The 57,671-nt window shown below is 42.0% G+C and carries 47 protein-coding genes (2 of these 47 cut by a window edge); 28 read left to right on the forward strand and 19 right to left on the reverse strand.

The features are described from left to right. The 9 genes from G4420_RS02750 to G4420_RS02790 form a co-directional block, all read right to left on the reverse strand. A protein-coding gene (locus tag G4420_RS02750; protein ID WP_163322060.1) for a hypothetical protein crosses the window boundary here: on the reverse strand, positions 1 to 156 show its 5' portion. 246 nt of this gene lie to the left of the window's left edge; the window shows 156 of its 402 coding nt (coding positions 1-156); the start codon lies at positions 154 to 156; its stop codon lies off the left edge, out of view. After that, positions 119 to 736 (reverse strand): hypothetical protein, encoded by a 618-nt coding sequence (locus G4420_RS02755; RefSeq protein ID WP_163322061.1) that lies wholly within the window; start codon positions 734 to 736, stop codon positions 119 to 121. The genes G4420_RS02750 and G4420_RS02755 overlap by 38 nt, the downstream gene beginning before the upstream one ends. A 179-nt stretch (positions 737 to 915) precedes the next feature. Next, a complete protein-coding gene (locus tag G4420_RS02760) occupies positions 916 to 1,647 on the reverse strand; it encodes a toll/interleukin-1 receptor domain-containing protein (RefSeq protein WP_204273572.1) in 732 nt (243 codons plus the stop codon). A 1,349-nt stretch (positions 1,648 to 2,996) separates the two neighbouring features. Then, complete coding sequence (locus G4420_RS02765) at positions 2,997 to 3,614, reverse strand: class I SAM-dependent methyltransferase (RefSeq protein WP_163322062.1); 618 nt, start codon at positions 3,612 to 3,614, stop codon at positions 2,997 to 2,999. A gap of 120 nt (positions 3,615 to 3,734) precedes the next feature. Continuing rightward, the gene (locus G4420_RS02770) at positions 3,735 to 4,259 is read right to left on the reverse strand and encodes a DUF3124 domain-containing protein (protein WP_204273573.1); all 525 of its coding nucleotides are present in this window, start codon (positions 4,257 to 4,259) and stop codon (positions 3,735 to 3,737) included. A 362-nt stretch (positions 4,260 to 4,621) separates the two neighbouring features. Next, on the reverse strand, positions 4,622 to 6,817 hold the full coding sequence (locus G4420_RS02775; RefSeq protein WP_163322063.1) for an alpha-galactosidase: 2,196 nt from the start codon (positions 6,815 to 6,817) through the stop codon (positions 4,622 to 4,624). Between the two features lie 253 nt (positions 6,818 to 7,070). After that, complete coding sequence (locus G4420_RS02780) at positions 7,071 to 9,428, reverse strand: ammonia-forming cytochrome c nitrite reductase subunit c552 (RefSeq protein ID WP_163322064.1); 2,358 nt, start codon at positions 9,426 to 9,428, stop codon at positions 7,071 to 7,073. 119 nt (positions 9,429 to 9,547) lie between these two features. Beyond that, positions 9,548 to 10,777: an alpha/beta hydrolase gene (locus G4420_RS02785; protein WP_204273574.1), complete on the reverse strand. Its 1,230-nt coding sequence runs from the start codon at positions 10,775 to 10,777 to the stop codon at positions 9,548 to 9,550. Between the two features lie 142 nt (positions 10,778 to 10,919). Further along, the gene (locus tag G4420_RS02790) at positions 10,920 to 12,524 is read right to left on the reverse strand and encodes a sulfatase family protein (protein ID WP_163322065.1); all 1,605 of its coding nucleotides are present in this window, start codon (positions 12,522 to 12,524) and stop codon (positions 10,920 to 10,922) included. Positions 12,525 to 12,675: 151 nt separating this feature from the next. Between G4420_RS02790 and G4420_RS02795 the strand changes: the two genes are divergently transcribed. Both G4420_RS02795 and G4420_RS02800 read left to right on the forward strand, forming a co-directional pair. Then, the gene (locus G4420_RS02795) at positions 12,676 to 13,884 is read left to right on the forward strand and encodes an NAD(P)-dependent oxidoreductase (RefSeq protein WP_163322066.1); all 1,209 of its coding nucleotides are present in this window, start codon (positions 12,676 to 12,678) and stop codon (positions 13,882 to 13,884) included. Positions 13,885 to 14,101: 217 nt separating this feature from the next. After that, a complete protein-coding gene (locus G4420_RS02800) occupies positions 14,102 to 14,902 on the forward strand; it encodes an SDR family NAD(P)-dependent oxidoreductase (protein ID WP_163322067.1) in 801 nt (266 codons plus the stop codon). Positions 14,903 to 15,158: 256 nt separating this feature from the next. Here the strand turns inward: G4420_RS02800 and htpG are convergent, their stop codons facing one another. Then, positions 15,159 to 17,213: a molecular chaperone HtpG gene (gene htpG / locus G4420_RS02805; protein ID WP_163322068.1), complete on the reverse strand. Its 2,055-nt coding sequence runs from the start codon at positions 17,211 to 17,213 to the stop codon at positions 15,159 to 15,161. 190 nt (positions 17,214 to 17,403) lie between these two features. Here htpG and G4420_RS02810 point away from each other — a divergent pair, with 190 nt between their 5' ends. Further along, on the forward strand, positions 17,404 to 18,879 hold the full coding sequence (locus G4420_RS02810) for an aminotransferase class V-fold PLP-dependent enzyme (protein ID WP_163322069.1): 1,476 nt from the start codon (positions 17,404 to 17,406) through the stop codon (positions 18,877 to 18,879). A 10-nt stretch (positions 18,880 to 18,889) separates the two neighbouring features. Here the strand turns inward: G4420_RS02810 and G4420_RS02815 are convergent, their stop codons facing one another. Beyond that, positions 18,890 to 19,846 carry a bile acid:sodium symporter family protein gene (locus G4420_RS02815; RefSeq protein ID WP_163322070.1) on the reverse strand — a complete coding sequence of 319 codons (957 nt, stop codon included), beginning with the start codon at positions 19,844 to 19,846 and terminating at the stop codon, positions 18,890 to 18,892. 155 nt (positions 19,847 to 20,001) lie between these two features. Here G4420_RS02815 and G4420_RS02820 point away from each other — a divergent pair, with 155 nt between their 5' ends. Beyond that, positions 20,002 to 20,751 carry a patatin-like phospholipase family protein gene (locus G4420_RS02820; RefSeq protein WP_163322071.1) on the forward strand — a complete coding sequence of 250 codons (750 nt, stop codon included), beginning with the start codon at positions 20,002 to 20,004 and terminating at the stop codon, positions 20,749 to 20,751. 273 nt (positions 20,752 to 21,024) lie between these two features. Here G4420_RS02820 and G4420_RS02825 read toward each other — a convergent pair whose 3' ends face one another. After that, positions 21,025 to 21,408 (reverse strand): co-chaperone GroES, encoded by a 384-nt coding sequence (locus tag G4420_RS02825; RefSeq protein WP_045026322.1) that lies wholly within the window; start codon positions 21,406 to 21,408, stop codon positions 21,025 to 21,027. Between the two features lie 455 nt (positions 21,409 to 21,863). Between G4420_RS02825 and G4420_RS02830 the strand changes: the two genes are divergently transcribed. Then, the gene (locus tag G4420_RS02830; protein WP_163322072.1) at positions 21,864 to 22,400 is read left to right on the forward strand and encodes a hypothetical protein; all 537 of its coding nucleotides are present in this window, start codon (positions 21,864 to 21,866) and stop codon (positions 22,398 to 22,400) included. An 82-nt stretch (positions 22,401 to 22,482) separates the two neighbouring features. Here G4420_RS02830 and map read toward each other — a convergent pair whose 3' ends face one another. Beyond that, entirely contained in the window at positions 22,483 to 23,262 is a 780-nt protein-coding gene (map, locus tag G4420_RS02835; RefSeq protein WP_163322073.1) for a type I methionyl aminopeptidase, read from the reverse strand. Between the two features lie 156 nt (positions 23,263 to 23,418). On the opposite strand from map, the gene G4420_RS02840 reads away from it, so the two are divergent. Together G4420_RS02840 and G4420_RS02845 are read left to right on the forward strand one after the other, a co-directional pair. Beyond that, entirely contained in the window at positions 23,419 to 24,156 is a 738-nt protein-coding gene (locus G4420_RS02840; RefSeq protein WP_163322074.1) for an acyl-[acyl-carrier-protein] thioesterase, read from the forward strand. A gap of 184 nt (positions 24,157 to 24,340) precedes the next feature. Continuing rightward, positions 24,341 to 26,476, forward strand: coding sequence for a glycoside hydrolase family 97 protein (locus G4420_RS02845; RefSeq protein WP_163322075.1), 2,136 nt, complete (start codon positions 24,341 to 24,343; stop codon positions 26,474 to 26,476). A gap of 49 nt (positions 26,477 to 26,525) precedes the next feature. On the opposite strand, the gene G4420_RS02850 is transcribed toward G4420_RS02845, so the two are convergent. After that, the gene (locus G4420_RS02850; RefSeq protein ID WP_163322076.1) at positions 26,526 to 26,711 is read right to left on the reverse strand and encodes a hypothetical protein; all 186 of its coding nucleotides are present in this window, start codon (positions 26,709 to 26,711) and stop codon (positions 26,526 to 26,528) included. A gap of 43 nt (positions 26,712 to 26,754) precedes the next feature. Further along, complete coding sequence (gene miaA / locus G4420_RS02855) at positions 26,755 to 27,678, reverse strand: tRNA (adenosine(37)-N6)-dimethylallyltransferase MiaA (RefSeq protein ID WP_246241515.1); 924 nt, start codon at positions 27,676 to 27,678, stop codon at positions 26,755 to 26,757. Between the two features lie 150 nt (positions 27,679 to 27,828). Between miaA and G4420_RS02860 the strand changes: the two genes are divergently transcribed. The 3 genes from G4420_RS02860 (at position 27,829) to G4420_RS02870 (ending at position 31,872) form a co-directional block, all read left to right on the forward strand. Beyond that, positions 27,829 to 28,455: a copper homeostasis protein CutC gene (locus tag G4420_RS02860; RefSeq protein ID WP_163322077.1), complete on the forward strand. Its 627-nt coding sequence runs from the start codon at positions 27,829 to 27,831 to the stop codon at positions 28,453 to 28,455. Positions 28,456 to 28,489: 34 nt separating this feature from the next. Further along, entirely contained in the window at positions 28,490 to 29,968 is a 1,479-nt protein-coding gene (locus G4420_RS02865) for an alpha-L-fucosidase (protein WP_163322078.1), read from the forward strand. A 296-nt stretch (positions 29,969 to 30,264) separates the two neighbouring features. Next, positions 30,265 to 31,872, forward strand: a complete 1,608-nt coding sequence (locus G4420_RS02870) for a SulP family inorganic anion transporter (protein WP_163322079.1) — start codon at positions 30,265 to 30,267, stop codon at positions 31,870 to 31,872. A gap of 122 nt (positions 31,873 to 31,994) precedes the next feature. On the opposite strand, the gene hydE is transcribed toward G4420_RS02870, so the two are convergent. Continuing rightward, positions 31,995 to 33,053 carry a [FeFe] hydrogenase H-cluster radical SAM maturase HydE gene (hydE, locus tag G4420_RS02875; protein WP_163322080.1) on the reverse strand — a complete coding sequence of 353 codons (1,059 nt, stop codon included), beginning with the start codon at positions 33,051 to 33,053 and terminating at the stop codon, positions 31,995 to 31,997. Positions 33,054 to 33,421: 368 nt separating this feature from the next. Here hydE and G4420_RS02880 point away from each other — a divergent pair, with 368 nt between their 5' ends. From G4420_RS02880 to G4420_RS02900, 5 genes are all read left to right on the forward strand, one after another. After that, the gene (locus G4420_RS02880) at positions 33,422 to 33,667 is read left to right on the forward strand and encodes a TM1266 family iron-only hydrogenase system putative regulator (RefSeq protein WP_045026309.1); all 246 of its coding nucleotides are present in this window, start codon (positions 33,422 to 33,424) and stop codon (positions 33,665 to 33,667) included. 35 nt (positions 33,668 to 33,702) lie between these two features. Further along, positions 33,703 to 35,094 (forward strand): [FeFe] hydrogenase H-cluster radical SAM maturase HydG, encoded by a 1,392-nt coding sequence (gene hydG / locus G4420_RS02885; protein WP_163322081.1) that lies wholly within the window; start codon positions 33,703 to 33,705, stop codon positions 35,092 to 35,094. A gap of 97 nt (positions 35,095 to 35,191) precedes the next feature. Next, positions 35,192 to 35,566: a GxxExxY protein gene (locus G4420_RS02890; protein WP_163322082.1), complete on the forward strand. Its 375-nt coding sequence runs from the start codon at positions 35,192 to 35,194 to the stop codon at positions 35,564 to 35,566. Between the two features lie 19 nt (positions 35,567 to 35,585). Next, a complete protein-coding gene (locus G4420_RS02895) occupies positions 35,586 to 36,980 on the forward strand; it encodes an aspartate ammonia-lyase (protein ID WP_163322083.1) in 1,395 nt (464 codons plus the stop codon). A 188-nt stretch (positions 36,981 to 37,168) separates the two neighbouring features. Continuing rightward, positions 37,169 to 37,471, forward strand: coding sequence for a hypothetical protein (locus G4420_RS02900; protein ID WP_163322084.1), 303 nt, complete (start codon positions 37,169 to 37,171; stop codon positions 37,469 to 37,471). A 58-nt stretch (positions 37,472 to 37,529) separates the two neighbouring features. Here G4420_RS02900 and G4420_RS02905 read toward each other — a convergent pair whose 3' ends face one another. Both G4420_RS02905 and G4420_RS02910 read right to left on the reverse strand, forming a co-directional pair. After that, entirely contained in the window at positions 37,530 to 38,222 is a 693-nt protein-coding gene (locus G4420_RS02905; RefSeq protein WP_163322085.1) for a response regulator transcription factor, read from the reverse strand. A 2-nt stretch (positions 38,223 to 38,224) separates the two neighbouring features. Then, complete coding sequence (locus tag G4420_RS02910) at positions 38,225 to 39,589, reverse strand: sensor histidine kinase (protein ID WP_163322086.1); 1,365 nt, start codon at positions 39,587 to 39,589, stop codon at positions 38,225 to 38,227. A gap of 108 nt (positions 39,590 to 39,697) precedes the next feature. On the opposite strand from G4420_RS02910, the gene G4420_RS02915 reads away from it, so the two are divergent. From G4420_RS02915 to kynU, 4 genes are all read left to right on the forward strand, one after another. Further along, on the forward strand, positions 39,698 to 40,012 hold the full coding sequence (locus tag G4420_RS02915; protein WP_163322087.1) for a hypothetical protein: 315 nt from the start codon (positions 39,698 to 39,700) through the stop codon (positions 40,010 to 40,012). A gap of 433 nt (positions 40,013 to 40,445) precedes the next feature. Continuing rightward, positions 40,446 to 41,675, forward strand: a complete 1,230-nt coding sequence (hydF, locus tag G4420_RS02920; protein WP_163322088.1) for a [FeFe] hydrogenase H-cluster maturation GTPase HydF — start codon at positions 40,446 to 40,448, stop codon at positions 41,673 to 41,675. 70 nt (positions 41,676 to 41,745) lie between these two features. Then, complete coding sequence (locus G4420_RS02925) at positions 41,746 to 42,480, forward strand: SGNH/GDSL hydrolase family protein (RefSeq protein ID WP_204273575.1); 735 nt, start codon at positions 41,746 to 41,748, stop codon at positions 42,478 to 42,480. Continuing rightward, on the forward strand, positions 42,481 to 43,761 hold the full coding sequence (gene kynU, locus G4420_RS02930; RefSeq protein ID WP_163322089.1) for a kynureninase: 1,281 nt from the start codon (positions 42,481 to 42,483) through the stop codon (positions 43,759 to 43,761). Here kynU and G4420_RS02935 read toward each other — a convergent pair. Beyond that, complete coding sequence (locus G4420_RS02935; RefSeq protein WP_163322090.1) at positions 43,758 to 44,186, reverse strand: hypothetical protein; 429 nt, start codon at positions 44,184 to 44,186, stop codon at positions 43,758 to 43,760. The genes kynU and G4420_RS02935 overlap by 4 nt on opposite strands. Positions 44,187 to 44,363: 177 nt before the next feature. On the opposite strand from G4420_RS02935, the gene G4420_RS02940 reads away from it, so the two are divergent. From G4420_RS02940 to G4420_RS02980, 9 genes are all read left to right on the forward strand, one after another. Continuing rightward, the gene (locus G4420_RS02940) at positions 44,364 to 46,406 is read left to right on the forward strand and encodes a helix-turn-helix domain-containing protein (RefSeq protein WP_163322091.1); all 2,043 of its coding nucleotides are present in this window, start codon (positions 44,364 to 44,366) and stop codon (positions 46,404 to 46,406) included. Positions 46,407 to 46,511: 105 nt separating this feature from the next. After that, entirely contained in the window at positions 46,512 to 47,081 is a 570-nt protein-coding gene (locus tag G4420_RS02945) for a hypothetical protein (RefSeq protein ID WP_163322092.1), read from the forward strand. 194 nt (positions 47,082 to 47,275) lie between these two features. Then, positions 47,276 to 49,324: a helix-turn-helix domain-containing protein gene (locus G4420_RS02950; RefSeq protein WP_163322093.1), complete on the forward strand. Its 2,049-nt coding sequence runs from the start codon at positions 47,276 to 47,278 to the stop codon at positions 49,322 to 49,324. A gap of 791 nt (positions 49,325 to 50,115) precedes the next feature. Further along, positions 50,116 to 50,385 carry a 30S ribosomal protein S15 gene (gene rpsO, locus G4420_RS02955; RefSeq protein ID WP_045026295.1) on the forward strand — a complete coding sequence of 90 codons (270 nt, stop codon included), beginning with the start codon at positions 50,116 to 50,118 and terminating at the stop codon, positions 50,383 to 50,385. 121 nt (positions 50,386 to 50,506) lie between these two features. Beyond that, positions 50,507 to 52,798, forward strand: coding sequence for a polyribonucleotide nucleotidyltransferase (gene pnp, locus G4420_RS02960; protein WP_163322094.1), 2,292 nt, complete (start codon positions 50,507 to 50,509; stop codon positions 52,796 to 52,798). A gap of 512 nt (positions 52,799 to 53,310) precedes the next feature. Further along, positions 53,311 to 53,793: a SoxR reducing system RseC family protein gene (locus G4420_RS02965; RefSeq protein WP_163322095.1), complete on the forward strand. Its 483-nt coding sequence runs from the start codon at positions 53,311 to 53,313 to the stop codon at positions 53,791 to 53,793. Positions 53,794 to 53,901: 108 nt separating this feature from the next. Continuing rightward, positions 53,902 to 56,031, forward strand: coding sequence for a prolyl oligopeptidase family serine peptidase (locus G4420_RS02970; protein WP_163322096.1), 2,130 nt, complete (start codon positions 53,902 to 53,904; stop codon positions 56,029 to 56,031). A 92-nt stretch (positions 56,032 to 56,123) separates the two neighbouring features. After that, a complete protein-coding gene (locus G4420_RS02975) occupies positions 56,124 to 56,753 on the forward strand; it encodes a deoxynucleoside kinase (RefSeq protein ID WP_163322097.1) in 630 nt (209 codons plus the stop codon). Between the two features lie 94 nt (positions 56,754 to 56,847). After that, positions 56,848 to 57,671 carry the start of a tetratricopeptide repeat protein gene (locus tag G4420_RS02980; RefSeq protein ID WP_163322098.1) on the forward strand. 928 nt of this gene lie beyond the right edge of the window, so 824 of the gene's 1,752 nt are visible here — the first part of the coding sequence; the start codon lies at positions 56,848 to 56,850; its stop codon lies beyond the right edge, outside the window.

The raw sequence follows: 57,671 nt of genomic DNA on the forward strand, positions 1-57,671 counted from the left end.
TTTAAGTTTAAATCTCTTAATATTTTGGCGAGCAAATTTTCTTGCATTTGTATATCTAACACGTTTTTCTACGTGCCAAATTTGATTATCCGCATTTTTTAAATGATCATCTAATAGTTCATTTAAAGCTTCTAAATTTTGCTTTTCTATATTCATTATTTTGAAGATAAATTTGGATTGAGTCTTTTACTATTATATTTTCTTTGTCAGTGAGATACAATACAACATTTATAAATTCCTTATCATAGTTTTTGGGAATTCTTAGGTAATCGACTTCTGAAGATTTTCTAAGATTGATAATTGAACTATCGCATTGCCATTTCCACTCAGTTACTCTACTAGAAGGGTCATTAATCTTTGCGAAGATTCTCACATTCTCACCTTTGTGAACATTTATAGGTTCATATGAGATTGATTCTATTTGTGGAGGAATCAAATTGTCTGATACTAAATTCAAAAAAAAATAAGCGACAAAAAAGATAAGAGATAGTAAGCTTGCGAAATTACCAAGTCCCACAGATTTGTGGTCAGTCTTAGTTGTAAATGCATTGATATAATATCCTATAAAACTTAAAACAATTCCAATTAAAGCAAGAATACTGAATGTTATAAGAATCCAAGGAAATACGAAAGGCGGTGTTAGCACCTCATTGAATGTCGGATACAAAACAATTGTTCCAGTTATAAGAACAAGAATTTTGAATGAAATTTGAGCATTTTTTTCTTTAATATCCATAGTTAATTCCTATTAAATTCATAAGTTTTGATTACAATTATAGCTAACGGTTATTGCAAGATACGTAGCGAATTTCAGTGAGCATTCATGTCCGGCAGGCCTGAACAGCAAAACGAGAATCCGCAGTTGGCGTACCACCGAATCCTGCCCTGCAATATTTACTGTGTTAGCCACTGGTTTTATATTAATTTATTTTCTATCGCATAAAATTTACCCTTTTCAGTAAGTTTAATCTGGCCATCAGGTTCGCCTTTCAATAGACCAAGCTGGATTGCTTCTCTAATTAACATTTCACTATATATTTTTGAGATTTTTAAAATGTAACTGAGATCAGATGAGTCAAACTGGTCATAGTCTTCTTCGTAAAGATTTATAGCCCCTTGCATAAGATTTTTAACGGCTGCATTAGGATTCTTTTTGTCGTCATTTATTTCCTTAAAAGGATTATTCCCAATTTCAGGTTTCTCAAAAAGTGGACTTTGATGTATTGTTCTAATAAGCTCATCATAATTAAATTCAAATTCAGAGCTTATTGAGAAATTTAGGTAGAGTTTTGTTTTCAAGAACGTAGGTACTTTATATGTTCCTTTCTGTCTGATAATTGGTATTATTTTGTTTTCGTTGATGTTTTGAAGAAGATTTGATGTAATAATCATTTTTTCATACCCCACTCCTCCTTTTCCTGAATTTGCTTTTTCGACATATTTTTCTGTACAAATCATTAAAATATAGTCCGAAGATTGCAGATTATTTTCCATAAAGGATGGAATGTCATCACCTGCTTTTAACTCCCATTGGTCGATTATAGCATCAATCCCATTGGTTCGCAATTTGGTAGCTAAATCTAAAATCCATTTTTTGTGTTCCATGCTATCATGCGAATATGAAAGGAATACTCTTGGAATTTTCATGACAATTTCTTTAGGATAATTATTTTATTTAAAATGTTAACTCATAATATTGCGAACTTCTTTAAAGATAACACACAACAGTTTTGGCCCCCAACTGGTTAAGTTATATCTACATTGTCGGCTTGCGTTATACCCTCAATTTTGGTGAGTAAGCCAACTATATCTTATTTCAGGGTACGTATTCAAAGGCTTGATTCTTTTTTGTTTAAAGTTACAATTCTGTTTAACAAAAACAATATGGGGTCAACAAAAAGTAGGGGTATACAAAAGTAAGGGCTAAAGCCCATTTGCTGGCGTTAGTTGACTAACCCCGGCATTAATGCCGGGGTTAAGCATAGCCAGTAAGCCTTACCGTGGGCGGGTTTCCACGAAGTCCCCAGCCACCAAAAAACACCTAACTATCTGATTACAAGAGCTCCCGGGAGCGCTATTTGTAACTTTCGTAGCCCTACGAAAGCTTCCCTGAGTACTATTTGGTGCTTTCGCAGGCGTACGCTTCCACCAAATAGTTCTATTTACTGCTTTCGTACGGCTACGAAAGCTCCGCCGTGTTCTCAAAACTACTTTCGTAGGGCTACAACGGTACTTTTGAACCTTATTTGGTGCTTTCGTACGGCTACGAAAGCTTCCCCGAGTACTATTTGGTGCTTTCTCAGGCGTACGCTTCCACCAAATAGTTCTATTTACTGCTTTCGTACGGCTACGAAAGCTCCGCCGTGTTCTCAAAACTACTTTCGTAGGGCTACAACGGTACTTTTGAACCTTATTTGGTGCTTTCGTACGGCTACGAAAGCTTCCCCGAGTACTATTTGGTGCTTTCTCAGGCGTACGCTTCCACCAAATAGTTCTATTTACTGCTTTCGTACGGCTACGAAAGCTCCGCCGTGTTCTCAAAACTGCTTTCGCAGGGCTACAACGGTACTTTTGTTGGTAATTTGGTGCTTTTGTAGCTATGCAAAACGACTTTAAGCATCTCCGTGGGCCTTTCGCAGGTTTACAACAGAAGCACGGCTCAACTGGTGGTTCCAAAATCATGTTGCAGGGGTATTAACTTGGTGAGCATACAAACAAATGTGTTTGTGATAGGGATCCGATCCAGTTTGAATGTGCATTTTTGCACCGTCCTTTAGGGCGGTGATTTCGGATTGAGAATTGAAAACAGGCTTTAGCCTTTAATTTAGATTTAAAGGCTAAAGCCCTTTGATAGCATCGCAATTTTGACACCGGGCTGAAGCCGCGGTGCAAAAAATAAAAACAATCCCCCACGCTGGTGTATTCTGAAACTTCGGGGGTGCAGTAGCAGTGGCTAATGAATAGTGGCCAATGACTAATGACAAGTGACCAACGTCTTATACCGCCAACCGCCTGAAACTGCAAAAAATAAAGTTTTGAAGCGTATTAAATGGTGTTTTATGGTCGACTGTAATACACCTGATTTTATTAAAGAAATCCGTTAGCAGACTGGTCATCGTATTTTCCGAGTACTGTTTTATTTCTATGCCGCTGCATTTTGCAGGGCCTTGTTCCGAAAAGGTTCCCAACACCAGGTAACCACCCGGCTTTACATACGAACGGATCGTATCGACATAATTGCTGATCTCCTGCTTATCGGTCAGGAAATGAAAGGCTGCCCTGTCGTGCCAGAAATCGTAGGTTTCGGTAGGCTGAAATCCTGCCGCATCAGCAACGATCCACTTTACCGTTTTGGCTTTTTCGCCCAAACGTTGCTGTGCTTTTTTAATTGCTGTTTCCGAGATATCAAGAACGGTAATGTTGCGGTACCCCATTTCCAATAAACGATCTACCATGTAGCTATCTCCCCCACCTACATCAATAATTCGGGCCGACAGCGGTAATTTAAACTCCTTAACAAATTGTAGCGATGTTGTTGGTGAAGCCTGAAACCAGCTCACCTCAGCGGTATTCTTACTTTTGTAGATCTCTTCCCAATGCTTTTTTCGGTCCATAATCGTTCACTTTTACTATTCTTTTGCCCGGGAAGAATTGCCTGCAAAATAATAATTATCGTGGGGATTCTCAACCAACAGCTACTGATAAATAGCATACCCGCGGATACGAGGGAATGATCAATCCAACGGAATGCCTTGCGTAACAAACGAAAGCCCGATCTGTCCGTAAGTCGAGATCATTACCGCTTCGAAAACCGGATCGGCGGCTTTGGCGGCTTTTTCCCAATCAAAAATGATGTTTGCTCCTGTGCCTCCTTCGTTATCGTTGTGCTGAATGATAATTTCAACGGTTTCCATGGGTAAAATAAAAACAGGGTACGACAGGTAAGAGCGGATACGATCACCTTTCGTATTGTAGTAGTCGATAGTATTGATGAACAGCGCTTCTTCGGTATTCGGGTTACGTATACTAATGGTGGCCGTTAAATCGACCAAACGCTCCTGCGAACCGGAATAGATTTGCGAATAAACCGACAGGTAGGTACTTCCGGTTTCGAGCGAATCGGGGAGTTTTGCAGCGGCGTTTCGTGCCTCCCAGTCTACTGTTGTTACCGGTTGTTGCCGGGCCTCGTTGTTACAGGCGACTGCAACAAATACCATTACCGCAAATACCAGGATATGTTTCATTCTAATTGCTTCCATTCCCAAATGTATGAAAAACCCCGATGCAAAAAAAGGCTACTATTATTTCGTTCCGATGGGACGTTTTGAATATTGGTTATTGGTTATTAAAAACCCGGCGCTCACGCACCGGGCTATATGATATCGCCCCGTTGGGGCTTTTTGCCTATTGTTCTTTGCCTGTTACCAACTCCTTCTGAAATCAAAAATCGTTAATCATCATTCGTCATTCATTCTCCCGACATATTAAAACCCGGCGCTTACGCACCGGGCTATATGATATCACCCCCTTGGGGCTCCTTGCCTATTGCTATTTGCCTATCGCCTACTCCTTCTAAAATCGGAATTCGTTAATCATCATTCGTCATTCAATCTCCCGCATTTTACTCCACCTCATTCACATCCAAAACCACGCTGGTGCTGCGCACGGTTATGTGCGGATTAATACCAACTTTCATCAGGAAATCGCCGGAGTATACTTTTTCAGCATCAATCCACGAGCGTCGTCCCGGGTAAACGTTCAGTTCTTTTACGGTGTATTTTTTGGCAGGATCGAGGCCGGCAAACTTAACCGGAAGCACCGAAGCCGTTTGCATGTACCTGAAGTTCGACAGGTAGTTAAACACCACTGCCCTGCTCTTATCGTTGTTTACATACATCAGCGAAGCAAAGTCGTTTTCGTACGGATTTACCAAACGATACTGGTCGCCATGCCACACCACATCTTTAAACGAGTGGAAATTCTGCACGGCCTGTTTGGCAAATTTCAGATCGTTCTCGCTGAGCTCGTGCGCCACAATGTCGAAACCCAGTTTACCCATGCTGGCCACATCAACGCGGTATTTTAGCGGAAGATCGCTCCAGTCGGTTACGTGGCAATCGGTAACAATCGACGGGAAGAAATACGAATAATTCCATTGCATAAACACGCGCTCCAGCGGATCGGTATCGTCGCTGGGCCAAAATTCTGTGAAGTATTTAAACAGCTCGTAATCGCCGCGGCCGCCACCACCCGAGCACATCATAATCGGTACCTTCGGGAATTTCTCGCGCACACGCTCCATCACATTGTACAGGCCTTTGGTGTATTCGATGTAAATATGTGTTTGCGGAATACCTTCTTTTTCGAGATAAGCCGAATGCGCATTGTAGATTACCGAGTTGCAATCCCATTTAATAAATGCGAGATCAGGATTTTTAGTCAGCAGATTGTCTACAATTCCAAAAACAAAGTCCTGCACCTCTGGATTCGACAGATCCAACACCAGCTGGTTACGGAAATATTTCTCGGGGCGCTCGGGCTGACGAATCACCCAATCGATATGATTCTCGTACAATTCACTTTTCGGATTTACCATTTCCGGCTCAATCCAGATACCGAATTTTATGCCCTCTTTTGTAGCTTCCTCTACCAGGTAACCAATTCCATGCGGCAGTTTCTTTTTGTTTTCCTGCCAGTCGCCCAACCCTGCATTGTCGCCGTTGCGCGGGTATTTGTTGGCAAACCAGCCGTCGTCGAGCAAAAACATATCGACACCCAGTTCTTTGGCATCTTTAAACAGGGCAGTCAGTTTATCTTCATCAAAATCGAAGTAAGTAGCTTCCCAGTTGTTCAGCAGTGTCAGGCGTTCGCCGTTGCCGTCCAGAACGCGGTAATCGCGTGCCCAGCTGTGCAGGTTTCGGCTGGCCTCGCCGGTTCCTTTGTGCGACACCACATATACCAACCCCGGTGTTTTGAACAGCTCGCCCGGCTGCAATTCATATTCCGACGCAAACGGATTGATACCTGCAATAAACCGAACGTTGCCCTGAGGATCTACCTCAAAATCATAACGAAAGTTCGAGCTCCACGCCAGCTGTCCCAACACCACTGTTCCGTTGTTTTCGGCAGCTTTGCCATCAAACGAAAGAATAAAATTGGGCGACTGCAGCAAATGGGCGCGTGTCCCCAGTTTCGAATCGATCGACTTTATACCGCGGGTCAGTTTCTCCTCGTTACGCTGCATTTCTTTTGCCCATTCGTTACCATAAGTGGTGAGGTAAAACTCGTTGCCGGTAAAAAACAGGTTTGCCGACGCAAACTTTTTCAGGGTTACCGCATCTTTTTGGTTGTGTTTTATCTCAGTCCATTGTTCAATCACATTCTCGGTGGTCCACGCCTTGTAAAAAAGCTTCACCTGAAACTGGTATTGCGCATCCTCCAACACAATGGTCGTCAGCAGTGCATTATCCGAAGTCGTTTCGGCAGTGTGACTCACATATTTCAGCTCCAGCGAAGTATTGCCGTCGCTTTGAATCACCTCAATGGCGGGTTCAACCAGGTTCCAGGTGCCCGATGTAGTATACGTGGCATTGTTAATTGCACTGTTGTCATCGCGCAAATTGTAACCTCGTGCCACCTCGGCATACTCCGATTCGTTGGCCAGCGGTTCGCCAAAATACACGGTATTTAAACGGCCGTCGCGCGATGTTTGCAACAACATCAGGTTATTGTTGGTTGAAATGGGAATGATCGCCTCCTGCGCAAAAACAACGGCAGACAGCAATAAAACGATCGTCAACAGATATATCCTTCTCATGATTTCAAGATTTGATTGTTTCTATTAGAATGACGAAGATTCGGAGGAAGGTACCTATGATGTACTACCGATATTTCCATTCAATAAGACTGATTGCCGATTGCAATTTGCCTATTGCCAACTCCTTCTGAAATCAAAAATCGTTAATCGTCATTCTGCAATCAGATTTAATGTTACAGATCTCTCGCTGCGCTTCGAGATGACAGCTGCTCTCCACTTTTTCCTTGTTACTTTAAACTTTTGCCTTGCTCCCCTACATGCTCTGCTGCAACATGGCTATAGATTGTTGGATAGCGGCCCGGTCTTGTTCCGATATACCTTCAACTTTCAATGCATTGTTATACAGTTGCAATGCTTTGTCTTTGTTGCCTTCCTGCAGGTAGATTTGTGCCAGGTAACCTGTTGCCGAAAGATATTCGGGTGAGGTGCTGATCACTTTCTCCAAGGTTTTTTTCGCAACTGAAGTCTGTCCGTTCTGCACCTGGTAGTAGGCAAGCGTGTATCCGTAATCAGGATTTTCGGGGCGCGCTTTCCAGGCCATTTCGGCATACTTTACAGCTCCGGCCAGATCGCCGCGCTGCGCTACAATTACACTCAGGTTTTTGGCTGCAACCGGTTGGTTTTCCGGGTTGGCTTCCAGCGCTGTTCGTAAAGCCTTTTCGGCTTCGTCCATACGCCCCTGCTCGGCCAGCAACAAGCCCAGATTCAGGTTGGCAGCTTCGTTCTTTGGCTCGTATTCCAATACTTTCTTCAGATTCTCCTCGGCTTTTTCGTTATTGCCGATATACGAATACAACACACTGCTGTTGATTAGCGGCAATACCGACGGAGGATACAAACGCGCTGCTGTTTCGTACGAGTTCAGCGCCTCGGTTGCCTCACCTTTGTTCTGATGGTACAAGCCGAGGTTATAGTGATTGCTCCAGTTATCCTGCCGCGAAGTCATCGATGTTACGTATTCCTTTTCGGCAGCGGCAATTATTGTTTGTTCTTCGGCGGTAAACTCATCCTGTGGGAAAGTTAAAATAGCATTGGCAGCCTGTATGCGCACCAAACGAATATCATCCTGACAAGCTTTCAGCAGGGCAGCTTTCACCTCATCGGTAATTATGCCTCCCAAACCGTATGCTGCCGACGAGCGCACCAGTTCCGATTCGTGATTCAATGCGTCGATCAGCACACCGGCTTTCGATGCATCGGGGTAATTATTCAACAAACGGATAAGCGAATTAGCCACTACATCGTCGGTTTTAGGATCGCGGATGTATTCGAACATCTTATCCACATTCTCCCACTCCATGTCGCGGGCTTCTTTTATCAGTTGTGCCCATCGTAAAGTTTCTTCCTGGTAATCGCCATTGGGGCGCGCCTTTACAATTTTATTGGCCCACTCGGGCGATTTATCCTTATGGCACTGGTTACAGGCATTTGGCGAACCAAACTTAATGGTTGCCTCGGGCATTGGCGGACGGAACGAGTGATCGCTGCGCAAAAAGCGGCCAACAAATTCGCGCTTTGGCATGTGGCAGCTTAAGCAGGTAAGCCCAGCCGAAGCCGGGTGCCCGGTATGTGTTTCCAGATCTTCGGTGCGGTTATTATGGCATTTCAAACAAGCCTGGTTGGGATTGTCCTTATTGCGGTCGCGTCCACTCGATGTATGGCAGGTAACACAATGCAGCTCGCTGTTATCGGCACATGCATTCATCATCCACTCGGTAAGGGTGTAATTCTCTCCCAGCGAACGGCCATCGGAATAAAAGTCACGATCCTCTAGCGTTGTCACGTTATAATTATCGAAATACTTATCGCCGGGCATGTAGCTTGGTGTAATCGGGTTCATTTTAGCATGACAAGGCGAACACGATGCAACATGTTGCTCCTGCGTAAATACTTTTGTACTTATCAATCCCAGCTCATCAGCTTCCTCGCCTTCTTTTAATGCTTTGAAAATACGAACGTGCTCGCCCGCCGGCCCGTGGCAGGTTTCGCAGTTAATTCCGGGTTCTTTCCAGGTGGTATGATAGGTATCGGTTGCCAAATCGTAATTGGTATTCAACTGGCTGATGTGGCAACTGTAGCACCCTGTGTTAAAAGCAAACATATCGTCTTTCCAGGGCAAGGCTTCATCATCCGGCATATCTCCACCAAAATGGCGCATTCCGGCCATGGGGTAATTGAACCACTCTTTGCGGTTTGCATCAAAAGCCAGCGGAATATTCTGCAGTTTCCCTTTCTCAAAGGGTGTAAGAAAAGTATATACATTGTGTCCGCCCATAGCCCAGATTACGTCGTAGGTTTTTACCAGTTCGTTGCCATCGCGTTCGTACAGTACCATGGTTGAATCTTTAAACTCCACCTGGAACAAGTGTCCTTCCACATCGATGGGTTCGCTATCCGGCAGTTGATGCTCTGCCATAAAAGCCTCATTTATTGGCATCATTGCCTGTGCATGATACGATGGTTCCCAAAGCTTATAGAAGTTTTCGTGACACTCAATACAACTTGCCGATCCGGTGAATTCGTTATTTACCTCTTTTAGTTTTTGTTTACAGGAAATTGCTGTTAGCAGTATTGCAACAACAACTAATATCTGAGATCTCTGGATATACATAATTAAATAGTTTGAATCATTTAATTGATGTGGCAAGATACAAATTTCAACATGTTGAATACAAAAAAAGCAGCTTATTCATAATGAGAATAAACTGCTTTTGGTATTATTAGCGTTAGTTAGTTTTTCGGATAAAACACCGAATTGAAGAAAGTCTCCATTTCGTTGATGTAATAAATACCGTATTTTTTAAATGTAGCTTTTGTGTTGTCGTCCGGTTTCCAATCAAAGAAAGCATGTCCGGCACCGCCTACCTGCACATACTGTACACGTTGTCCGGCTTCCACCAGCGCATCAACATAACGTTTAACGGCATCGTCAGGTATTAAACCGTCATCAGTTCCGCGGGTAAGGTAATGCGGAATTTTACGCTCCTCTGCATTGGGGATATTGCTCAATGGCGCAATGGCTTCTTTCCATCTGTCGTCGGCTTTCGGATCTTCGGAATAATGACTCAGTCGGTCGCTGCCAAATACACCGTAACTCGGAGCCGCTGCTTTTATAGCTGCCATCATTTCAGCACGCACCTGATCAACCGTTTTATTTTTTGGAATGTACGATGGCATAAACTCAAATACGCCTTTGGTTTCACCAAAACCACCGTCGCCAATTTTGTTTGGCATGGTTCCAGCCACTGCCGATAAATGCCCACCGGCACTGTCGCCGGTTACAGCAATTCGGGTGGGGTCGCCTCCATAATCGGCTGCGTGTTCCATAATGTGTGCAATGGCGCCAAACACATCGCCAATAATATCGGCCATGGTATTTCCAACCTCGTCGCCGTCGCGGTTCCCGGCCCAGCGGTAATCGATACTAAAAACAACGTACTTGCCACTTTTGGTTAATTCGCGGGCCATTCCGCGCATAATATCTTCGGTATTCCAAATCCAGCCTCCTCCGTGAATGATAATAATACAGGGCAGGTTACGGGCACCTTCGGGAGCAAATACATCGTATTTTAATTGTTTAACGCCGGGTTTGGCATACGGAATATTTTGAGCAACCATCAAGTGGTCTACTTCATCTTTTTCGATAAACGATGCGCCCAGTTTTGTATCCTGGTTGATCACCACCTCATATGACGATGCCATACATTCGTGATACATGTCGCCCCACATTCCTTTTACCGAATAGTAAACCGCATCGAGTGCATAGTTTTTATCGGGTTTGGCCGAAATGGTAAGTACCGTTCCTTCGGCTACTTTCCCATCAGCCGGAATGGCAGGTTCTACCTTAACTTTTCCGTTTTTTACTTCGTCAACTGATACCGAAAATGTTTGTTGTGCTTTCAGGATTCCTGAACACGCGAACATGGTCAGCAAAACAAGAGTAAGCGATTTTTGACTCATTGATTATTGTTTTAGTTATTAGAATATCAGCAAGTGCTAACGATTTATAAATTTAGCTGATCAACAGCAACGATCTGTTTTTTTGGGACTGTTTTTGAACATCTATACAATTGAGTACCCAAAATTATGAAAAAGCTTGTTGCTACCAGTATTTCCAGTATTCAATACGTGGATTGGCTTTTACCTTTTCCTTGTATTCATCAATAAATTTCTGGTTCAGCTCGTCGTTATCACCGTACTTTTTGCGTAGTTCTTCCAGCTGAACATGCAACTGCGCCTGAACGTCAGCATAAGCCGGATCGTCGTATACGTTACGCATTTCCATCGGATCGTTCTCCAGGTCGTACAGTTCCCAGTCGTCGATATCGTAGTAAAAATGAATGAGTTTGTATTTATCGGTGGTAATTCCGTAATGACGCATTACCGCATGCTCCGACGGGTGTTCGTAGTAATGATAATAATGTGCATCGCGCCAGTCGGCAGGAGTTTCGCCCTTTAAAATTGGCAGCAGACTTTCTCCCTGCATTTCTTCCGGAATTTCTGCGCCGGCAGCATCAATCAGTGTTTCGGCAAAATCGAGGTTCGAAACCAAATCGTCATTCACCGATCCGGCTTCAATAACTCCGGGCCAGCTAACCAGCAGCGGCGTATTTAACGATTCTTTGTACATCCAGCGTTTATCAAACCAACCGTGCTCACCCAGGTAAAATCCCTGATCTGACGAATAGATAACAATGGTATTTTTATCCAATCCCGATTCTTTCAGGTAATCGAGTAGCTTCCCAACACTTTTATCCACGGCAGAAATACACGCCAGGTAATCGCGCATGTAACGCTGATATTTAAAGCTTACCAAATCTTTTCCGGTAGGGTTTTCTTCCCTGAACTTTTCGTAAATGGGCTGATAAACGGCATTCCACTGCTCCAGTTGCTCTTCGGTGTAGCCTGCGCGGGGTTGATCGGTCATTTTCAAATCGCGATCGATAAACATCGTATTTGCAATCGACATGTTATTTTTTGCAGCGGCATCGCGGGTGTCATAGTCATCAAACAATGTCTCCGGCTCCGGAAAAGTGGTGTTCTCGTACATTCCCAGTTCATTTGGTCCGGGCTCCCACGCACGGTGAGGTGCTTTATGCCACATCATAACCATAAAAGGCTGCTCCGATTCTTTCTCACTTTCCAACCAGTTAATTGTTTTATCGGTAATAATTTCGGTGGTGTACCCTTCCATTTTGTACTCGCCCTCCTGGTTTATAAACGTTGGATTGTAATAACGCCCCTGTCCCGGAAGAATATCGAAATAGTCGAAACCGGTTGGCGTACCGCCGAGGTGCATTTTGCCAATTACCGCCGTTTTATAGCCGGCTTTTTGCAGCACTTTAGCATACGAATTCTGGCTAAAATCGAAATGCGAACCTCCGGTGTTATCAATAAAACCATTTAAATGACTGTATTTTCCACTCAGAATGGTTGCCCGCGACGGACCGCAAATAGAGTTGGTAACCATACACTGGTTAATACGCATTCCGCCCTCAGCCAGCCGGTCGATATTTGGAGTTGGCGCCAGTTCGGCCAACGGGCCACCATAAGCACTAATGGCCTGAAAAGCATGGTCGTCGCTCATGATGAAGACGATGTTTGGCCGCTGTTTGCTTTCCTCTTTTGTTGAAGTAGCGCAACCAAAACCAATAACCGCCAGAAAAGCAAGGATTAGAATTCGTTGTGAAATAATTTTGATAGTCATGTTTTGCTATTTAGTTAGATTAGTTGATTTGCTGCTAAAAATAGTGATTCTGTTTTTAGCAGCAATTCAACTGCCACTCTTTTCGGGCATTGTTGTCCCATTTTGTATCCGAATATTTAAATTTTCGTACATTCGGAAAAATTTCAAAACAATGTTAGTAGGTATTCTGAGAGAAGGGAAAACACCTCCCGATAAGCGTGTGCCGTTAACCCCGCAACAATGTGTGGAAGTGCAGCAAACATTTCCACATGTTTCGATTGTTGTTCAACCCAGCCCCATACGAAGTTATAAAGACGAAGAGTACAGTGCTTTGGGCATTCCGTTAAAGGAAGATCTTTCGGATTGCGATGTTTTACTGGGGGTAAAAGAAGTTCGTATCGAGGATTTTCTCCCCGGAAAAATCTACCTGTTTTTCTCGCACACCATAAAAAAGCAAGCGTATAACCGCAAGTTGTTACAAACGGTTATTGAAAAAAACATTCAGTTGGTGGATTACGAAGTGCTGACGGATAAGGAAGGATTTCGCATCATCGGATTTGGTCGTTTTGCCGGCCTGGTTGGTGCCTACAACGGCTTCCGTGCATTTGGCTTAAAATACGATTTATTTGATCTGAAACCGGCGCACGAATGCGAAGACCTGGAGGAAATGTTACAACACCTCGACCAGGTTAATCTGCCACCGATAAAAATAGCAATTACCGGCGACGGACGTGTGGCACAGGGTGTTTTGGAGATTCTGAACCACATGAATATTATGCGGGTTTCGCCCGAGGCTTATTTAAATGACGAGGAGCCGGAACAAGCCATTTATGTGCAGTTACTACCCCGAAATTATGCAAAACGTATTGATGGAGAACCGTTTGATCTGATGCATTTTTTCAATAACCCGACGCTATATGAGAATAGCTTTCATCCTTTCGCAGAAGCCACCGATATGTTGATCGCATCGGCTTACTGGGATCCAAAATCTCCGGTACTTTTTACGGCCGAAGAGATGAAAGACGATAAATTCCGGATTGGAGTGATTTCGGATATTACCTGCGATATTGAAGGTTCCATTCCGTCGACAAAACGTGCCGCAACAATTGCCGATCCGTTTTACGATTATAATCTGCAAACCGGAGAATTGGAAGAGGCTTTCTCGAATCCGAACAACGTGTCGGTTCAGGCGGTGGATAACCTGCCCTGCGAGCTGCCGAAAGATGCATCACTAGATTTTGGGCGTAACCTCATCGAAAAAGTATTCCCCAGTTTATTTGGCGAAGATAGCGACGGAATTATCCAACGCGCTTCTATTACAAAAGATGGTGCGTTAACCGAGAAATTTTCCTATCTGCAGGATTTTGCTGACGGAGAGTAATTTCTCGCAGATTGCGCGGATTAACGCAGATACTTAAAATAAAGCCTCGGTCGGTATTCATAACAGAATATACCAACCGGGGCTTTTTTCTGTGTAAAATTAACCCCATTTAACACACCTGTTCTGACTAAAAGATACCCGATTAGGTCCTAACAATAGCACTACCAGTTTTCAAATATTTTTTGTAACTTTTTTCTTATTAACCAACATCACAATTATGAATTCGTACTGCTTAATAACCGGCGCTGCAAGTGGAATTGGTTTGGAGTTTGCAAAACTTTTGGCCAGAGAAGATCATCAACTCATTTTGGTAGATAAAAACATGGAGCAGTTGATGATCGCGAAACAAAAACTTGAGCATCAATTCCATTCTGAAATCCTTATTCTAAATTACGACCTGAGCCAGCAGGGCGTTGCTGAAAAGATTTTCAAAGATCTGGAAGATCGCTTAATAAAAATCAATATCCTGATCAATAATGCAGGATTTGGTGTTTTTGGATATTTCCACGAAGCCAATTGGGAGAAACAGCTGGAACTGCTTCGTTTAACCATTGAAACAAACACCCACCTGCTGCGGATTTTTCTAAAAGACATGCTTACCAGAAACTCAGGCCGAATATTGAATGTTACCTCTATTGCGGCTTTCCAACCGGGGCCGTTAATGGCGGTTTACTATGCATCAAAAGCTTATCTTTTGTCGTTAAGCAGAGCAATATCAAACGAAGTTAAAGGAACCGGCGTATCGGTTACCACGCTTTGCCCCGGTATGACGCGCACCAATTTTCAATCGTTTAATGGAAACCCGAATCCTAAATACGGACTGTTTTGTACAACGGCGGAACATGTGGCAGCATTTGGGTATAAAGCGTTGATGAAGTCAAAATCGATTGCCATTCCGTGTTTCTACAACCGGGTTATTGCCAACATTCACCGATTGTTGCCGTTTGATACGGCCACGCAATTCTCGCGTAAACTGCAGGAAAGAAACAGGGAAAACCTATTAAATCCGGTGAATTAAAGTCCGGTAAAGTAACAAACGCCAATCCGTCAATTGACGGACCGACGTTTTACTCACTCTCCCTTCACCTATCCGCCAGTTTGACGGACCTCTCACACTACTTATTCTTTGCAAGAAAACGCCAAATACTGCGTTACTCTCGGTTTGAAAACAGTCATTTACGAAAGTAAACTCCTTGATTTTCAAACCTTCGAAAGCCTTATCTTTGACGTTTTCTTATCAAAGACTTACGCTTTTCCGTGTTTTCTTGAAGTCACTACTTAATCAGTTCAACACTGCGCTTCACAAATTGATCCAGATCAGCACCTTTTAACAGGCCATTCGCCAACAGCGCCAAATCAACCATTTGTTTTGCCAGTTTATTCTTTTTCCCAAATCCGGCCAGCTCCTCGCGTTTTGCTTCTTCAAGTTTCGCCAGCTCCGAATTTAGTGTTTCCAGTTTTTCTTTATCTGCTGCCGGAATCTCCTCGCCTTTCTTGCCTTCTTTTGCTTTTTCCAAAGCGGCAATTTCCTCTTTCTGGGCCGAAATTTTTCCTGTCATTTCTTCCAGTTTGCCACCCAGTTTTTTGTCTTTGGCATCCAACACTTTTTTCACCAGCGGGTGAGCCGTGTTTACTACCAGGTTTAACGAATCGGGCAAATCGCCATACATGCTCATTCCTCCCTGAGCAGCGCTCATATCTTTCATACGGCGCATAAACTCGTTACGGGTAATTACCATCGGCGAACCGTTTTCACCCAAATCCTGGAAATCAACAATGTAAGTATGAGCATTAGACTGCGGGCAAACTGCCTGGAACACCGGCGACAATTCTTGTTTTTGCTCCCAGGTCCACTCTTCTTTTGCGGTATCTTCTTTTCGAATCAGATTTTCAACCACGTCAGAGTCAACACGCACAAAACGTTTGTCGGTGTATTTTTGCTCGAATTTGTTGATCAGGTGAGGTGCCAGCACGTCATCCATAATCAGCACATCGTAACCTTTGTTTTTCGCAGCTTCAACAAAAGTGAATTGCTCCTCAACATTGGTTGTATACAGGTAAATGGTGTTGTTATCCTTATCAGTCTGGTTCTCTTTAACCAGTTTTTCGTACTCTTCCCAGGTGAAATACTTGCTCTCACTATTTTTCAGCAGGAAGAAATTCATTGCACGGTCGTTGAATTTCTCTTCGGTCAGCATTCCATATTCGATAAAGATCTTCAGGTCGTCCCATTTACTTTCAAAATCTTCACGGCTGTCTTTAAACAGCTGATTCAAACGATCGGCCACTTTTTTATTGATGTGGCTGCTGATCTTTTTCACATTCGAATCGCTTTGCAGGTACGAACGCGACACGTTCAACGGAATATCCGGCGAGTCAATCACACCGTGCAGCAATGTCAAAAATTCAGGAACGATTCCTTCAACCGAATCAGTAACAAAAACCTGGTTGCAGTACAACTGTATCTTGTTTTTCTGAACCTCGAAATTGTTTTTGATTTTTGGGAAATACAAAATACCTGTCAGGTTGAACGGATAATCAACATTCAGGTGAATATTGAATAGCGGCTCGTCGCCCATCGGGTATAATTTCCGGTAGAAGCTTTTGTAATCCTCGTCTTTTAAATCAGCCGGCATTTTTGTCCAGGCCGGAGCAACATCGTTAATCTGGTTGTCTTCGTCAGAATCAACCTGCTTGCCATCTTTCCAGTCTTTTTTCTTACCGTAAACTACCGGAACAGGAAGGAATTTGCAGTACTTATTCAGGATCTCCGAAATTTTTGCATCATCAAGAAAACCTTTTTCCTCTTCGCTGATGTGCATTACAATGTCGGTTCCAACGTCTTCTTTTTCTACTTCTTCCAGTTCGAATTCAGGACTTCCGTTACAACTCCATTTTACGGCCTGCGCACCATCTTTGTACGATTTTGTAATTACATCCACTTTTTCCGACACCATAAACGAACTGTAAAAACCCAATCCGAAATGGCCAATAATCGCGTTGGCGTCGTCTTTGTATTTGTCAAGGAATTCGTTGGCGCCCGAGAAAGCAATCTGGTTGATGTACTTCTCCACCTCTTCGGCAGTCATCCCTATACCGTTATCCGAAACAGTAATTGTTTTGGCCTCGGTATCCAGTTTAACAACTACTTTAGCCTCACTTACATCGCCTTTGTACTCGCCTTTCCCGGCAAGTGTTTTTAGTTTTTGTGTTGCATCAACGGCGTTTGATACAATCTCACGCAAAAAAATGTCGTGATCAGAATAGAGAAACTTTTTAATAATTGGGAAAAGATTCTCGCTGGTTACTCCAATTTTTCCTGTTTGCATTTTTCTATATTTTAAATTTTACTATCAATTTTACGCTCGCCAAAAGTCAAACGCTGTGCCATTCGTTTTTTGTGACGATTTGACAGAAAATCGCGTTTTCCTACATTAATTATGGCGGAAAGCTGATTTTTACCCTATATTTATTTCACCCAAACACCTTTTATTTGCGTCTCTTATAAAAAAGCGATTTATGGCTAGTCTGGAAAAATACTTCGAAAAATTCAGAAAAAATATTGTGGGTATTGATCAGGAATTTGAAACTCCTTATGGCACAATGAAAATACATTATGGCGACTGGATTGCCAGTGGCCGGTTGTACCGCCCTATCGAGTGTAAGATTACCGACGAGATTGGACCGTATGTTGGCAATACCCACACTGAAACCAGCGAAACCGGAATACGAATGACGCATGCTTACCATAAATCGCACCAGCTGATAAAACAACATGTAAATGCCGGGCCGAACGATATTATCATAACCGCCGGTTTCGGGATGACGGCTGTAATCAACAAATTTCAGCGAATTCTTGGATTAAAATACTGCGGCAAAGTGGCAGGAAAAACCTGTATTGCCGAGCGCGAAAAGCCGGTGGTTTTTGTCACACACATGGAGCACCACTCGAACCATACTTCGTGGTACGAAACCAGTGCCGACGTGGTGGTTGTTGAACCCGGCGAAGGATTACTGGTTGACACCGACAACTTGCGTAAAGCACTGAAAAAATATAAAGACCGCCAATTTAAAATTGGGTCTTTTACCGCTTGCTCGAATGTAACCGGAGTACGCACACCCTATCACGAAATGGCAAAGATTATGCACGAATACGGCGGTGTTTGTTTTATCGATTTTGCCGCCTCTGCACCTTACGACGAGATAAATATGCACCCCGAAGATCCGATGGAAAAACTGGATGCCGTTATGTTCTCGCCACATAAGTTTTTGGGAGGACCGGGCTCATCCGGCGTAATTGTTTTTGATGCCAGCATGTATAAAAATACCGTTCCGGATAATCCCGGCGGCGGTACTGTTGACTGGACGAATCGTTGGGGAAAATATAAATACGTTGACGATATTGAAGCCCGTGAAGATGGAGGAACTCCCGGATTCCTGCAATCGATGCGCACAGCGCTTTGTTTTGATTTAAAAGACCAGATGGGGATTGAAAATATCCGTAAACGCGAAGAAGAATTGCTTGAACGTGCCTTTAAAGGTCTCGATTCCATTAAAGGATTAAATATTCTGGCCGACAACGTACGCGACCGCCTTGGCGTAATTTCGTTTTACGTTGAAGGAATTCATTATAACCTTTTGGTTCGTTTGCTAAACGACAAATATGGTATTCAAACACGTGGAGGTTGTGCCTGCGCAGGAACATACGGACATTTTCTGTTGGAAGTTTCGCTGGAGCAATCGGAGGAAATTACCGATAAAATCAACCACGGCGATCTGTCAGATAAACCGGGCTGGGTGCGCTGGTCGCTTCACCCGACAATGACCGATGAGGAAGTTGATATTATGATCGATGCATTAAATGATATCGTTTCGAACATTAACGAATACGAAAAAGATTATAACTACGTCAACCGCACCAACTCGTTCTGGCACAAAGATGAAAAAGATGATCAGGAATTGTTGAACAAGTGGTTTACGCTTGAACACAAATAATCGATCCTCCTCATTTTCTCTTTCCCAATTTAGAAGCCACAAAACTGATTATAAGTATTTGTATGGGGTGGAAAATCATAATTGGCAGTAACATAATTCCGGTAGTTGCCGATTGCTGAAACAATATTTTGGCAAAAACAGTTCCGTGTACCAACGACTTTTTTGTTCCGCAAAATTGTGTTGTTATCTGATCTTCAATATTAAATCGCAGCAGCTGTGAAACTTTAAGCGTTAGGAAATAAATCGCATAAAAAAGGATAATAACTGCCGTTACTATCAGAAAAAGGTCGACTGCGTCAACAGCGCTAAACACCTTGTTCTCGAATGAATGCGAAAAGCTTTTAAAGATAATCAGCAGGATCACCGATTTATCGAACAACGTAAAGTATCGATTGTATTTTCGGGCATAATCGCCCCAATAACGTTGCAGTAAAACACCGACAATAACAGGCAGTAGAATTTCGGTAAGCAGTTTGAAATAAATTTCGCCAAGGTTAAAATCAATAGTGGTTTGGGTTAAAAATAGTCCCATCCAAAGTGGCGTAATAACAATCCCGATCAATCCTGAAATACTGGCGTTAAAAATGGCAGCCGGAATATTTCCTTTTGCAATTGAAACCATCACCACCGACGATGAAACGGTGGACGGCAGCGCAGCCAAAAACAAAAATGCCAGCCAGATGGTTTGTCCGTTTTCGGTTTTTATAAACGGATGAAAAGCAAGAACAATTAAGGGAAAAACAAAAAAGGTAGTTACCTGAACCACGATATGTAACTTCCAGTTTTTTAATCCCGTTTTTATATCGCGCGGACTGAGTTTCAATCCATAAAAAAAGAATATCAGCGAAATACCGATACTCGCAATTAAATCAAGCGGCACACCACTTTCCGGGCTTCCAATTCCGGGAAAAAACCAGGCCAGAATAATTACACCGATAATGGCTAAAACGAATTTATCTATCTTCATTATATAATAGTAATATAATTACAGTGTGTAAACATGCGCTGCTACGTCAGTAAAAATACCCTTGAAAATTTCATTTCCAAAATAAATGTCAATCAAAGGATTTGAAATCTCATTATAGTAACACCGTTTCAATTGATTTTCTACCTTTGAAAGGTATGACAAAGAAATACGAAAACGGTCTGGTTTTAAGTGGTGGCGGTACGCGTGGGTTTGCCCATCTTGGCGTAATAGCGGCGCTCGACAAACTTGGTATTCAACCCGATGTAATTTCGGGAGTTAGTGCCGGTGCCATTGTTGGAGCTTTTATTGCCGCCGGAAAATCGCCCGAAGAAATACGCGATAATTTTAAACGCGGCTGGTTTTTCCAATACACTAAAATTCACTTTCCGGTTGATGGTTTGCTTAAGCTTGATGGTTTAAAGGAAATTCTGGAAAAGGAAATCGCAATTGAGAACATTGAAGACCTTAAAATACCGTTTTATATTTGTGTTTCGAATTTGAACAAAGGAACTGTTGAATACCGAAACACAGGGAGCCTTGGCGATACTGTACTAGCCTCGGCATCTATTCCTGTTATTTTTGCACCGGTTGAATTAGGCCGGTATTTATATGTTGACGGCGGATTGATGGATAACATCCCCGTTGCCCCAATTAGAAAAGATTGCCAATGTATAATTGCGTCAAACATTAGTCCCATCAATCCGAAAGCAAAAATGAAAAACCTCATACAAATTGCCACACGAACTGTTTATATGAGCGTGAACCAAAAACTGGAGGAAATAAAAAAAGAGGTTGATGTTTATATTGAGCCAAAAGGAATTGACGAATACGATGTATTTCAAAGAAAACATGCCGACGAGCTTTTCGATCTGGGCTACAAAAAAACGCTGGAGGTTCTGAAATAAAAACAGACATGATAAAAGGGAATCACCAACATAGAATAAAAAAACTGACCCCTCCTAACCTCCCGCCAGCTGGCGGGGAGGAATAAGATTCTTGATATTAAATATCGTCCGAAACTTTTATTTAATGGACAAAAGTCCCCTTTGGGGATTTAGGGGGCATAATATAAGTTTGAAGCCAATATAAACACATGGTATATTGAGCCGGTTTTTCTATAGAAAAAGCCGCTTCGGAAATTCCCGAAACGGCTCAGCTTATATTTTTAACTTTCTCATCTAGTCAAACAAGTTCTCATCTCTGATGATCATTAATATTGCGGAATGTGGCAAAATAATGTACTTCTCATTATTAAACTCAATTTCGTGCCCGCTTTTATTTAAATAAATCGCCAGGTCGCCAATGTGCGTTTGCAGCGGAACATATTTTACCTCTTCCTTTTTTTCTTTCCACGCTTCGTCTTCTTCGCTCACTGCCGGAATCGGGTAACCCGGACCAACTTTTACGATATAACCACTTTGCACTTTCTCGTTCTCCTGAACCGATGGCGGCAAATACAACCCCGACTTGGTTTTGCCAGACGGATTTTTGGGTTTAACCAAAACACGGTCGCCAACCATTATAAATTTTTCCAGATCCTTTTCTTCAATTACTAACGACATAAACAATACATTTTTTCTGTTGACAAAGATACAAGTTTTCGATGTTGCTGTAAAAAAAGTTATTCGATGAAGAATCTTTTTTACGAAGATATTAAAGTGGACACTCAACCAAATACGCTTCTCTGTTCGTACTATTTAACTTATCATTCGATTTTTCCAAATGCAACAGATATCTTCAACTGATTGTATTTATGACTCTTACAAGTTTCACTTAAAATATTTTTCAAAAAATATACTACTTTGTTTTGCATAGTACCATTTTTTGTACTTATATTTGCAATACAAAGTTCAGGTTTTAAACCAGTACATTTTTAAAAAAAGTTCTAAATTTTTTGTAACGAATCTAATTTTTGGTCGTCTTAATATCGAAAACAAGAAAACAGAACGAGAAAACAAGAAACAAAAAGTCGAAGCAACAAAACAAGAAAACAAAAACAAAAGCAGGAGGCAAAGTCATGAAAACAACAAACAATGTTCAGAAAGCAATCACAAAATCACTGGCGGTTATTATTAGTTTGGTTTTGATCAGCATTACAGTAAATGCACAAGATTTTTGGAGAACCGTAATGGAAAACAACAGCTTCAGCCAAATAGCCATGGCAATGACAGATAACACTGAAGCGAGCTCAGCATCAGCAGATGCTTCATCAACAACAGATATGAGTGCGTATGCCGAGTATGCAGCAGTTGAAGCAGAAGAAGCATTGGATGTAGAAAACTGGATGCTTGCCGAAAACAATTTCTTTACAACAGTAGATGTAGGCATTGAGGCAGAAGAAGCACTTGAAGTTGAAAACTGGATGACTAACGAAAGCTACTTTGATGGAATGGCAAGCTACTTTAAAGTAGATACTGAAGAAGCATTGGAAGTGGAAGCTTGGATGACAAATACCGACTACTTCGGAGTTCTGTCGGTAGACGTTGAAGAAGAAACAGAAGCAGCTTTGGAAGTGGAAGCATGGATGACAAACGCAGAAATCTGGAACATCTAATTACGAATAACTCATTTTAATAAAAAACCGCGGCTCTTTAAATTAGAGCGGCGGTTTTTTATTGTGCTTAAACAAGCGCAATTTATGTTATCGGGTATTCATTATGAATATCTGTCAAAACTTCGCAGCCGGTTGGAGTTATCAAAACCGTATGTTCAAACTGTGCCGACAATTTGTTATCGATTGTGCGAGCTGTCCAGCCATCGTTTTTATCAATCACCGCTTTTGGTTTCCCCTGGTTAATCATCGGCTCAATGGTAAAAATCATTCCGGGTTTCATTTCCGGTCCCGTGTTTCTTCGTGAGGCATGATCGACCTGCGGCTCTTCGTGAAAATCAACACCAACACCATGTCCGCAAAACTCGTATACCACACTGTAACCTTGTGCTTTGGCATAGCGCTGAATAACAAATCCTATATTCCCAAAACGATTGCCCGGTTTTACCTGCTCAATTCCAAGGTCGAGACAGTGGCCGGTAATATCAATCAAATCTTCAGCTTCCTTACTCACATCTCCCACCGTAAACATACGCGACGTATCGCCATAGTACCCATTTAAAATTGTGGTGACATCAATATTCAGAATATCTCCTTCTTTTAAAACGGTTTGTTTTGAAGGAATACCGTGACAAATCACATTATTTAACGAAATACAACTCGATTTAGGATAACCGTTGTACCCTTTGGTTGCAGGAACAGCTCCATGGGAACGAATAAATTCCTCCACTTTATCGTCGATAAATTCCGTGTTTACTCCTTCTTTTACAAACTGCTCAGCAAAATCAAGCGTTTTTGCTGCCAGTTTTGCACTTTGCCTGATGCCTTCTATCTGCTCCGGAGTCTTAATTATAATTTTTCCCATTAATCGTTGTACTTTGCTGCAAAATTGAACATTTGTTGTTGATTTTCAAAAACCGAACAATAAATTTGCGAAAAAGTTTACAAAAAGAACCAAGTCGGAAGCACGAACAGAAAGACGACTTGCAATTTCACACTTCGGACTTCAAATCGTTTTAGCATGAAACACAAACAGGAATTATCGACAAAATCATATTTCGTTAGCCGTTTTGGGCAACTTTCTACTTCATTCCTTTTTTGGCAAATTCAGGACATTGCTTGGGAACATGCTGAAAAATTAGGTTTCGGGTTCGACAATCTCCAAAAGGAAAAACAGTTTTGGGTTTTATCGCGACTGTTAGTTAAAATAAAACGTCGTCCTGAATGGGGAGAAAAATTTACAGTTGAAACCTGGCCGGCCGGAATTGACGGACTATTGGCACTTCGCGATATTCATTTTATTGATGCACACGGTGAAAGTATTATTAAAGCTACAACCAGCTGGCTTGTTCTCGATCAAAACACCAAACGTATTGTAAAGCTTGAACTCGGCTCAATTCCATTACACGATGAACGGGTTCTGGAAATGAATGCCGGAAAAGTAAAGCCGGTTAAATCCGACGATGAAGTGGCTTTTACACCGGTGCTGTTCAACGAGATCGACGTTAACCAACATTTTAACAGCGGTCGTTATCTTGAACGTATTATCGATAGTTACGATTTTGATTTCCACAATCAGAATGAACTCATCGAATTTGAGGTGAATTTTGTTAAAGAAGGCATACAAAACGACAGACTGGGAATTAAGAAGCAAATACTGGACAAAAATAATCATATTTGTAGTGTTGTCCGCGAAAGCGATGAAGCCGATCTGATTCGCGCCCGACTCGTCTGGAGCCCGCGGAAACAGTCGTTTTAACGATACAGTTCTTTTCAATAATCACAGTCTCTTTTTCTTTTAAGAATAAGTAAGGCGAAATGATCAAAAAAAAATCAGGCAATTTCAAACGTTTGCATTGATTTTGAGAAGTTTATTTTGAATTATTTATACTAACAAAAGCCAATAATTAAAGATTTATTAAGGCTGCAATACTTAAAAAGAAATGAAGAGATTACTATTGATTTTTGTGCTTGCCGTGGGCACATTCTTTAGCCAGGCTGAAGAGATTACTTCTCCGAACGGAAAAATGAAACTTATCTTCTATTTATCGGATGGAACGCCGGTCTATCAACTTCAACTGGAAGGCAAAACCATTATCAAATCCAGCAAACTCGGACTTGAGTTAAAAGATGCCGAACCGCTGTTAAGCGGATTTACCATTGCCGACAGTAAAACCACTACTTTCGACGAAACATGGAAACCGGTTTGGGGCGAACAAAGCGAAATTAGTAACCATTACAACGAATTGGAGGTGACTTTAAACCAATCGGCCACCAACCGCAAAATGATCATCCGTTTTCGTGTATTTAACGACGGACTGGGGTTTCGGTATGAATTTCCGGAGCAGGAGAACTTGATTTATTTTGTGGTGAAAGACGAACGCACCGAGTTTGCCATGGACGGTGATCACGCTGCTTTCTGGATTCCGGGCGATTACGATACGCAGGAATACGATTACACCAAATCGAAATTGTCGGAAATTCGTGGATTGATGGAAAAAGCCGTTACACCCAACACTTCGCAAACACCAATTTCAGCTACCGCTGTTCAAACGGCTTTAATGATGAAAACCGACGACGGTTATTACATCAACCTGCACGAAGCGGCGTTAAAAGATTATTCGTGTATGCACCTTGAGCTCGATGATAGTAACATGATTTTCAAATCGGTTTTAACTCCGGATGCACAAGGAAACATGGCCTACATGCAGGCACCTTGCACAACCCCGTGGCGCACCATTATTGCCGGTAAAAAGGCGGGCGACATTTTGCTTTCGAATATTACGTTGAATTTAAATGAGCCTTGTGCTTACGAAAACACCAACTGGATTAAACCGGTGAAATATGTTGGCGTGTGGTGGGAAATGATCACCGGAAAAAGCTCGTGGGCTTATACCAACCTGCCAAGTGTAAAACTGGGCGAAACCGATTATTCAAAAACTACTCCCAACGGAATTCATGCTGCCAATACCGAAGAGGTAAAAAAATACATGGATTTTGCCAGAGAAAATGGGTTGGATGCTGTTTTGGTAGAAGGCTGGAACGAAGGTTGGGAAGACTGGTTCAACAAATCGAAAGACTATGTATTCGACTTTGTAACCCCCTACCCCGATTTTGATGTTGCAGAATTGCGCGATTATGCCAAAAGCAAAAATGTACACCTGATGATGCACCACGAAACATCGGGCTCAGTGCGCAACTACGAGCGTCATTTGGATACGGCTTACCAGTTTATGGCCGATAACAATTACAACTCGGTAAAAAGTGGTTACGTGGGCAACATTATTCCACGTGGAGAATATCATTACGGACAATGGATGGTAAACCATTATTTGTATGCCATTCAAAAAGCGGCCGATTACAAAATAATGGTGAATGCACATGAAGCGATTCGCCCAACCGGATTGTGCCGGACTTACCCGAACCTGATCGGCAACGAATCGGCACGCGGAACTGAGTACGAAGCTTTTGGCGGGAACAATGTCGATCATACTACTATCCTTCCGTTTACCCGATTAATTGGCGGGCCAATGGATTACACTCCGGGAATTTTCGAAACGCATGTTAGCGCTTACAATCCTGACAATAATTCGCAGGTCCGTACAACCATTGCGCGCCAGCTGGCATTGTATGTAACCATGTACAGCCCGCTGCAAATGGCCGCCGATTTGCCAACAACGTACGAGAAATACATGGATGCTTTCCAGTTTATTAAAGATGTGGCACTTGACTGGGACAAATCGTTGGTTTTGGAAGCAGAACCGGGTGATTATATTACTTACGCCCGGAAAGAAAAAGGCAGTGAGAACTGGTTTGTAGGCCGTACAAACGACGAAGAAGTGCGCACTTCAGAAATCAGTTTTGATTTCCTGAATCCGGATCAGAAATACATTGCAACGGTTTATGCCGATGCCAAAGATGCCGACTGGAAAACCAATCCACAAGCTTACGAGATCAAGAAATATGTGGTCACAAGTCAATCGGAATTAAAACAACAATGTGCTCCCGGCGGCGGTTATGCAATTAGTATTATTCCCGTTACCGATAAGTTGGAACTAAAAGGACTGAAGAAGTTATAAGCTCTAAAAAACAGAAAGGATTTCACGCAAAGTGATATCCTTTCTGATATTATCCTTTTTTCAAGTGGTACTTCACTTTTATCACTTCACGTTCTGCCTCATCCAACGATTTCATATACCCTTTCCAACCCGGACACCAATTGATGTGCCAACGCCAAAAACGGCCGGCAAAAGATTTTGGATTTTCATCGTACTTGGCACGAAGTGTACAATCAGCGCAATTTGAGTCAGCCATGACAGTTCGGTTTAAATGATTATTGATCGTTATTTTTTCCTTTTTACGAAGGTTTTTCTAACAGTTTCAAAATTTCACCAACTTTTTCATCCATTGGCAAATGTCCGTTTATCCAGTGAATTTTTGTTCCTCGCTTTTCCATACCTCTAAACCAGGTCATCTGGCGCTTGGCAAACTGATGAATGGCTATCTCCAGCTTGCTGAACATTTCATCAAAACTCAATTCGCCAATTAAATGCAGGGTCAGAAATTTATATTCCAATCCGTAGTAGATCAGTTGCTCCGCTGTTAAACCTGAATCAAGCAATTTCTGCACCTCATCCAACATTCCCTCGTCAAGTCGTTGTCTTAAGCGGGAGGTAATTCGCTGTCGGCGCATTTGTCGGTCGAAATCAATCCCCACATTCAGGCTGTTTATTTCGGGCATCTCCGAATCTTCCTGCGGGTGTTCACGATAATAATGTTCAATTTCAATGGCACGAACTGCACGTCTGTCGGTTTCTACATCGGTTTCATTGTGCAATTCCGGCTTTAAATCTTTCAGAATTTTGGTGAGTTCTTCCAGCGATTTTCCTTCCAGTTCTTTTCGCAATTCTTTATTCGGCGGAACTTCAATTAATCGGTAGTTTCGTAAAACCGCCTCGAGATATAAACCACTGCCACCGCACAACACCGGAAATTTTCCACGCGATTGTATCTCGTTGAAAACCTTAATAAAATCGGTCTGAAAACGATAAACATTGTAATGCGCCCCGGCATCTTCAATGTCAACCAAATGTGACGGCACTTCCACGCCATCAACAAAATAATCTTCGTAATCTTTTCCGGTTCCCAAATCCATTCCACGATATACCTGTCGTGAGTCGGCCGATATAACTTCTCCTTTTAACTGTGCGGCCAAATGTGCAGCCAATCCAGTTTTTCCGGTTGCTGTTGGTCCAAGTATTGTAACTAAATTGGTTTTCAAAATTCCGTAGTTTTAGCTACAAAATAACAAAATATAAGTGGCTTATCCATTTTCTAATTACTTTTTAAATTATTTAGAAATCCATCTCTGTTTTTATAGTTTATTGTCGTATTCTTTATCTTTGATGCCATTATACGAAAAGACCTTAGAATGATAAAAGAAGCATGTGTTGAATCGTTAAAAGAAGCCTTGCTTGCTGAAGAGAAAGGCGCCAATCGAATTGAGTTATGTGCAGATTTGGCCAATGACGGACTCACTCCAACTTTTGGTTTGATGAAAAGAACCGCGGCTGCCCTAACGATTCCGGTAATGGTTATGGCACGACCACGTGCCGGCGATTTTGTTTATTCCGATGTTGAACTGGTACAAATGAAAGTGGCCATTAATTACGCCAAAGAAGCAGGCGCTGCGGGCATCGTGTTAGGCTTGTTAACAAAGGAGAATCAAATTGATGCGGAACACACTAAAATGCTGGTTGAATATGCACAACCGCTGGAAGTTACTTTTCATAAAGCAATCGATGAATTGGACAATCTGGTAGAAGGCGTGCGCGTTTTAAAAACCATCCCCAATATTAAACGAATTCTTAGTTCAGGCGGAAAAGCCACAGCGTTTGAAGGACAGGAAGTAATCCGCGAAATGATTGCCGAAGCAGACGGAAAAATTACCATTCTGGTTGCCGGAAAAGTAACTAATGAAAACGTTAACGAAATTCAGCAGCTTACGGGCACAACTGAATTACACGGCCGTAAAATTGTTGGCGACCTGACATTGTAGAAATTAATTCAAACAAAACCTAAATAATCGAACTATGAAAAAATTACTGGTACTACTTCCGGTGTTTCTGGCATTTATGGTAAATGCCCAGTTGGAACATGAAATTACCGACTACGAATGGCCAACCGATCAGGCAGTGCTGGATAAACTGGAAGAATGGCAGGATTTAAAATTTGGATTACTAATGCACTGGGGGGCATACAGTCAGTGGGGAATTGTGGAATCGTGGTCGATTTGCCCCGAGGATTACGGGTGGTGCGAACGCAAAAAAGGAAGTAATCCCAACGATTATTTCACCTACAAAAAGGAATACGAAAACCTGAAATTGTCGTTTAACCCAACCGGTTTTAATCCGGATGACTGGGCAAAAGCAGCTGCCGATGCAGGAATGAAATACGTGGTTTTTACCACAAAACACCACGACGGTTTTTGTATGTTCGACTCGAAATACACCGATTACAAAATTACTAGTCCCGATTCTCCGTTTAGCTCGAATCCAAAGGCGAATGTTACCAAAGAAATTTTTGATGCTTTCCGCAACGAAGGATTGTGGGCAGGTGCCTATTTCTCGAAACCCGACTGGAACAGCCCCTACTATTGGGATCCTAAATTCCCGCCGCTGGATAGAAACGTAAATTACGATCCACGACTTTATCCTGAAAAATGGAACAAGTTTGTGGATTTCACACACAAACAGATTATGGAGCTGATGAGCGAATACGGGAAAATAGATATTCTTTGGCTCGACGGCGGCTGGGTTTGCAAACAATCGGATGAAGCGCTGGAAGAATATTATAAAAGCCGACATGAGGAAGCCCCGGGTGGTTTTATCAAAAACCGCGTAATCGATCAGGATATAAAAATGGATGAGCTTGCTGCCAAAGCCCGCGAAAAACAACCCGGATTAATTGTAGTTGACCGTGCAGTAAAAGGACCAAACCAAAACTACCTGACACCGGAAAACAAGGTGCCTGAAACACAACTTCCTTACCCCTGGGAAAGCTGTATTATCGCCGGTGGCGGCTGGTCGTGGGTGCCGGATGCAACATTTATGACACCAAAACAAGCCGTTCATATGCTGATTGACATTGTGGCAAAAGGCGGAAACCTCTTGTACAATATTGCTCCCGGTCCTGATGGGAGATGGCCTGAAGGAGCTTACGAATTACTGGCTGCAATGGGCGACTGGATTGATGTTAACGGAGAAGCCATTTACTCAACACGTGCGATTGCGCCTTATAAAACTGACAATATTTGTCTTAGTCAGCAAAAAGATACAAAAGCAGTTTATGCACTATATCTTGAACAAGAAGACGGTAGCGGTCTTCCTGATTCATTTACGGTAAAAGGAATAAAAGCGGCTAAAAATGCCAAACTTACGCTGCTGGGTACCAAAGGCAACCTAAAATGGCAAAACACCGACGAAGGCATACAAGTTACCATCCCTTCCAGCATTCGGAAAGACCTGCCTTGCGATTTAGCCTGGGCAGTTAAAATATCAGCTATTGAATAGCGCTAAAAAGGAGGCAAGCAGATGCCTCCTTTTTATTTTCATCTCCCTAAAGGCACTTTACCCCTACATTAACAATCCTCCTTCAAATATGCTCTACAACATGTTTTCTAAAAATTTGCTCTATTTTCGCGCCCTTTAATTGCACGAACAATTAAATGAATAGTCTTTTTGAATTTTTATTGATAATCCCCCGGAACCAGACTTCTGGAGAATACAAAATCATCTTCTCCAACCAGCCATAGTGCTGGGGTCTCCCACCTTCCGGGTTTTTCCACACCAGAAAACAAGTAGAAAGAATGAAGTTTGAATTTAAATTTATAGATAAGAAGCAGGGAAGCATAAAAGACGATATCCTTTCGGGATTAACCGTTGCACTGGCACTGGTACCCGAGGCGGTGGCTTTTAGTTTTGTGGCAGGCGTGTCGCCAATTGTTGGATTGTACGGTGCGTTTATGATGGGACTGATCACTTCCATATTTGGAGGCCGCCCCGGAATGATATCGGGAGCAACAGGAGCGATGGCCGTTGTAATGGTTAGCCTGGTACAACAGGGTAACGCCATGGGTGACGGACAAGGTTTGCAATACCTGTTTGCCACATTAATTCTGGCCGGAACGATACAGGCACTTTTTGGCTTTTTCAAGCTCGGAAAGTTTATTCGACTGGTGCCTCACTCGGTAATGATGGGCTTTGTAAACGGATTGGCCATTGTCATTTTCCTGTCGCAGCTGAATATGTTTAAAGCCGGAGGCGAATGGTTAAGCGGAACGCCTTTGTACACCATGCTTGGGCTGGTTGGCCTAACCATGGCGATAATGGTTCTTCTCCCAAAACTAAGTAAGGCAATTCCTGCGGCGTTAGTCGGAATTTTGGTGGTTACTGCCATTGTAATTTTCGGAAATATTGAAACGGAAACAGTACGGAGTTTTATTCAAAGTGGTGGTGGCGACAGTATTAAAGCCGGCCTGCCTACGTTTGATGTACCTGTCATTCCATTCAATCTTGAGACCTTAAAATTGATCTTCCCATTTGCACTGATACTTGCAGCAGTTGGACTGATAGAATCTTTAATGACACTGAACCTGGTTGACGAGCTAACCGAAACACGTGGTAGCGGAAACCGCGAGGCGGCGGCTCAGGGATTGGCCAACATCGTTAACGGATTTTTTGGAGGAATGGGCGGTTGTGCCATGATCGGGCAAAGTATCATCAATATAAAATCGGGTGGACGTGGCCGTTTATCGGGTATTGTTGCAGCTGTAATGTTGCTGGTTTTTATTTTGTTCGCCTCATCGTACATTGAAATGATACCGATTGCAGCGCTGGTTGGTGTGATGTTTATGGTGGTAATTGGCACCTTCGCCTGGAGTACGTTCAAAATCATAAATAAAATCCCGCTTTCCGATCTTATCGTAATCATTCTGGTTACCGGACTTACCGTGGTTTTCGATCTTGCCATTGCAGTACTGGCCGGTGTTGTGGTTTCGGCGCTGGTATTTTCATGGGAAAACGCCAAGCGTATTCGTGCCCGCAAAAGTGTTGACGAGCACGGAATTAAACACTACGAAATTTTTGGCCCTCTGTTTTTTGGATCCACCGCACTTTTTCAGAGTAAGTTTGATGTGCAGAACGATCCGAATGAGGTTATCGTTGATTTTAAAGAGTCGCGTATTGCCGACCAGTCGGCTATTGAAGCCATTAATAAACTGGCCGAGCGTTATCAAAAAGCAGGCAAAACAATCCACCTTCGCCACCTAAGCCACGATTGTATTAAACTGGTGAAAAAAGCAGAAGCTATTTGCGATGTAAATGTGGTGGAAGATCCGAACTATTTTGTGTCTATCGACCACTACAACAAGTTAATTAAGTTGCAGGCGAAATTAAATGAAAATGCAACCTCGTAAAAATTACGAACACTGATTACAAAGATTCTTCTGATTTTCGCAGCAAAAAAAGGATCCGATCCCTCAGAGAGATCGGATCCTTTTTTATAATTTTAAATCAGTGAAATTCCGCTAAATCAGTGTTATCTGCGTTCCATTTTCTTTCGGCTCTGAAAATGTTTCGAGTCACCCCATTCGCCATAACCAATTTCCGAACCGGCCATGTGAATTCTTGCTTCCAGGCAATTACGGCACAATTCGGCATCCTCATCCAAACAGGGTTTATTTTCGTAAAGCTGATACTCTTCGCGGTACGCCGTTGGCGTTAAATTCGGCATAATTACATTGGCACCAATGGCCAGCGCCTTTTCTCGTCCTGCCGGATCAATGGCCTGCAAAGCAGTGGCAGCGGCAATATTGATATCGGGCATTAACAAGCGTAAAACAGCAATCATATTCAGGGCCAGATCAAAACGCTCCTGCTTTGTTTTTAGCAGGTGACGATATTGATATAAAGGCGTGTCCTCATGCTCGAGATAAGGCCCCATTCCGCACATATCAATATCGAGTTTTTGGAAAAACAAAAGATCGTCGGCAAGGTGTTCGTAGGTTTGAAAAGGTAACCCGATCATCACTCCTGTTCCTACCTGGTAACCGGCAGTTTTTAAGTTTTCCAGGGCTTCTATTCGCTTCTCAAATGAATGAATCTCATTTTCAGGATGTATTTTGTAGTAAAGCTCCCGGTTCGATGATTCGATGCGTAATAAATAACGGTGCGCTCCACTCTCGAACCAACGACGATAAGTTTCCAGACTTTGCTCTCCGCAGCTTAGGGTAATTCCCAACTCACCGTTCGAAATCTGCTTGATTTTTTTCAGCAAATCATCAACCCGTTTTATAAATGCCGGCGACGATAATTCGCCCGACTGCAACACCACCGAGGCAAAACGATTTTCCCAGGCAAAACGGCACGATTCCAAAATCTCATCATCACTCACGTCGTAGCGAAGAACTTTGTCGTTTCCCTTACGAATACCGCAATACAAACAGTCTTTGGCGCAGATATTCGAAAACTCCACCAAACCACGGAAATAGACTTTATTCCCTATTTCTTTTACCTTCACCTCCTGTGCCCGCTTCAAAAGTGCGGTGCGTTCTTCGCCTGTGGTTTTTAGTAATTGTATGATTTCCTGTTTATCCAAACCAAATATTTTGAGCCACAAAAATATGCTTTTCTGCGCAATAAAGCTCAAGAACGAAACGGTATGTTATGTTTTAGAACTACGTTGCATAACATTAGCACTTTACAACATTTCTCATGTTAGTCAATGGAAATTAAATTTACTTTTGTAGCTACAATCCTGCGGGAAGGCCACGGCTGACTTTAGGGAGAACAAGGCAAAAACAAAAAGACAAAGTTGAGATCAACTTTGCTGGGCGAAATCCCGACTTAAACGTCGGGAGCAAAAGTCTTTCAATTCCTTTATCTCCATTATTTCCCGCAGAATTTAATTGATTAACTGAGTATGCAGTATTCTCATTGCTAAGTACGTAAATCTCAATACTAAAAATGAAACGACTGGGTTTTGTGGGCATAATAATTGAAAACCGCGAGAAATCATCGGGAAGCGTAAACCAGGTACTAAGTCAGTACTCTGAACTTATTCTGGCCCGCACCGGCCTGCCCAATGCAAGAGAAAACTATTCCGTTATCACCCTGGTAATTGATGCCACAACCGACGAACTGGGCCAATTAACAGGAAAACTTGGTAATATTCCGGGTGTATCTGTGAAATCAGGCCTTGCCAAAAAATAGTAGAATAAAAACCGATCTTTTAACTCATAAAAAATATGTACAACGTACCTGCCGATTTTATCAACGAAACCAAAGTTTGGGAAACACTGGAGCAAAACAAAAATCCCGAACCGGCACAAATAAAGGAAGTACTTGCCAAGGCGGCCGAAATGAAAGGTTTAAACCTTGCTGATGTAGCGATTTTAACTTCAATCAGCGATCCGGAAATGCTGGGCGAACTTTTTAATACAGCCAACACCGTTAAAGAAACCATTTATGGCAAACGACTGGTGTTGTTTGCGCCACTTTACATTTCAAATCTGTGCGCGAACGAATGCCTGTACTGCGCTTTCAGGGCAACGAATAAGGAAATCGACCGCCATGCACTTTCGCAGGAACACATTGCACGCGAAACAGAAGTGCTCATCAACCAGGGACACAAACGGGTACTGCTTGTCGCCGGTGAGTCGTATCCGAAAAAAGGATTTGATTATGTATTGGAGTCGATTCGAAGCGTGTACAGCGTTAAAAATCAACACGGAGAAATACGCCGTGTGAATATTAATGTAGCTCCGCTCGCTGTTGACGAATTCAAACAACTAAAATCGGAAGGTATTGGCACCTATCAGATCTTCCAGGAAACGTACCACCGCGAAACCTACCAAAAGGTTCATGTGGGCGGAAAAAAACGCGATTACAACTGGCGTGTTTGGGCTTTGCACCGCGCCATGGAAGCCGGAATCGACGATGTGGGAATTGGCGTATTGTTTGGCCTTTTCGATTATCGTTTTGAGATATTGGCGATGATGCAGCATATTTTCGAGCTGGAAGATAAATTTGGAGTTGGCCCGCACACCATCAGTGTTCCGCGTATGGAGCCGGCAACCAACAGCGATATGGCATCGCACCCGCCATTTCCGGTTTCGGATATCGATTTCCGTAAGATTGTGGCCATTCTTCGTCTGGCAGTTCCTTACACCGGAATCATCATGTCGACACGTGAAACCGCCAAAATGCGCCGCGATACTTTTGCGTTGGGCGTGAGCCAAATCTCTGCGGGAAGCAAAACCAATCCGGGAGGTTATGAGGAAGCCAATGAAATCTCAGGACAGTTTAGTCTTGGCGATCACCGCCCGCTGGATGAAGTGATTCGCGATGTGGCATCAATGGGTTACATTCCTTCGTTCTGCACAGCCTGTTATCGCATGGGAAGAACAGGGCAGGATTTTATGGACCTGGCAAAACCGGGCGACATTCGTTTGCACTGTGCCCCGAACGGCCTCAGCTCTTTTAAAGAATATTTACAGAATTATGCATCGCCGGAAACCCGTGAGATTGGCGACCAGCTAATTCGTGAAACCATTGCAGGAATGAGTGGCATAGCAAAACAACGCGCTGAAAAACTGGTAAACCGCGTAACAGCCGGACGCGATGATGTTTATTGTTAATAATAGCCGCACCGTGATTCGCAGGATTTGCCTGATTACCTGATTCCTTAATTAATTGTATTTTAGTGGGTAAACTTGTAGCTCAGCAAATACAATTATGAAATTTGAAGAATTAACGCACAAAATTATTGGGTGTGCCATGCAGGTTCACCGAACTTTGGGAAATGGTTTTCAGGAAGTAATTTACCAAAGGGCATTGGCGCTTGAATTCGACCACCAGGGAATTGAGTACGATAGAGAAAAAGTAATGTCGATATATTACCGCGATTTAGAAATTGGTAAACGCAGGGTAGATTTTTTTGTTGAAAATAAGATCATGGTAGAATTAAAAGCAGTTATAAATCTTGAAGATGTGCACCTGGCTCAGGCAATGAATTATCTTGAAGCATATCAGATGAAAATTGGTCTTCTTATAAATTTTGGTAGTAAGAGTTTAACATTTAAACGTGTTCACAATAACAAAATCATGTAATCCTTTAATCAAGCAAATCATGGTCAGAACAAGAGAAGAAAGTGACTTTATTGGAAAGAAACAAATCCCTGCCGAAGCGTTATGGGGCATTCATACAGCTCGCGCGGTAGAGAATTTCCCCATCTCGGGGCAGCAGGTTCATCCCGAACTTATTAAAGCTTACGGCGAGGTAAAACTGGCCTGCGCACAAACCAATAATACGCTCGGATTTTGGGGAGATAAAACAAAAGCTGAAGCCATTGAAAAGGCTGCTTTTGAGATGAGTCAGGGATTACTGAATGAGCACATTGTGGTGGACGCTTTGCAGGGCGGTGCCGGAACATCTACCAATATGAATGTGAACGAGGTGCTGGCTAATCATGCCCTGCAAATTCTTGGAATAGAATTAGGGAATTACGCTTCAGTTTCGCCGCTTGACGACATTAATCTTCACCAAAGCACCAACGACACCTACCCTACGGCACTTAAAATTGCTGCCATACGTTTATTGCGCGAACTGGAACAACATGTGCTGAACCTGCAAGAGGCTTTTCAGCAAAAAGAAAAGGAATTTGCACACATCGTAAAAATTGGCCGTACACAATTGCAAGATGCAGTTCTCACAACGTTAGGACGTGAAATGAGTGCCTATGCCGAAGCATTTAACCGCGACAGATGGCGTATTTATAAATGCGAAGAACGATTGCGGGTGGTAAATTTGGGTGGAACAGCAATCGGAACAGGATTGGGAGCACCCAAACAGTTTATTTTTAGGGTAGTAGATAAACTGCGCGAAAACACCAATATTGGCCTGGCACGCAGCGAAAATCTGATTGACGGTACACAAAACGCAGATGTTTTTGTTGAAGTTTCGGGTATCTTAAAAGCTTGTGCTGTTAATTTACTAAAGATCAGCAACGACCTTCGTTTGCTGTCGAGCGGTCCGCATGCCGGACTGGGAGAAATTAATCTGCCGCAACTTCAGGCGGGTTCGTCGATTATGCCGGGAAAAGTAAATCCGGTTATTCCGGAAGCTGTGGCACAGGCCGCCATAAAAGTTATGGGTAATGATCAGGTGATAGCACAAGCATGTAGCGCCGGAAAACTCGAACTCAACCAGTTTATGCCGCTAATTGCCCACACTTTTCTTGAGTCGATCGATTTACTTAAAAATGCTTGTAAATTATTCAACGAAAAATGTGTTTCAGTTATAACTGCCAACGAAGAGGTTTGCCGTGCACATGTACACAATTCAACCGCTACAATTACTGCACTTGTTCCTGCAATTGGTTACGACCGCTGTTCCGAAATCATAAAAATAGTTGAAAACAGCGGCTTATCCATTAAAGAAGCAGCCTTAAAATCAGGGCATTTAACTGCCGATGAATTTGATCAGTTGATTACTCCCGAAGCAGTTTGCCGCTTAGGCAACTAAGCATTAACATTTTTAACAACACATTAACACAACTACAACCTCCTGTATTACTGCGCATTACGCAATTCACATAAAATAAAGACTGATTTATCTCATTCTCGACTTGCTTTTAATTGCATTAGTTATTAATATTGAGTCTAAATAAACATTGAGACAAAAATTTTCATTAATAACTAAAATTGTAAATCATGAAAAAAGTATTATTTCTATTAGCGTTTGTTGCAGTTTACGGAGTATCATTAGCAATGACTGAAGCTACAGTGGTTACCAACGATGAAATCGTTCAGGTTGTAGATAACGCTGAAAAAGTAGAAAAAGAGAAGAAAGAAGATGCCAAAAAAGCCGCAAAATCTGAAGCTAAAGGCGAAGGATGTTCAGGAGGTGAGGCAAAAGCCAAAGCAAAAGCTGACGGATGCGGTGGCGAAAAATCAGCAGAAAAGAAAAGCGATTGCAGCAAAACTTGCGGTGGCGAAAAATCAGGTAAATCATAGTTGATTACCATTCATAAACAAAAGTCGTTCATTAATTAATGAGCGACTTTTTTTTTATTTAGCAATGTAAAATGTAACCTACTTTCACCACATTCTCGATAGAAATTGAAGGGTCTCCGGCAAAGTACTTTCTGAGTTTTGAAATGAATACATCGAGGCTCCGTCCGGCAAAATAATCGTTCTCGCCCCAAATGGCAGTTAAGATCTGTTCGCGCCGAACCACATTCTTTTTCTCCTTGCAAAGCATACGCAACACTTCGGCCTCCCGTGTTGTAAGGCGTTTTATATTTCCATCCAAACTAAGCGAAAGGTTTTCATAATCGAACTCGTACGCTCCCACCTGGTAAACGGTTTCGCTTTCTTCCTGGATAAAATCGCTGCGTTTACTGATGGCCACAATTTTGCACCACAACTCGTCCTCATCAAAAGGTTTAGTGATGTAATCGTCGGCGCCAATATTGTAGCCTTTCATTTTATCTTCTTTCATGGCGCGCGCCGTAAGAAAAACTACGGGAATTTCAGGTTGAACAGCTTTCACCTTTTTGGCCAGTGTAAATCCATCCATTTTCGGGAGCATCACATCAAAAATGCAAAAGTTGAAATCGCCGTTTTTTTTGAAGCCCTCCAGCCCTTCTTCTCCGTCGCGATATAGCGTAACGCCAACTCCGCGGCTTTTCAAAAAATCCTCTAACAAAAATCCAAGGTTAAGGTCGTCCTCAACTAAAATAATGTTTAAGTTTTTTTCGTCCATCTTTACGATTTTTCCAGTGGCAGTTGAATCCTAAAAACAGTCCCTTCATCGCTTGTACTTTCAACAGCAACGGTTCCGTTATGCGCTTCTACAATTTGTTTAACGTAGGCCAGCCCAATTCCAAAACCTTTGGCATTGTGCACATCGCCCGTTGGCACCCTGTAATACTTATCAAAAATATACTTTTGAAATTTAAACGGAATACCAATCCCGTTATCTTTTACCAGGATTACCAGGTTATTGTTTTCTAAGCGGGTAGTTATTTCAATGTCAGGATTACGTTTAGAGTATTTTATAGCATTCGAAAGCAGGTTAACGAATACGTTTATAAAGTGCAGGCGATCGATAAAAACCGGAGTGTTCCCTGCTTCAAAATCGTATGTAATTCGTCCGTACCTTTCGTTCAGCAACATTTCGCAGGTTGATGCAGCTTCTTTTACCACATCTTCAATCGATGTTTCTTCTTTGTTGTAATCAAATTCGTTTCGCTCCACAGCTTCCAGGCGCAATAAACTTTCTACCAGGTTTTGCAGTTTGCGGTTCTCTTTGCTTATCAGATCCGCGTAACTGCTTAGTTTTTGCTCATCCTCACCATAGCGTTTTTTACGAATCATATTCGATGCCAGAGCAATTGACGACAACGGCGTTTTAAACTCGTGACTCACATTATTCAGCAACTCTTTGGTATGTTTGGCAATACGAATTTCGCGGTTATAAATGCGCAAAAGATAAAGGAGCGAAAGGATAAGCAGGAAGATCAGAATTACCGATCCAAGGAACATGTAACCTGCCGTGGCAAAGAAAAAACGGGTTCGCGACGGAAATTCCACCACCAATTGATACCCGGTCTGCCCAAGTATTCCGCCCATACACCGCGAGTAATACAATCCTTTATCGAATTCGGCCTCGATTACTTTTAGCTCCTCCGAACCATCTTCAAGAACGTACATTTCGAAATCCAGGTCGATGTCGTATGATTTTAATTCGTCTTGAATAGCATCGTGAATTTTTTGCCAAACACCTGATGATGTCAGTTGTGTTTTCAGGCGAATGGAGTCACAATCAACACAAGCTTTAACCTTGTTACACAATGGTTTATCGGCAGTAAGATTTGTCATGGTTTCGCTTAAAGCCAGCTCCACACTTTTCTCAAAAACCTTGTCCTGAAAGCGAATGGAATAAACAATCCATTTTATTTGTGTTGCCAGCAATGCCAGAATAATGAGCAATGCCAACAGAAATGTATATTTTCGGAATACTGTTTTCACGTATAAATTCCCCTTATCCTCGTCGATGAAATATTTACTACCATAACCATATTGATAACCAATTGTTTTATGGCATTTATAGAAATCAAAAATAACCATTAAAATAACAATCAGTCCGGCCGTTAATTACTTTAACCTCGCATTAACGCTTACTTTAATCAGTAAACAATATATTTGTATCACGATCACAAAAAAAACTAAAAAATCATGAAAAGAATTCTAATTGTAATCACTCTTATTGCTGCTTTCAGTGTTGCTATGGCAAGCACAAATGCAAAGGTTAATACAACAAAAAAATCGGAAGTTACTGTTGTTGCCGACGATAATTCGGTTGTAATCAACAAAGAAGAAGACGAAAAAAAGAAGAAAACAGAAAAGAAAGCTACAGCGACTAAAACATCTTACAAAAAGGCAACAGGTTGCACCGACGCACAGAAGAAAAGTTGTGAAGCATCGGGTAAAACCTGTGGTGACAAAAAAGCCACCGCTGAGAAAAAAAGTTGTTGTGGAGGATCGAAGTAAAATCAACTTCAAATAAATCAATTCAAGGGTGCTTCGGCACCCTTTTTTTATGCCTCAGCGCAAACAATAAGTAAATTTTTACACGAAAAAACCAATCCTCCCTGACATTTTGTAAATTCTCCCACGGGAGAACCGGAAAAATGTAAGGGAGAACGACCTTCAGGTATGGGAGAACTGTTCATAAGCCAGGGAGAAACACCAAAAACAGTGGGAGAACATCTTTTTTAAAGGGAGAACCGGGAAAAAACGTGGGAGAACTGCCTGCAGAGGTGGGAGAAGCACCTTTTTTAATGAGAAGAAGCCCTTTTGGCATTGCCGGAAGCCTGCTCTCTCGCAGCAACGAACTTTTACGCAACGGCAGAATCTATTTTTCATTCCAATAATTGTGTGAATTGGATTGAATTTGTACTTTCAGTCGCGCAAAACAGAAAACATGAGAGCACCAAAATCATTTCGTTTACACATTGGAATTTTTGGCCGCAGAAATGCCGGCAAATCCAGCCTGTTAAATGCCTTAACACAGCAAGATGTTTCTATTGTTTCGGATGTTGCCGGAACTACCACCGACCCGGTTGAAAAGCCAATGGAACTGCTTCCTTTGGGGCCGGTACTTTTTATCGACACAGCCGGCATCGACGATGTTGGGGCACTTGGCGAAAAACGAATTGCCAAAACACTTGCCGTATTCGACCGAACAGATTTGGGCGTAATTGTTTCGAATTTTAACGATTGGGGGGAATACGAAGAAACGCTTATCGGCGAGTTTAACGAGCGCGAAATTCCTTTTGTAGTGGTGTTTAACAAGTGCGATCTGTACGAAGAAAACTTTGAAATTATCGGTGCTCTCGATGGCCAAAAAATAAAGCTGGTGCAGACTTCGGTAACTGAAAATAAAGGGTTACTTGATCTTCGACAGTTATTGCTGAATTCGGCTCCTGCTGATTTTATAAATCGCCCCAGTATTTTAGGCGACCTAGTTGGTGCCGGAGAAGCAGCGGTTTTGGTAGTACCAATCGATAAAGAAGCACCAAAAGGCAGACTGATTTTACCTCAGGTGCAAAGCATCCGCGATTTATTGGACAACGATGCATTTTGTATGGTGGTAAAAGAACGCGAATTGCGCGAAGCATTGTCGCGATTTAACAAGCCGCCAAAACTGGTCGTTACCGATTCGCAAGCCTTTTTAAAAGTGGCTGCCGACACGCCTCCTGAAATACCGCTTACCTCGTTCTCCATTTTATTTGCGCGCCACCAGGCCGATCTTAACGAAATGGTTCGCGGCGCCATGGCCATCGACAAGCTAAAAACCGGCGATAAGGTTTTAATTGCCGAAGCCTGCTCGCACCACCCCATTGGCGAAGATATTGGTACCGTAAAAATTCCGCGCTGGCTCACCCAGTATGTGGGAGGCAAACTGGACATTGAAAGTACACGCGGGCACGATTTCCCGCCAAATATTTCCGATTATAAACTCATCATACATTGCGGAGCCTGCATGTGGAACCGCCGCGAAATGTTGAGCCGAATTATGAAAGCCAAACAGGCAGGAGTTGCAATCACCAATTATGGATTGACCATTGCCTATTCGCTTGGAATTTTTGAGCGTGCTTTGCAACCATTCCCGGCAGCATTAGACATTTATAAAAACGGGATTGGAAATTAGCTTCCAAAATACTGAATGCTTTTTTCAAACCCGGAACAAAGCTGAGTTGTTAAAAGAATAAAAGAGAAAAATGAGCCGGATAGTTTTTTTAATATTGATGTTTGCAGGACTGGCCTGCACCGACAAAGAAAACCCCGTAATTATGAATGTACAACCGGAACCAGGTGATCCTGTTGAAAATGCTGATAAGGACTCTACCTTTTATTACCTTGCTTTAGGCGATTCGTACACCATTGGCGAAAGCGTGGCGGAAAACCAACGTTTCCCGGTTCAACTGGTTGAACAATTAAAAGCTGATGGTTTTGAAATGCAACCTGCAAAAATTGTGGCACGCACCGGCTGGACTACCGATGAATTGGCCACTGCCATTGAAAATGAGAATCTAAAAAACTCCTACAATTTAGTGACCTTGTTAATTGGCGTAAACAACCAGTACAGGGGAAGAAGCGCCGACGAATACCGGGGAGAATTCAGGAACAACCTGCAAACCGCAATAAAATATGCCGGTAACAAAGCTCAAAACGTAATTGTAATTTCTATCCCCGATTATGGAGTTACTCCTTTTGGGAAAAGCCGCAATCCGGAACAGATTGCCAAAGAAATTGATGAATACAACGCTATAAATTTTCAGGAAACGCAGCAGGCCAATGCGCGTTACGTGGAGATAACTGCCATTTCGCGCGAAGCGCTTAACAATGAAACACTGGTAGCTTCCGATGGCCTGCATCCCTCAGGAGAAATGTACCGGCGCTGGGTAGAAAAAATTCTTCCTGAAGCAAAAAAAATACTCGAAAGCCAAAAATAAATGACAACTGACCAGAACCTTGTTTTAGCCGAACAACTTGACAGAGACGATCCATTAAAAAAATTCCGAAGCCGGTTTTACATCGAATCGGAGAATACCATTTACCTTGATGGAAATTCGCTTGGCCGCCTACCAATTAAAACAAAAGAGCAGCTTTCTGAAGTGGTGGAAAAACAATGGGGAACGGAACTGATCGAAAGCTGGAACCGTAATTGGTACCAAAAACCCGCTCAGCTAGGCGATAAAATCGCTCCAATTATTAGTGCTTCGGAAGGAGAAGTAATTGTTTCAGACAGTACATCGGTTAACCTTTACAAACTGGCGCATGCCGCATTGAAACTACAAAAAGGAAAAACAACCATTGTAAGCGACACACTCAATTTCCCTACCGACCTGTACATTCTACAGGGACTTTTAAAGGAATTTGGCCCGGAATACAAACTCGATTTGGCGCAAACAGCCGACGGCATAACAATTGACACGGAAGAGCTAAAATCGAAGATCACAAAAGATACAGCCCTGGTAGTATTGTCGCTGGTGGCCTTTAAAAGTGCTTTTATGTACCAGCTGGAAGAAATAACCAGGTACGTGCAAAAAATGGGAGCACTAGTTCTTTGGGATCTTAGTCATGCCGCGGGTGCCGTTGAAATTGAATTGAATAAATGCAATGCAGATCTGGCGGTTGGTTGCACCTATAAATACCTCAACGGTGGTCCGGGTTCGCCTGCTTTTTTGTACGTTCGGAAAGATTTACAGGAAAAATTATCATCCCCCATTCAGGGTTGGTTTGGCGAGGCTTTACCTTTTGAGTTCGATTTAAACTACCGCCCTGCAAAGGGTATTCGAAAATTCCTGACAGGAACTCCTCCGGTATTAAATCTTATGGCCATAGAACCCGGTATTGATATGATCAACGAAGCAGAAATGAGAAACATTCATCAAAAAAGCATACGGCTTTCTGAGTTCTTTCTTTCTATGGCTGAAACAGAATTACGTAATTATGGTTTTGAAGTTGGCTCTCCGGCAAAGCCAGAAAAACGGGGATCGCACGTTTCTTTAAAACACGACGAAGCTTACCGCATTTGCCAGGCTTTAATTCATCCAAAAACATCAAGGATTCGAATCATTCCCGATTTTCGTGCTCCTAACAATATTCGCTTTGGGTTTACGCCGCTTTACACAACTTTTAACGAAGTTTGGCTCACGGCTCAACGCCTTAAGGAGATAATAAGGGACAAGGAGTACGAGCAATTTTCAACGCAAAGGTCAGAAGTTACTTAGGATTTTTGTTTTGGGGCGTAAAAGAAGCCAAAAAACTCAATCTTGCCCATGGCATCTTTTTTTAGCAATTTCAAATTGCCTTTTTCAAAAGCAAACTGAAACTCAATATTGTTCCTGAACTCTTTCGGATTAATTAATGTAATAAAGTTTCGGGCAACGCTCCAGTTTCCGTCAGTTGTCCCTTCCAGTAGTTTTACCGGTGCTTTGCCTGCTAACTTAAATTCATGATTTTCGAAAAAAGAAAGAACAAACTGCATTTGGTTCTTCTTCAGCGTATCTTCATCAAAATGTAACAGCTCCTCCCCTTTATCTACATAAAATTCGAACAAATGCCACTGGCCGGGAATCAGCATCTTTTTACTGCCAAACACTTCGGGCGATTTTAGCCACTCGATAAATTTTGAAAAAATCGATTTTAATTTCATAACGAGCCGGTTACGTTTGGTAAGACCAAAACCCGGGAAAAAAGTTTAATGCTATAAACAATTTTAATCCGAACAACTTATCAGAAGAGTTCAAGTAGTGTATCAAACGCAACAATAATCAGCATCCAACGTATTTTGAGGTATGTAAAAAAGCCGCTAATTCATACCTTAATTCAGATGAACCTTGATTTTATTCAGAAGCTCACCCAAATAGTTCAGGACAACCTGGAAAACGAGCATTTTGGACCTGAGCAACTGGCTGAAATCATTGGGAAAAGTCATTCCACCCTTCACCGACGGATTAAAGAACATTCAGGGCAATCCATCAGTCAGTTTATCAGGGCAATACGTTTAAGCAAAGCCAAAGAATTACTTTTAACCGACGACCATACAATTGCCGAAATTTCATACAAAGTTGGTTTCGGAAGTCCGGCTTATTTTAACAAATGTTTTCACGATGAATTTGGGATGCCTCCCGGAGAGTTTAAAAAGAAATTCAGGTCGAAAAAAACAGAGAACCGGTACAATCATCTTGTTTTCCTTCTTCCTGTTTTGCTGCTTCTTGTATTCTTTTTAATTCCCAACCACCGTTTTTCGTTGTTTGCCAATAAAAATACTGCCGAAAAAACGATTGCAGTATTACCCTTTAACTATTTGGGATCGGAAAAAGACAAGGAATACCTCGCCTATGTAATGATGCTGGAAATTACCAGCAAACTCTCGATGATAGAAAATCTGGTAGTACTTTCAATCCCGGCAATTGATACTGACAATAAAGAAACTGACAGCCATCTGGCAAAGAAACTGGGTGTAAATTATCTCCTCAAAGGCGACCTGCACACGGAAGACAACAAAATGAAATTAATCGTTAACCTTACCAATACAAAAAGCGGCGAAATTGAGTGGTCGGATACTTTTAACTCCGGTCTCGAAAATATATTGGATGTGGAAAGTAATATTTCGCGGGCAATAGCGCAACAGTTAAATGCCCTTATAACACCCGATGAAAAAGCGCGAATAAAAAAAGTACCTACCCTCAGTTCCGAAGCCAACGACTTTTATCAATCGGGCCGGGCTGCGCATATGGAATACTGGCGAAACAACTCCGACCTTGAATCGTTAAGCAAGGCCGAAGATTATTACCAAAAAGCACTAAACAACGACTCTACTTATGCACAGGTCTATGTTGGATTGGCCCAAATTGCTTACGATAAAACCACATGGTCCGACATTTTTAAAAACACTTATCTCGACACTGTTTTAAGCCTAGCAAATAAGGCTTTGTCGTTCGACAATACGCTATCTGATGCTTATACCCTGCGAGGCGATTATTACCGCGCCCGCTTTTCGGATAAAGCGATTGGGCAATACGAAAAGGCTTTGCATTTTAATCCAAATAGCTGGCAGGCTTATTATGGTTTAGGTAATTTCTTTTTATTAAAAAACAGCATTAAGTCGGCGCAGAACATTTTTGAAGCAACTAAACGGCGCAGAGGGCCGGAATACCCCATAATGCTCGACAACCTGGTTTTTATATTTATTCTGAACGGCTTATTCGATGAAGGGCAGGAGCTAATTAACCGAAAACTATCGTATGACAACGACTCGGTGTATTACTACCGACGATTAGCGCTTATTGAAGAATATAAAGAGCATTTTGAACAAGCCACCAAATATGCTTTGAAAGCCCGGTCAATCGATTCAACCAATTTGAATACCAATAACCTGTTGGCTTTTAATTATATCTTACTTAAAGATTATAAGAAAGCGACATTTTATAATGAACGGATTTTACAAATCTCCAACAATATCAATTTCAAACTGAATAACGAGCATCATCGGATAGGTTATGTATACCTCGTAAATGGCGATACCATTAACGCTACAAAATATTTTCACCGACAAATTGATGCCTGTAAAAAGTTAATTGCAATGGGAAACACCGAAGATGCTCTTTACGACCTTGCAGCCACTTACGCCATTTTAAACGAAAAAGACAAAGCTTTCGAAAACCTGAGAAAAGTACAAGAACAAAACACCAACCCCTGGTTTTTCTATTTCTACTTGAAAAATGATCCACTGTTAAATGCTCTTCGCAACGAACCTGAATTTCTGGAAATTTTATACCAGATTAAGGCGAAGGCAGAAACAGAACGTGACAAACTTAAAAGCTGGGCCGACCAACAAGAATTATTTCACCCGGTATCGTTTGACACATAATCGAAACAATTGACAAATACCTCTAACATTCCCATATATAGTTGCTATGCCTGGCAAGCTTAAATTTCAGAATTTGTAGCCGCTAATAACTTTAAACATATTATTATGAAACGCATCATTTTTTTATTAATCGGAATATTCATCATGGCTACAGCTTGTCAGGATGATTTTGTGGAAACAGATAACGACTTGTCACAAGTTGAGAAAAGTGCCAAGTACGAAAAGATTAAAACGTTTGAGGTAAGGGGTTATGTTAACTCTATTCCTAATATGAATGGTCCTATGGTTTCGTGTCTGCCCGAAGGTAGCGAACTTGCCTTAGCTGAAACCGGATGGGTTAACGGACATGTGAATATTTTTGGAAAGATCGTGCAGGAAAAAAGTACTTACTGGGGAGTATTTTGTGAAATGAATATGACACCCGATGGACCTGTTGTACTCATAACAGCCGATGTTGAACTCGAAAGAAGCAATGGAGACATGATCTTTCTTACTAGTTATATGATATTAAATCCTTTTACCAACGAAATTAGCGGGCATAATGAATATACCGGTGGTACGGGAAGGTTTGAAGGAGTTACCGGCGAATGCAACATCGTAAACGGAGTGCTTGACCCCGAAACAGGAATAGCCAGTTGGGAAGAGACCGGAGAAATCACACTACTTCTCAAATAACAGATTTATTGCCGGATTTAAAGTTTAAAACCACCTTTTTGTTTTGAGGTGGTTTTTATTATGCACTATAAAGAAAAGTAATACCAGCCCGATTTCTAAATTTGATTTGCTCCCACGATACTAAACGCAACAATAATCAGCTTCCAACGTATTTTGAGGTAAGTGAAAAAAACCACTATTTCATTCATTTCTAAATGAACCATGATTTTATTCAAAAGCTCACCCTTGTTGTTCAGGAAAATCTGGAGAATGAAGATTTTGGGCCCGATCAACTGGTTCATAAAATGGAAGTCAGCCATTCAACACTACATCGCTGGTTAAAACAGTATACAAATAAAAACATCAGCCAGTTTATTCGTGAGATCCGGCTCAAAAAAGCCAGCGAATTACTTCTAAACGAAAACCTCACCATTTCGGAAGTAGCCTATAAAGTTGGCTTTGGAAGTGCTACTTATTTTAACCGATGTTTTCATGAGCAATTCGGATGTTCGCCGGGCGAATTCAAAAAAAGAGAACTGCCAATCCAAACTGAAACGTCACATTCCCGGAACAGACGAATCTCAAAAAAGCTCATTTTCGTTGTCGTACCAATACTGTTACTTTCCGTTCTTCTGTTGTTTGCAAACGAAAAATATAACTTCCTATCCAATAAATCTCCGGTAGAAAAATCAATTGCTGTGCTTCCGGTTAACTACCTTGGAGATCCGCAATACAAATACCTGGCTGATGGTGTTTGCGAAGACATACAGAATAACCTGGCAAAAATTAAAGATTTACGGGTGCTGGACCTTAATTCGGTGGCGCAGTATAAATCCTCTAAAAAAACGGAAGAAGAAATCGGTGAAGAATTAAAGGTTGGAGCTTTGCTAAAAATAACGTTTCAGGAAAGAGAAACAGTCATTGTACTATTTGTAAAATTAATTAACGCCGATGATGGAACAATTCTATTCCTGAAAAGATTTGAAGGAGATAAAAAAAGAATATTTGCAACACAAAACGATATTGCACTGGCCATAGCAAACGAGTTAGAGGCAAATATTACATATGAAGAAAGACAACGAATTGAAAAAATACCAACTGTAAGTTTAACTGCCAACGAATTTTACCAACGCGCAAGGGAACAACAATGGAAATACTGGATAAACGAAGATCAGCAAGCGCTTAAAAATGCAAAAGAACTTTATTCGCGAGCTCTCGAATACGATCCCAATTATGCTCCGGTGTACACCGGAATGGCGCTTTTAGAATGGAACCAAAATAGTTGGAAAAGTAACATCTCTGAAAAATATCTCGACTCGGTACTTTGGCTGGCAGAGAAAGCGCTCTCGTTAGATAAAAATAATTCCGACGCCTATATTATTAAAGCAGAATACAATCGTTTAAAAGGTTTTTACGATAAAGCTCTTTTGGAATACGACAAAGCCATTCAACTCAATCCGAACGACTGGATGGCCTATTTCGGGATGGCACTGTTGTATAATTTTGAAGACCTCTCGAAAACAATACTTTATTGCCATATGGCTGCATCGCGACATAAGGGAGTTATGTTACCTATGATCTTACGCCTTCTGGCCAGTTCGTATTCGAGTACCGGATTCCCCGAAAGAGCAGAGTATTACCGGCAAGAAGCTCTAAATCTTGATTTCGATTCTGCTCTGTACCTGCTAAACCAGGAATCGCCTGAAGACATTCAAACATCTATTCAGTTATTGGAAAAAGCGCTAACCTATAATTCTACAAATTCAGTGTTACTTTGGCATCTGGCTATTTACAATTCTTTTGCCGGCCAAAACAAACAGGCATTTTTCTATCTCAAAAAATACATGACTTTAAATAACATCCCTGAAGATCTTCCCATCAATTCGATGCATCGAATCGGGTACATCTATTTCCAACAAGGCATCAGGGATTCGGCAGCATACTATTTTCAATTGCAGGAAAAATCCTGCCTCAAAGCTATAAAATCCGGAAGGTACTACTCCAATTTCCTGATTTACGACCTTGCGGGTATATATGCCTTTCGTGGAGAAAAAGAGAAAGCTTATTTGTGGTTAACCCGGTTTAACGAGCTGGATAAAATACCTGCCTGGATGGTTTACCTATTTAAAACAGACCCCTTGTTTAATTCAATCAGAGAAGAACCTGATTTTAAAGACATAGTTGCCAATGTTGAAACAAAATACAACACCGAGCACGAACGAATAAGAGTGTGGTTCGAAAACAACAATGTTCTGCTTGAATAATCAACGGGCAAAACCTACATTAAATACCTTTTGCAATATAATTTCAATTCTTGCAATATAATTTCAACTCAAAAGCTATAGATTCTACCTTCTGATGTAGTAATGCTAACATAAGCACGGCTTTATTTCCGACCTTTGAATATACAAAAAGCCATTTCTTCATTTTCTTAAAATTAAGGCCATGAAAGTTTAGTGATGTTCTTAGTTCTTATCGTCAGCATATTTTACTGTCTCACAACATGAAAAGAAAGAAAAATTGAAGAAGTGCCGGGTATTGCCTGTCTAACTAACCTTTAATTAAAAATCGGGCAATCACCTAATACCTCCTTAGATATTGAGTTTTTAGCCACCTCTAATTGTGGAGGTGGTTTTCTTTTTCTGCTAAAAAAGAAAAAGGGTAGCCCAACGACCACCCCTCACATTCAATAATGTATAATGATAAAAAATAAGGGTACAACAAGTTTAAGGAATCAAAACAGGAATGTTCTTTTTTTAGTTCGCTACTTATCAACAACTTACCGTGAATAGCGCATCTTTACCATGGTTTATATAAGCAGAATATCGTCAATCCGAAAATTCTCAACCCTATTATTAACTTTTTTTACTTCTGGTGAAAAACGTGCTATATTTGTCACTTCTACCCTGCTTAATTACTATTAATCAGTAAAAAGCGCCAAACCTTTGTCAATCAGAAATCTTTTAATTACTTTTGCGGCCAATTAATTTTATGCCGTTTCTATTGAAAGCGATGTTGCGGCGTAAACATTGTATAACAAATAGTTCTTTAAAAAATGTATTTAACATCAGAAAAAAAACAAGAGCTTTTCGCCAAACATGGCCAATCAGCTCAGGACACAGGTAGTGCAGAAGGTCAGATTGCATTGTTCTCGTTAAGAATTAACCACTTAACAGAGCACCTGAAAAAAAACAAAAAAGACCACAGCACACGACGTGCATTGATTAAATTAGTAGGTAAACGTCGTAGCTTACTCGACTACCTGATTAAAAAAGATATCGAACGTTACCGTGCGATTATCAAAGAGTTGAACTTACGTAAGTAAATTATATTGAAAGGCAATGCATAGGTATTGCCTTTCTTTTTTTTGTAAATTGCAAAACCTCACCACCCATTGTAATTAACAAAGGCCGATTGGAGGCCACAAAAATTATTTATTAAAAATTATGGTAAACGCTACAGTTAAAACAATCGAACTTGCCGACGGCAGGACGATTACCATTGAGACCGGCAAATTGGCAAAACAAGCCGATGGCTCGGTAGTGGTTCGAATGGGTGACACCATGTTGCTGGCAACAGTTGTGTCGGCAAAAGATGCTAAAGAAGATGTAGACTTCATGCCGGTATCGGTTGATTACCGCGAAAAATTTTCAGCCGCAGGACGTTTCCCGGGTGGTTTCATGAAAAGAGAAGCCCGTCCGAGTGACGAAGAAATTCTGGTTGCACGTCTTGTTGACCGTGCCCTTCGTCCGCTTTTCCCGGAAGATTACCACGCTGAAACCGCGGTAATGATCTCATTGATCTCATCAGGAAAAGATGAAATGCCGGACTGTTTAGCCGGATTGGCAGCATCAGCAGCAATCGCTGTTTCAGATGTTCCTTTCACTACTCCGATTTCGGAAGTTCGCGTAGCCCGCATCGATGGCGAATTCGTTATCAACCCGTCACTGGAAATGTTAGCACAAGCCGATCTTGACATTATGGTTGGTGCATCGTACGAAAACATTATGATGGTAGAAGGCGAAATGAATGAAGTTTCGGAAGAAGTAATGTTGGAAGCGATTAAAGTTGCGCACGAAGAAATTAAAAAGCACTGTAAAGTTCAGGAAGAACTGGCTGCAGAACTGGGAGTTGTTAAACGTGAATACTGCCACGAAAACAACAACGAAGAGTTACGTGCTCAGGTAAAAGCCGATCTTTACGAAAAAGCATACGCTATTGCGAAACAACAGATCACCAACAAAAGCCTGCGTATGGAGTCTTTTGCTGCTGTTGTTGACGAATATGTTGCAGCTTACCTTGAGGCTAATGCCGAAAATGAGGAGCTTGATTTGGTAGCCAACGAAAAATTGATTCGCCGCTACTACCACGATGTGGAAAAAGAAGCTATGCGTCGCATGATCCTTGACGATGGAATTCGTTTGGATGGCCGTGCTACCAACCAAATCCGTCCTATCTGGGGAGAGGTTGATTACCTTCCGGGTGCACACGGATCATCAATTTTCACCCGAGGCGAAACTCAATCATTAACTTCGGTTACATTGGGTACTAAAATGGATGAGAAAATTATCGACCAGGTAACTGTTCAGGGAAAAGAGAAGTTTTTGTTACACTATAACTTCCCTCCATTCTGTGTTGGCGATCCGAAAACGCCACGCGGAACAAGCCGTCGCGAGATCGGTCACGGAAACCTGGCACACCGTGCATTAAAGAAAATGCTTCCTGCTGATTCGCCTTATGTAGTTCGTATTGTTTCTGATATTCTGGAATCAAACGGATCATCATCGATGGCAACAGTTTGTGCCGGAACAATGGGATTGATGGACTGCGGATTAAAAATCAAAAAGCCGGTATCGGGTATCGCAATGGGATTGATTACCGATAAAGGTGCTGAAAAATACGCTGTTCTTTCTGACATTTTGGGTGACGAAGACCACCTGGGCGACATGGACTTTAAAGTAACCGGTACTGCCGACGGTATTACCGCTACTCAAATGGATATTAAAGTTGACGGACTGCCATACGAAGTGCTTGCACAAGCATTGGAACAGGCAAAAGAAGGCCGTTTACACATTTTGGGCGAAATGCTAAAAGTGATTCCTGAAGTTCGCGAAGACTTTAAACCAAATGTTCCACGTATCGAAACCGTTCAGATTCCAAAAGATATGATCGGTGCGGTAATCGGACCTGGCGGAAAAGTGATTCAGGCTATCCAGGAAGAAACTAAAACCGTTATTGTTATCGAAGAAGTTAACGATGCCGGTTTGGTTCAGATTTCAGGAGCAGGATTGGAGCCAATTGAAGCTGCAAAAGCTAAAATTAAGGCGATCACTGCACTTCCTGAAGTTGGTGAAATTTACCAGGGTAAAGTAAAATCGGTTGTTTCTTTCGGAGCATTTATCGAGATTATTCCTGGAAAAGAAGGTTTGTTACACGTATCTGAAATGGCTTGGGAACGCGTTGAAAACGCAGAAGACTTTGCAAAAGAAGGCGAAATTATTGAAGTTAAACTGATCGGTGTTGACGAAAAAACCGGTAAACTGAAACTTTCGCGCAAAGTGTTGCTTCCAAAACCTGAAGGTTATGTAGAGCGCCCACCAAGAGAAAACCGCGGACCTCGTGGCGATAACCGTGGTGGTGATCGTCGACACGATGATCGCAGAGGTGGAGACAGAAGACGTGATGACCGCAGAGGTGGAGATCGCAGAGAATTCCGTCCTCGTCGCGATAACGACTAAAAGCTGAATAAATTTCAAGCAAAATAATAAAACGCTCCGCCTTTTGGCGGGGCGTTTTTTTGTTCATAACTGTTCACTACTAAAAGATGACATATCGCTGACACCCGATAATCGTTCGCTCCCGCCAGCGGCTAATGCGCTGAAACAAGATAACCATCATCTCCTGTGAGATCACCTGTATCTTCCATAAGATCGTCGTCATCTTAAAATAGATAATCATTATCTGATGGGATAGAACCATTCGCTGACGGAAGATAGTCGTCATCTTTTACCAGATCATCATTATCTGAATAAAGATAATCCTTCGCATACGGCAGAGAACCGTTCACTGACAGCAGATAGCCTTCATCTTCTTGAAGATGAGCACTGCGACTGGAATCAATGGAACTGGAAGATGGAGGGGCTGAAGGACTGAAGGACTAATAGACTGTGACTGAATACTGAGACTGAGAACTTGCAACCACGCGGAACTTTAACTTCCTTTTCTTAACTTCGTCCAAAATTTGGAAAACATGGGCAACTGGTCAGAACAACTTCACAATAAAATTGACGAACAATTACATGGCGGCAACGATAAAGACCTGCGCTTTTTCCGTATCGATGAGTTTAAACGTAATATTTCGCGCGTTGATGAATTTTCAGGCAACTGCCCCGAATGCCAAAAAGCCCGAATCGATATTACAGAAGCAGTTGATACCATTGCCCAGGCGGTGAACAACGTTGGCAAACAGCGCCGCGATTACGACCGGCTGATCACCCGCCTCTCAAAACACATGCAAAAGGAGCACGGTTTTTACGCGCCCTACTATTTTACCTACCTTATTTCATTTTTTGGAATTATTGGCGGCTCCGTTTTGGGCTACCTGCTAATGCAACTGAATGCCGATATAAAACTCGAACTGTTCCTTATTGGTTTTTCCATCGGGCTGTTACCAACCTACATTTGGGGGCATTTAAAAGACAAAAAGCTGAGAAAAGAAAAGCGGCTAATGTAGGCTTAGTTTCGAAAACGGTGATCTGCTGTTACTTTCCCCACACACTCATGACTGATATCAAGGAAATTGTAATCAAGAAATATTTATTTAGCGAAAAATAACTGCACAATGAAGAACACTGTTTTATTTGTACTGGCAGCAATTGTTCTGTTTGCCTGTAATGAACAACAACAAAAATTGGATTATCCTGTGACAAAAAAAGGAGACGTAAAAGACACCTACTTTGGTGTTGAAGTGGCTGACCCGTATCGTTGGCTCGAAGACGACCACTCGGAAGAAACTGCCGAATGGGTAAAGGAAGAAAACAAAGTAACTTACAGCTACCTGAACCAGATTCCGTACCGCGAAGAATTAAAAGAAAGACTTTCGTCGATATGGAACTACGAAAAAGTGGGTGCGCCGTTTAAAGAGGGCGACTGGACCTATTTTTATAAAAACGACGGACTGCAAAACCAATACGTGGTTTACCGTTTTAAAACCGGAGAAGATGCATCTAATGCAGAAGTTTTTCTCGATCCGAATACGTTTGCTGAAGACGGAACAACATCGTTGGATGCTTTGAGTTTTTCGGAAAATGGTAAAATTGCCGCCTACTCGATATCGGAAGGTGGTAGCGACTGGCGCAAAGTAATTATTATAAATACCGACACGAAAGAGCAAATGGGCGACACACTTGTTGACGTAAAGTTTAGCGGCATTTCGTGGAAAGGCGACGAAGGTTTTTTCTACTCGAGCTACGACAAACCGGAAGGCAGCGAATTATCGGCAAAAACCGATCAGCATAAATTGTACTATCATAAACTGGGCACAACTCAAAACGAAGACGAACTGGTATTTGGCGGAACACCCGAAGAAAAACACCGTTATGTTGGCGGTGGCGTAACCGACGATAATCGTTACCTGGTAATTACAGCCAGCGTTTCCACTTCCGGCAATAAACTGTTTATTAAAGACCTTACCCAGCCAAACAGTAAGCTAATTACCATTATCGGAACCGACGAAAGCGACACTTACGTAATCGATAATGTGGGCACCAAACTTTACCTGGTTACGAATTTAAATGCGCCCAACCAACGAGTGGTTACTACTGATTTTAGCAACCCAACTCCTGAAAACTGGGTGGATTTTATTCCTGAAACTGAAAACGTACTTAGTCCGTCAACCGGATGTGGTTATTTCTTTGCCGAATACATGATCGATGCCGTATCAAAAGTATTTCAGTACGATTACGATGGCAATATGATTCGCGAAGTGGAACTGCCGGGAGTTGGTTCGGTGAGTGGTTTTGGTGCCAAGAAAAAGGCTACTGAAATGTATTACACTTTCACCAACTACATTACACCGGGAAGTATTTATCAATACGATTTTGAGATCGGCGAATCGGAACTGTACCGCAAACCGGCTATAGATTTTAATCCGAACGATTTTGAAAGCAAACAGGTTTTTTACGCCTCGAAAGACGGCACTAAAATCCCGATTATCATCACCTTTAAAAAGGGTACCGAACTGAATGGTAAAAACCCAACGATCCTTTACGGGTACGGTGGTTTTAACGTTAGCCTTACACCAAGTTTTTCGGTTACCAATGCTGTTTGGCTCGAGCAAGGTGGCGTATATGCTGTTGCCAATTTGCGAGGCGGTGGCGAGTACGGTAAAAAATGGCATGATGCCGGAACACAAATGCAAAAGCAAAATGTTTTCGATGATTTTATTGCCGCTGCCGAATACCTGATTACTGAAAATTATACATCGAGTAATTACCTGGCTATCCGCGGTGGATCGAACGGCGGTTTATTGGTTGGCGCCGTAATGACACAACGCCCCGATTTAATGAAAGTGGCACTTCCGGCAGTTGGCGTGCTGGATATGTTACGTTACCACACCTTTACCGCAGGTGCAGGTTGGGCCTACGATTACGGCACAGCCGAAGACAACAAAGAAATGTTTGAATACCTGAAAGGCTATTCTCCGGTGCACAATGTAAAAGCGGGTGTTGAATATCCGGCAACGCTGGTAACCACCGGCGATCACGACGACCGTGTTGTACCGGCGCACAGCTTTAAATTTGCCGCCGAATTACAGGCTACACAGGCTGGCGACAACCCGGTTCTTATTCGCATTGAAACTGATGCCGGACACGGAGCAGGAACACCGGTAAGCAAAACCATTGAGCAGTATGCCGATATTTATGGCTTCACATTGTGGAACATGGGCATCAAAACACTGGCCGAAAATTAAGCAACAATTCCTTCAAAGTTTGGGATAAAAAATACTACTTTTGAATTCCCGGTAGCACGATTTGTTACCGGGAATTTTTATGTTGAAGGACAATGCAATTTCTGGTTATTGAGGGAAATATCGGGGCAGGCAAATCAACACTTTCGCGAATGATTGCCAAAGATTACAACGCTAAACTGGTGTTGGAACAATTTGCCGACAATCCCTTTTTACCCAAGTTTTACCAGGACAAAGAACGTTATTCATTTCCGCTGGAACTTTCGTTTCTGGCCGACCGCTATACACAAATTAAAAACGAAGTGCTCAACCTCGATCTTTTTCACCCGTTTATGGTGGCCGACTACTATTTCGCCAAAACAGCAATTTTTGCCGAAACCACTCTTAAGAAAGACGAATACCACCTTTTCCGGCAAATCTTCAACATTATTTTCGAATCGATGCCCAAACCCGATTTGTATGTTTACCTCCATTCGGATGTCGACCGGCTGATGAAAAATATAAAAATGCGCGGGCGCGATTATGAACAAAATATGGATCCTGTTTATCTGGAGAAAATCGGCGATGGATACTTTAACTTTTTTAAACAAATTTCCACCTTCCCTATCCTTATTATCGACATTAACGGCATTGATTTTGTACAAAATCCCGACCATTATCAGCAGTTGAAATCGGCTATTTTTAACAGTGAATATAAATTAGGAATAAACCGTCTGATATTGTGATAAAAACATGGGCTACAGCTTTTAAATATTGAAAAGCTTTTTACTTTTGTCTGCTCGAATGTGAATTTTAATTATAGTATAAATAATGTCTGTTATGAGAAGAATCAACTTTAAACCTATCCCCCTTTTCATTGGTATTGCGGTATTGTTCGCCGGATGTTCCGGACTAAACAAAATGAAGAAAAATGCCGATCAAATCAACTTCAAAGTTACTCCTGAGGTACTTGAGGCACATGCCAGTGAAGTTGCCGTTGCAATCGACACACGTTTCCCCGCCAAATACTTCAACAAAAAAGTTACATTAACTGCTACACCAGTGCTAAAATACGATGGTGGAGAAACTGCGTATGATCCTGTTTCGGTACAGGGCGAAAGCGTTGAAGCCAACAACAAAGTAATTAGCTACAACGGTGGTAGTGTAAATTACAAAGATGCTGTTGCCTACGATAAAGCCATGGCAAAATCAGAGCTTTACGTAAACATCAAAGCTACGCAAGGTGCAAAATCGGTTGATTTCGAGCCAATAAAAGTTGCCGATGGTATTATTGCTACCAGCGAAAAAGTGATTATGATCCCTAAAGCGATTTTAGGTGTTGAGCGCGAAGCCAACAACAGCGGAAAATACGACCCGAACATCGATGCTTTCCAGCGTATCGTTCCTGACGAAATGACTGCAGACATCAAATACCTGATCAATCGCTCAAACATTCGCAGAGACGAAACTTCAAAAAGTGAAGTAACAGCACTGGAAGACTACACTAAAAAAGCGAACGAAGACGAAAGAATCGATTTGAAAGATGTTGAGGTTTCAGCTTATGCATCACCTGACGGTACAATCGATCTGAACCTTGATCTTGCTGCAAAACGTAAAGAAACATCTTCGGCATTTTTGGCTAAAAAATTAAAAGAAGCCGGTAT

The sequence above is a fragment of the Draconibacterium mangrovi genome (assembly GCF_010586825.1).
Taxonomy (GTDB): domain Bacteria; phylum Bacteroidota; class Bacteroidia; order Bacteroidales; family Prolixibacteraceae; genus Draconibacterium; species Draconibacterium mangrovi.

Coding starts and splice junctions, on each gene's coding strand:
- G4420_RS02830 (WP_163322072.1), top strand. CDS start 21,864: ATGAAAACAACAAACAATGTTCAGAAAGCAATCACAAAATCACTGGCG.
- rpsO (WP_045026295.1), top strand. CDS start 50,116: ATGTATTTAACATCAGAAAAAAAACAAGAGCTTTTCGCCAAACATGGC.
- G4420_RS02800 (WP_163322067.1), top strand. CDS start 14,102: ATGAATTCGTACTGCTTAATAACCGGCGCTGCAAGTGGAATTGGTTTG.
- G4420_RS02765 (WP_163322062.1), bottom strand. CDS start 3,614: ATGGACCGAAAAAAGCATTGGGAAGAGATCTACAAAAGTAAGAATACC.
- G4420_RS02785 (WP_204273574.1), bottom strand. CDS start 10,777: ATGAGTCAAAAATCGCTTACTCTTGTTTTGCTGACCATGTTCGCGTGT.
- G4420_RS02825 (WP_045026322.1), bottom strand. CDS start 21,408: ATGTCGTTAGTAATTGAAGAAAAGGATCTGGAAAAATTTATAATGGTT.
- G4420_RS02760 (WP_204273572.1), bottom strand. CDS start 1,647: ATGAAAATTCCAAGAGTATTCCTTTCATATTCGCATGATAGCATGGAA.
- G4420_RS02780 (WP_163322064.1), bottom strand. CDS start 9,428: ATGTATATCCAGAGATCTCAGATATTAGTTGTTGTTGCAATACTGCTA.
- G4420_RS02870 (WP_163322079.1), top strand. CDS start 30,265: ATGAAGTTTGAATTTAAATTTATAGATAAGAAGCAGGGAAGCATAAAA.
- G4420_RS02795 (WP_163322066.1), top strand. CDS start 12,676: ATGTTAGTAGGTATTCTGAGAGAAGGGAAAACACCTCCCGATAAGCGT.
- map (WP_163322073.1), bottom strand. CDS start 23,262: ATGGGAAAAATTATAATTAAGACTCCGGAGCAGATAGAAGGCATCAGG.
- G4420_RS02845 (WP_163322075.1), top strand. CDS start 24,341: ATGAAGAGATTACTATTGATTTTTGTGCTTGCCGTGGGCACATTCTTT.
- G4420_RS02840 (WP_163322074.1), top strand. CDS start 23,419: ATGAAACACAAACAGGAATTATCGACAAAATCATATTTCGTTAGCCGT.
- G4420_RS02905 (WP_163322085.1), bottom strand. CDS start 38,222: ATGGACGAAAAAAACTTAAACATTATTTTAGTTGAGGACGACCTTAAC.
- G4420_RS02945 (WP_163322092.1), top strand. CDS start 46,512: ATGAAACGCATCATTTTTTTATTAATCGGAATATTCATCATGGCTACA.
- hydF (WP_163322088.1), top strand. CDS start 40,446: ATGAGAGCACCAAAATCATTTCGTTTACACATTGGAATTTTTGGCCGC.
- G4420_RS02965 (WP_163322095.1), top strand. CDS start 53,311: ATGGGCAACTGGTCAGAACAACTTCACAATAAAATTGACGAACAATTA.
- kynU (WP_163322089.1), top strand. CDS start 42,481: ATGACAACTGACCAGAACCTTGTTTTAGCCGAACAACTTGACAGAGAC.
- G4420_RS02925 (WP_204273575.1), top strand. CDS start 41,746: ATGAGCCGGATAGTTTTTTTAATATTGATGTTTGCAGGACTGGCCTGC.
- G4420_RS02815 (WP_163322070.1), bottom strand. CDS start 19,846: ATGAAGATAGATAAATTCGTTTTAGCCATTATCGGTGTAATTATTCTG.
- G4420_RS02915 (WP_163322087.1), top strand. CDS start 39,698: ATGAAAAGAATTCTAATTGTAATCACTCTTATTGCTGCTTTCAGTGTT.
- htpG (WP_163322068.1), bottom strand. CDS start 17,213: ATGCAAACAGGAAAAATTGGAGTAACCAGCGAGAATCTTTTCCCAATT.
- G4420_RS02890 (WP_163322082.1), top strand. CDS start 35,192: ATGAAATTTGAAGAATTAACGCACAAAATTATTGGGTGTGCCATGCAG.
- G4420_RS02865 (WP_163322078.1), top strand. CDS start 28,490: ATGAAAAAATTACTGGTACTACTTCCGGTGTTTCTGGCATTTATGGTA.
- hydG (WP_163322081.1), top strand. CDS start 33,703: ATGTACAACGTACCTGCCGATTTTATCAACGAAACCAAAGTTTGGGAA.
- G4420_RS02860 (WP_163322077.1), top strand. CDS start 27,829: ATGATAAAAGAAGCATGTGTTGAATCGTTAAAAGAAGCCTTGCTTGCT.
- G4420_RS02775 (WP_163322063.1), bottom strand. CDS start 6,817: ATGAGAAGGATATATCTGTTGACGATCGTTTTATTGCTGTCTGCCGTT.
- G4420_RS02940 (WP_163322091.1), top strand. CDS start 44,364: ATGAACCTTGATTTTATTCAGAAGCTCACCCAAATAGTTCAGGACAAC.
- G4420_RS02770 (WP_204273573.1), bottom strand. CDS start 4,259: ATGGAAGCAATTAGAATGAAACATATCCTGGTATTTGCGGTAATGGTA.
- G4420_RS02950 (WP_163322093.1), top strand. CDS start 47,276: ATGAACCATGATTTTATTCAAAAGCTCACCCTTGTTGTTCAGGAAAAT.
- G4420_RS02970 (WP_163322096.1), top strand. CDS start 53,902: ATGAAGAACACTGTTTTATTTGTACTGGCAGCAATTGTTCTGTTTGCC.
- G4420_RS02880 (WP_045026309.1), top strand. CDS start 33,422: ATGAAACGACTGGGTTTTGTGGGCATAATAATTGAAAACCGCGAGAAA.
- G4420_RS02755 (WP_163322061.1), bottom strand. CDS start 736: ATGGATATTAAAGAAAAAAATGCTCAAATTTCATTCAAAATTCTTGTT.
- G4420_RS02900 (WP_163322084.1), top strand. CDS start 37,169: ATGAAAAAAGTATTATTTCTATTAGCGTTTGTTGCAGTTTACGGAGTA.
- G4420_RS02910 (WP_163322086.1), bottom strand. CDS start 39,589: ATGGTTATTTTTGATTTCTATAAATGCCATAAAACAATTGGTTATCAA.
- G4420_RS02850 (WP_163322076.1), bottom strand. CDS start 26,711: ATGGCTGACTCAAATTGCGCTGATTGTACACTTCGTGCCAAGTACGAT.
- G4420_RS02895 (WP_163322083.1), top strand. CDS start 35,586: ATGGTCAGAACAAGAGAAGAAAGTGACTTTATTGGAAAGAAACAAATC.
- G4420_RS02790 (WP_163322065.1), bottom strand. CDS start 12,524: ATGACTATCAAAATTATTTCACAACGAATTCTAATCCTTGCTTTTCTG.
- G4420_RS02810 (WP_163322069.1), top strand. CDS start 17,404: ATGGCTAGTCTGGAAAAATACTTCGAAAAATTCAGAAAAAATATTGTG.
- pnp (WP_163322094.1), top strand. CDS start 50,507: ATGGTAAACGCTACAGTTAAAACAATCGAACTTGCCGACGGCAGGACG.
- G4420_RS02820 (WP_163322071.1), top strand. CDS start 20,002: ATGACAAAGAAATACGAAAACGGTCTGGTTTTAAGTGGTGGCGGTACG.
- G4420_RS02975 (WP_163322097.1), top strand. CDS start 56,124: ATGCAATTTCTGGTTATTGAGGGAAATATCGGGGCAGGCAAATCAACA.
- G4420_RS02935 (WP_163322090.1), bottom strand. CDS start 44,186: ATGAAATTAAAATCGATTTTTTCAAAATTTATCGAGTGGCTAAAATCG.